Source organism: Aquimonas voraii (assembly GCF_900101825.1).
GTDB lineage: Bacteria > Pseudomonadota > Gammaproteobacteria > Xanthomonadales > Xanthomonadaceae > Aquimonas > Aquimonas voraii.
On record NZ_FNAG01000003.1, the window covers coordinates 1 to 57,671 of the forward strand.

The 57,671-nt window shown below is 70.7% G+C and carries 41 protein-coding genes (1 of these 41 running past the window's edge); 29 read left to right on the top strand and 12 right to left on the bottom strand.

The genetic code is table 11. The features are described 5' to 3' along the window. Window positions 1–4,458 (top strand): beta strand repeat-containing protein (locus tag BLP83_RS07695; RefSeq protein WP_143006602.1); only part of this gene is annotated, 4,458 nt, incomplete at its 5' end. 295 nt (window positions 4,459–4,753) lie between these two features. Continuing rightward, the gene (locus tag BLP83_RS07700; protein WP_091240946.1) at window positions 4,754–5,092 is read left to right on the top strand and encodes a P-II family nitrogen regulator; all 339 of its coding nucleotides are present in this window, start codon (window positions 4,754–4,756) and stop codon (window positions 5,090–5,092) included. A gap of 239 nt (window positions 5,093–5,331) precedes the next feature. Here the strand turns inward: BLP83_RS07700 and BLP83_RS07705 are convergent, their stop codons facing one another. Together BLP83_RS07705 and BLP83_RS07710 are read right to left on the bottom strand one after the other, a co-directional pair. Continuing rightward, complete coding sequence (locus tag BLP83_RS07705; protein WP_091240949.1) at window positions 5,332–7,002, bottom strand: SulP family inorganic anion transporter; 1,671 nt, start codon at window positions 7,000–7,002, stop codon at window positions 5,332–5,334. A 4-nt stretch (window positions 7,003–7,006) separates the two neighbouring features. Then, a complete protein-coding gene (locus BLP83_RS07710) occupies window positions 7,007–7,573 on the bottom strand; it encodes a hypothetical protein (protein ID WP_091240951.1) in 567 nt (188 codons plus the stop codon). A gap of 394 nt (window positions 7,574–7,967) precedes the next feature. Here BLP83_RS07710 and BLP83_RS07715 point away from each other — a divergent pair, with 394 nt between their 5' ends. Then, on the top strand, window positions 7,968–9,221 hold the full coding sequence (locus BLP83_RS07715; protein ID WP_091240953.1) for a peptidase MATCAP family protein: 1,254 nt from the start codon (window positions 7,968–7,970) through the stop codon (window positions 9,219–9,221). A 164-nt stretch (window positions 9,222–9,385) separates the two neighbouring features. Here the strand turns inward: BLP83_RS07715 and BLP83_RS07720 are convergent, their stop codons facing one another. Then, window positions 9,386–10,138, bottom strand: coding sequence for a helix-turn-helix domain-containing protein (locus BLP83_RS07720; protein WP_091240954.1), 753 nt, complete (start codon window positions 10,136–10,138; stop codon window positions 9,386–9,388). Between the two features lie 154 nt (window positions 10,139–10,292). Here BLP83_RS07720 and BLP83_RS07725 point away from each other — a divergent pair, with 154 nt between their 5' ends. The 8 genes from BLP83_RS07725 (at window position 10,293) to BLP83_RS07760 (ending at window position 22,572) form a co-directional block, all read left to right on the top strand. Next, the gene (locus BLP83_RS07725; RefSeq protein ID WP_091240956.1) at window positions 10,293–11,927 is read left to right on the top strand and encodes a TldD/PmbA family protein; all 1,635 of its coding nucleotides are present in this window, start codon (window positions 10,293–10,295) and stop codon (window positions 11,925–11,927) included. Window positions 11,928–11,944: 17 nt separating this feature from the next. Beyond that, the gene (locus BLP83_RS07730; protein WP_091240959.1) at window positions 11,945–13,294 is read left to right on the top strand and encodes a TldD/PmbA family protein; all 1,350 of its coding nucleotides are present in this window, start codon (window positions 11,945–11,947) and stop codon (window positions 13,292–13,294) included. A gap of 530 nt (window positions 13,295–13,824) precedes the next feature. Further along, window positions 13,825–14,529, top strand: coding sequence for a DUF4159 domain-containing protein (locus BLP83_RS07735; protein WP_091240962.1), 705 nt, complete (start codon window positions 13,825–13,827; stop codon window positions 14,527–14,529). 18 nt (window positions 14,530–14,547) lie between these two features. After that, entirely contained in the window at window positions 14,548–15,525 is a 978-nt protein-coding gene (locus BLP83_RS07740) for an AAA family ATPase (RefSeq protein WP_425388987.1), read from the top strand. A gap of 246 nt (window positions 15,526–15,771) precedes the next feature. Then, window positions 15,772–16,689: a DUF58 domain-containing protein gene (locus BLP83_RS07745; protein ID WP_091240968.1), complete on the top strand. Its 918-nt coding sequence runs from the start codon at window positions 15,772–15,774 to the stop codon at window positions 16,687–16,689. Continuing rightward, window positions 16,686–18,089: a BatA domain-containing protein gene (locus tag BLP83_RS07750; protein WP_176764065.1), complete on the top strand. Its 1,404-nt coding sequence runs from the start codon at window positions 16,686–16,688 to the stop codon at window positions 18,087–18,089. The genes BLP83_RS07745 and BLP83_RS07750 overlap by 4 nt, the downstream gene beginning before the upstream one ends. Beyond that, window positions 18,086–20,230, top strand: a complete 2,145-nt coding sequence (locus BLP83_RS07755) for a DUF4175 family protein (RefSeq protein WP_091240972.1) — start codon at window positions 18,086–18,088, stop codon at window positions 20,228–20,230. The genes BLP83_RS07750 and BLP83_RS07755 overlap by 4 nt, the downstream gene beginning before the upstream one ends. Continuing rightward, window positions 20,227–22,572: a hypothetical protein gene (locus tag BLP83_RS07760; protein ID WP_091240974.1), complete on the top strand. Its 2,346-nt coding sequence runs from the start codon at window positions 20,227–20,229 to the stop codon at window positions 22,570–22,572. The genes BLP83_RS07755 and BLP83_RS07760 overlap by 4 nt, the downstream gene beginning before the upstream one ends. Before the next feature lie 321 nt (window positions 22,573–22,893). Here the strand turns inward: BLP83_RS07760 and BLP83_RS07765 are convergent, their stop codons facing one another. Together BLP83_RS07765 and BLP83_RS07770 are read right to left on the bottom strand one after the other, a co-directional pair. Next, window positions 22,894–23,241 carry an EF-hand domain-containing protein gene (locus tag BLP83_RS07765; protein WP_091240976.1) on the bottom strand — a complete coding sequence of 116 codons (348 nt, stop codon included), beginning with the start codon at window positions 23,239–23,241 and terminating at the stop codon, window positions 22,894–22,896. 52 nt (window positions 23,242–23,293) lie between these two features. After that, window positions 23,294–24,499 carry a DesA family fatty acid desaturase gene (locus tag BLP83_RS07770; RefSeq protein WP_091240978.1) on the bottom strand — a complete coding sequence of 402 codons (1,206 nt, stop codon included), beginning with the start codon at window positions 24,497–24,499 and terminating at the stop codon, window positions 23,294–23,296. Window positions 24,500–24,589: 90 nt separating this feature from the next. On the opposite strand from BLP83_RS07770, the gene mutM reads away from it, so the two are divergent. Beyond that, the gene (gene mutM / locus BLP83_RS07775) at window positions 24,590–25,402 is read left to right on the top strand and encodes a bifunctional DNA-formamidopyrimidine glycosylase/DNA-(apurinic or apyrimidinic site) lyase (protein ID WP_091240980.1); all 813 of its coding nucleotides are present in this window, start codon (window positions 24,590–24,592) and stop codon (window positions 25,400–25,402) included. A 575-nt stretch (window positions 25,403–25,977) separates the two neighbouring features. Here mutM and BLP83_RS07780 read toward each other — a convergent pair. Then, window positions 25,978–26,466, bottom strand: a complete 489-nt coding sequence (locus BLP83_RS07780) for a YiiD C-terminal domain-containing protein (protein WP_091240983.1) — start codon at window positions 26,464–26,466, stop codon at window positions 25,978–25,980. Between the two features lie 116 nt (window positions 26,467–26,582). On the opposite strand from BLP83_RS07780, the gene BLP83_RS07785 reads away from it, so the two are divergent. Further along, the gene (locus BLP83_RS07785; protein ID WP_176764066.1) at window positions 26,583–27,320 is read left to right on the top strand and encodes a uroporphyrinogen-III synthase; all 738 of its coding nucleotides are present in this window, start codon (window positions 26,583–26,585) and stop codon (window positions 27,318–27,320) included. A 290-nt stretch (window positions 27,321–27,610) separates the two neighbouring features. Further along, on the top strand, window positions 27,611–29,611 hold the full coding sequence (locus BLP83_RS07790) for a tetratricopeptide repeat-containing diguanylate cyclase (RefSeq protein WP_091240989.1): 2,001 nt from the start codon (window positions 27,611–27,613) through the stop codon (window positions 29,609–29,611). Window positions 29,612–29,657: 46 nt separating this feature from the next. Here the strand turns inward: BLP83_RS07790 and BLP83_RS07795 are convergent, their stop codons facing one another. Further along, on the bottom strand, window positions 29,658–31,895 hold the full coding sequence (locus tag BLP83_RS07795) for a TonB-dependent hemoglobin/transferrin/lactoferrin family receptor (protein ID WP_091240991.1): 2,238 nt from the start codon (window positions 31,893–31,895) through the stop codon (window positions 29,658–29,660). Between the two features lie 229 nt (window positions 31,896–32,124). Between BLP83_RS07795 and BLP83_RS07800 the strand changes: the two genes are divergently transcribed. Beyond that, entirely contained in the window at window positions 32,125–34,221 is a 2,097-nt protein-coding gene (locus BLP83_RS07800; protein WP_281187115.1) for a cytochrome D1 domain-containing protein, read from the top strand. 207 nt (window positions 34,222–34,428) lie between these two features. On the opposite strand, the gene BLP83_RS07805 is transcribed toward BLP83_RS07800, so the two are convergent. Further along, window positions 34,429–35,286 carry a hypothetical protein gene (locus BLP83_RS07805; protein WP_143006604.1) on the bottom strand — a complete coding sequence of 286 codons (858 nt, stop codon included), beginning with the start codon at window positions 35,284–35,286 and terminating at the stop codon, window positions 34,429–34,431. Window positions 35,287–35,576: 290 nt separating this feature from the next. On the opposite strand from BLP83_RS07805, the gene BLP83_RS07810 reads away from it, so the two are divergent. The 7 genes from BLP83_RS07810 (at window position 35,577) to BLP83_RS07840 (ending at window position 42,386) form a co-directional block, all read left to right on the top strand. Further along, complete coding sequence (locus BLP83_RS07810) at window positions 35,577–36,041, top strand: cytidine deaminase (protein WP_091241460.1); 465 nt, start codon at window positions 35,577–35,579, stop codon at window positions 36,039–36,041. A 185-nt stretch (window positions 36,042–36,226) separates the two neighbouring features. Next, window positions 36,227–36,982, top strand: coding sequence for a deoxyribose-phosphate aldolase (gene deoC / locus BLP83_RS07815; RefSeq protein WP_091240996.1), 756 nt, complete (start codon window positions 36,227–36,229; stop codon window positions 36,980–36,982). Between the two features lie 10 nt (window positions 36,983–36,992). Further along, entirely contained in the window at window positions 36,993–38,474 is a 1,482-nt protein-coding gene (locus BLP83_RS07820) for a thymidine phosphorylase (protein ID WP_091240998.1), read from the top strand. Next, on the top strand, window positions 38,471–39,733 hold the full coding sequence (locus BLP83_RS07825) for a phosphopentomutase (protein ID WP_245679983.1): 1,263 nt from the start codon (window positions 38,471–38,473) through the stop codon (window positions 39,731–39,733). Before BLP83_RS07820 ends, BLP83_RS07825 begins: the two co-directional genes overlap by 4 nt. Window positions 39,734–39,774: 41 nt before the next feature. Next, window positions 39,775–40,584: a purine-nucleoside phosphorylase gene (gene deoD, locus BLP83_RS07830; protein ID WP_091241000.1), complete on the top strand. Its 810-nt coding sequence runs from the start codon at window positions 39,775–39,777 to the stop codon at window positions 40,582–40,584. Between the two features lie 183 nt (window positions 40,585–40,767). Then, on the top strand, window positions 40,768–42,033 hold the full coding sequence (locus BLP83_RS07835; RefSeq protein ID WP_091241002.1) for an FAD-binding domain-containing protein: 1,266 nt from the start codon (window positions 40,768–40,770) through the stop codon (window positions 42,031–42,033). Further along, on the top strand, window positions 42,030–42,386 hold the full coding sequence (locus tag BLP83_RS07840) for a thiol-disulfide oxidoreductase DCC family protein (RefSeq protein ID WP_091241004.1): 357 nt from the start codon (window positions 42,030–42,032) through the stop codon (window positions 42,384–42,386). Before BLP83_RS07835 ends, BLP83_RS07840 begins: the two co-directional genes overlap by 4 nt. A gap of 33 nt (window positions 42,387–42,419) precedes the next feature. On the opposite strand, the gene BLP83_RS07845 is transcribed toward BLP83_RS07840, so the two are convergent. Then, the gene (locus BLP83_RS07845; protein ID WP_218121220.1) at window positions 42,420–42,965 is read right to left on the bottom strand and encodes a methylated-DNA--[protein]-cysteine S-methyltransferase; all 546 of its coding nucleotides are present in this window, start codon (window positions 42,963–42,965) and stop codon (window positions 42,420–42,422) included. A 182-nt stretch (window positions 42,966–43,147) separates the two neighbouring features. Between BLP83_RS07845 and BLP83_RS07850 the strand changes: the two genes are divergently transcribed. The 7 genes from BLP83_RS07850 (at window position 43,148) to BLP83_RS07875 (ending at window position 51,199) form a co-directional block, all read left to right on the top strand. Next, window positions 43,148–43,546, top strand: a complete 399-nt coding sequence (locus BLP83_RS07850; RefSeq protein ID WP_091241010.1) for an arsenate-mycothiol transferase ArsC — start codon at window positions 43,148–43,150, stop codon at window positions 43,544–43,546. Between the two features lie 113 nt (window positions 43,547–43,659). Next, window positions 43,660–44,775, top strand: coding sequence for a PilT/PilU family type 4a pilus ATPase (locus tag BLP83_RS07855; RefSeq protein WP_091241465.1), 1,116 nt, complete (start codon window positions 43,660–43,662; stop codon window positions 44,773–44,775). Between the two features lie 5 nt (window positions 44,776–44,780). Continuing rightward, a complete protein-coding gene (locus BLP83_RS07860; protein WP_091241012.1) occupies window positions 44,781–45,584 on the top strand; it encodes a motility protein A in 804 nt (267 codons plus the stop codon). Window positions 45,585–45,587: 3 nt separating this feature from the next. Further along, entirely contained in the window at window positions 45,588–46,448 is an 861-nt protein-coding gene (locus tag BLP83_RS07865; RefSeq protein ID WP_091241014.1) for an OmpA/MotB family protein, read from the top strand. 212 nt (window positions 46,449–46,660) lie between these two features. Next, window positions 46,661–46,795, top strand: coding sequence for a hypothetical protein (locus tag BLP83_RS19230; protein ID WP_281187116.1), 135 nt, complete (start codon window positions 46,661–46,663; stop codon window positions 46,793–46,795). Between the two features lie 124 nt (window positions 46,796–46,919). Beyond that, the gene (locus BLP83_RS07870) at window positions 46,920–48,011 is read left to right on the top strand and encodes an efflux RND transporter periplasmic adaptor subunit (RefSeq protein WP_091241015.1); all 1,092 of its coding nucleotides are present in this window, start codon (window positions 46,920–46,922) and stop codon (window positions 48,009–48,011) included. After that, complete coding sequence (locus BLP83_RS07875) at window positions 48,008–51,199, top strand: efflux RND transporter permease subunit (RefSeq protein WP_218121221.1); 3,192 nt, start codon at window positions 48,008–48,010, stop codon at window positions 51,197–51,199. The genes BLP83_RS07870 and BLP83_RS07875 overlap by 4 nt, the downstream gene beginning before the upstream one ends. A 359-nt stretch (window positions 51,200–51,558) precedes the next feature. Here the strand turns inward: BLP83_RS07875 and BLP83_RS07880 are convergent, their stop codons facing one another. The 3 genes from BLP83_RS07880 to BLP83_RS07890 all read right to left on the bottom strand — a co-directional run. Next, window positions 51,559–51,924: a DUF1161 domain-containing protein gene (locus BLP83_RS07880; RefSeq protein ID WP_091241019.1), complete on the bottom strand. Its 366-nt coding sequence runs from the start codon at window positions 51,922–51,924 to the stop codon at window positions 51,559–51,561. A 376-nt stretch (window positions 51,925–52,300) separates the two neighbouring features. Next, entirely contained in the window at window positions 52,301–54,220 is a 1,920-nt protein-coding gene (locus tag BLP83_RS07885) for an SLC13 family permease (RefSeq protein ID WP_091241021.1), read from the bottom strand. A 380-nt stretch (window positions 54,221–54,600) separates the two neighbouring features. Next, a protein-coding gene (locus BLP83_RS07890) for an efflux RND transporter permease subunit (protein WP_091241023.1) crosses the window boundary here: on the bottom strand, window positions 54,601–57,671 show its 3' portion. It continues 64 nt past the right edge of the window; 3,071 of the gene's 3,135 nt are visible here — the last part of the coding sequence; the start codon falls outside the window, past its right edge — the gene reads right to left on this strand; its stop codon occupies window positions 54,601–54,603.

The window sequence follows — 57,671 nt, forward strand, 5'->3', positions numbered from 1 at the left end:
GCCAGCAGCACCGCCACTTCCAGTTTCACCGTGGCCAAGCAGACGCCGACGGTGGGTCTGAGCCTGGGCCCGGATCCGGTGAGCGCGGGCTCGACGCTGACGGCGACGGTGACGGTGGGCACCACCGGCACGGTGAGCCCGCCGACCGGCACGATCACGGTGAGCACCGACGGCAGCGAGAGCGGCTGCACGGTGCCGGCGACCGGCGGCAGCTGTGACCTCAGCCTGACCGTGACCGGCGCCCGCACGCTGAGTGCGAGCTATGCCGGCGACGACAACTTCAATGGCGACAGCGACAGCGCGTCGGTGACGGTGGATGCCGCCACCACCACGGCCCGCATCGACACGATCAGCCCGGCCGCCCCGGTGGTGGGTGAGGCGATCGCGATCGGCTTCAGCCTGAGCGGCGGCGTGGCGCCGTACAGCGGCGCGGTCAGCGTCCTGATCGACCCGACCCCGGCCGATACCGGCAATGGCGATGCCTTCGCCTGCCCGGGCCTGCTGTTCGATGCCAACACCGGCACCGGCAGCTGCAGCCTGGTGGCGGGCCTGGCCGATGCCGGTGTCTACGGCCTGAGCCTCGACTACGCCGGCGACGGCAACGAGGGCCCGGGCAGCGATACCGACAGCGTGACTGTCAGTGCGGCCAGCGCGAGCCTGAGCCTGTCGAGCGGCGGCAGCAGCGTGGTCGGCCAGGCGGTGAGCGTGAATGCCCTGGTCAGCCGCCTGGCGCCGGCCACCGGCAGCGCCGAGGGCAGCGTGCAGATCACCGCCACCGGCCCGGCACCGTCCCTCGCGACCCAGGTCTGCGACATCGCCGCCCTGGCCGGCGGCGCCGGCAGCTGCGGTTTCACTTTCACCGAGGTCGGCAGCTACAGCCTGAGCGCCAGCTACACCTCGGCGGACGGCAACACCCAGTCGATCGCGGGTCCAGCCGGCACGATCCTCCACAGCGTCGAGCGCGCGCTGGCGACGATCAGCCTCGACAGCGTGCTGCCGGCCAGCCCGCGCGTGGGCCAGTCGACCACGGTGAGCTTCAGCGTGGCCGGCGGCTTCGGCGGCAACGACGGTCTGGTCGACATCAGCACCAGCTCGAGCGGCGGCGCCGGTCCGGGCTGCAGCGGGCTGGCGGCCAGCGCCGGCAGCTGCGTGCTGAGCTTCGCCACCGCCGGCAGCTACACGGTGACGGCGACCTACAACGCCAGCGGCAGCGACGGCGATGACAGCATCGGCGCCACCGATGTGCTGGTGGGCCTGACCGTGCAGCCGGCCGAGGGCGGGCTGGATGTGGGCGTCAGCGACACCACGCCGGAGGCCGGCCAGCCGGTGACGATCAGCGCCAGCGTGCAGACCGTCGGCGGCACGCCGGCGACCGGCACGATCACGGTGAGCCGCAGCGGCAGCCCGGTGTGCACGATCACCCTGCCGGCGACCAGCTGCGAGGCGAGCTTCGGCAGCATCGGCAGCGCCCCGCTGGACTTCGCCTACAGCGGCGACGCCAACTACGCACCGGCCAGCACCAGCGTGCCGCTGACGGTCAGCCCGGCGGCGACCACGCTGGCGATCACCGGCGTCAGCCCGACCAGCCTGCTGGCGGGCCAGTCGAGCACGGTGAGCTACACGGTGAGCGGCGGCTTTGCCGGCAACACCGGCACGGTGCTGGTGACCGCGAGCAGCGGCAGCAACACCGCGACCTGCTCGGCCCCGGCCGCGGCCGGCAGCTGCGCCATCGCCCTGGCCCGCGCCGGCGTGTGGAGCTTTGCCGCGACCTACAACGCCGGCGGCAGCGACGTCGACGACGCCGCCAGCAGCGCCAGCTCGGCGACCCCGGTGAGCGTGACCCGCACGCCGACGGTGACCGCGCTGACGGTGGATCCGGCGGCCGGTGGTCCGTTCGGGACGACGGTGACGCTGTCGGCCCAGGTCGACCGCAACGCCCCGGGCGTGGGCCAGCCGCAGGGCATGGTGACCTTCCTGGTGGACGGTGCCTCGATCGGCGAGGCCCCGCTGTCGCCGAGCGGGCAGGCGGTGTTCAGCACCAGCACCCTGCCGGTGGGCAGCCGCGTGCTGCGCGCGCAGTACAACGGCAACGACGACTACCTGGTGAGCTTCGACGAGAAGACCTTCGAGGTGAGCCGCAAGGCGGTGACGCTGGCGATCACCGGCAGCTCGGTGAACCCGTCGGCGATCGCCGAGTCGGTGGTGTTCAGCTACAGCTTCAGCACCGCCCCGGGCACCACCCCGACCGGCAACATCACCCTCACCGCCAGCACCGGCGAGAGCTGCGTGGGCACGATCGCGGCGGGTCAATGCGCGATCAGCTTCACGACCGGCGGCAACCGCAGCCTCAGCGCCAGCTACGCCGGCGACGCCCTGCACGCCGCGGCCAGCTCGGCAGCGTTTGCGCACAGCGTGGCCGGCACCCCGACCACCCTGGTGTTCGCGGCCGGCAACCCGGTGAGCGCGACCTTTGGTGATCTGGTCAGCATCGCCACCGAGCTGAGCGGCGGCACCGCGCCGAACGACGGCCTGGTGAGCGTGACCGCCAGCGCCGCCGGCCAGACCAGCGTGAGCTGCAGCGCCGCCGTGGTCGGCGGAGCCAGCAGCTGCAGCCTGGCCGGTCTCGGCGCCGGCACGTGGAGCGTCAGCGCCAGCTACGCCGGAGACAGCGACGACGCCGGCAGCAATACGCCCGCGCCGCTCAGCCTGCTCATCAACCCGGCGAGCCAGACGATCGTGTTCGGTACCGCCCCCAGCCTGGTCTTCGACGGCCCGGCCGGCACGCTGAGCGCGACCGGTGGGGCCTCCGGCAACCCGATCGTGTTCAGCAGCACCACGCCGAGCGTGTGCAGCGTGGTCGGCGACCAGGTCAGCCCGCTCGCGGCCGGCGCCTGCATCGTCGCCGCCAACCAGGCCGGCAGCGCCAACTACAGCGCGGCGGCGGAAGTGACGCAGACGATCGAGGTCGCCCAGGCCAGCCAGACGATCGTCTTCGGCCCGGCCCCGAGCCTGGTGTTCAACGGCCCGGCCGGCACCCTGAGTGCCACCGGTGGTGCCTCCGGCAACCCGGTGGTGTTCGGCAGCAGCACGCCGAGCGTGTGCAGCGTGGTCGGCACCCAGGTCACGCCGCTGGCGGTGGGCAGCTGCATCGTCACCGCCAACCAGGCCGGCAACGCCAACTACGCCGCCGCGGCGGAAGCGACGCAGACGCTCGTGATCGGCAACGGCAGCCAGACGATCACCTTTGGCCCGAACCCCGGCCCGCTGAGCTTTGGCGGCCCGGTGGCACAGGTCAGCGCGACCGCCAGCAGCGGCCTGCCGGTGAGCTTCGGCACCCGCAGCCCCGAGGTGTGCACGATCAGCGGCACCGGCCCGAGCACGGCCAGCCTGACGATCCTCGCCGCCGGCACCTGCGTGGTGACCGCCGACCAGGCGGGTGACGGCAGCTTCAATGCCGCCCCGCAGGAGACCCAGAGCGTGCAGATCGACCGCGCCAGCCAGACGATCACCTTTGCGGCGATCGCCGATGCGGTGGCCGGCAGCGGCGCGATCACGCTGAACGCCACGGCGGACAGCGGGCTCAGCGTGAGCTTCGGCACCCCGAGCAGCGCCAGCGTCTGCACCGTCGACAGCGGTGCCGGCACGGTGACCCCGGTGGGCCCGGGCAGCTGCGTGGTCGAAGCCACCCAGGCCGGCAACGGCAACTACCTGCCGGCGACCCCGGTCAGCCGCAGCTTCACGGTGACCGCAGCACAGGTCGACCTGTCGATGCTGAAGACCGGCCGCTATCTGGCCGGTGGGCTGATCCAGTGGAACCTGGCGATCGGCAACACCGGCCCCGGAGCGGCGACCGCCGCCACCGTGCTCGACTCGCTGCCGGCGGCGGTGACGGGCGCCACCTGGACCTGCGCGGCGAGCGTGGGCAGCAGCTGCGCTGCGGCCAGCGGCACCGGCGACATCAACACCACGGTGAACGTGGCGGCGGGCGGCAGCGTGGTGATCGAAATCACCGCGACCCTGGTCGACCCGAACGCGAGCACGGTGGTGAACAGCGCCAGCGTGCAGCCGGCGGCGGGCGTGATCGACACCAACCCGGGCAACAACGTCAGCACGCTGGACCTGCGCGTCGCCCTGTTCAGCGATGGCTTCGAGAGCGCGGCGGTGCCCGGTGGCCTGCTGAAGGCGCTGGACAGCCTGAGCATGGACGGCGCGGCGGTGGAGTCGAAGCTGCGCGGTGCCGAGCCGGTGGACATCGGCTACTACGTGGGCGAAGGCAAGGCCCTGCGGCTGCAGGCCCGCGAAGTGCACGGACTGGTGGAAGTGCGCCTGCTGCAGAAGACGCAGGCGCAGCCCTGGGCCCGCAGCCGCTGGATCGAGCTGTGGCCGGGCGACCGCGTCCACCTCGACTACGTCAACACCGGCCCGCAGCTTGAGGCCCAGGTGGCGGTCGGCCAGTAAGGCAGCGCCCTCGCTGGAAACCCAAAGGGCCCGCGCAAGCGGGCCCTTTGGGTTTGTCGGGCGGGGCCGCGAAAGCGGTGCCATTGCCCATCAGGGCCGGGGCCGCGAAAGCGGTCCCTGGGCGCGTCGGGACTTCGCCCGCGCAAGCGGGCGCCTGCCGTTCAAGCACCGGCCCACGCGCCCGGCCGCCGGCTTTGCAGGCCGTGCGATCGCCATGGCGCACGCCTCAGGGAGGGAACCGGCGCGCGCCGATCCCGTATGCTTGCCCGGCCTGTCCCAGCCCGGAGCTCCACCCATGAAAATGGTCACCGCCATCATCAAGCCCTTCAAGCTCGACGACGTGCGCGAGGCGCTGTCGGACGTGGGCGTGACCGGCGTGACGGTCACCGAGGTCAAGGGCTTCGGCCGGCAGAAGGGCCACACCGAGCTGTATCGCGGCGCCGAGTATGTGGTCGACTTCCTGCCCAAGGTGCGGATCGAGGTGGCGATCGAGGCCGAGCGCGTGGATCAGGTCGTCGAGGCGATCCGCAACGCGGCCAACACCGGCAAGATCGGTGACGGCAAGATCTTCGTACATACCCTTGACCAGGTGATCCGTATCCGCACGGGCGAAGTCGGGCAGGACGCGCTCTGAGAGCAGGGATAGGGGTGAGCCGGCGCGCAGGCGCGGCACTGCCGCGCGCGCCGGCGAACGCCCGAGCGCTGCGCGCGCGGGCCGGGAAGGGCGTCGGGAGTCGAAGCGACCTGCATAGGATGGGCCCCGGCCCACCATGGGCGTGAGCCTCGCGACCCGTGTCGTTGGCGCGCGCGTGGATCGACGCTTCGAAGCCGTGACCGCGGCGGCCTCGGGCTCATGGTGGACCAGGGCCCACCCTATGGGGCTTCGATCTTCATCGCGGCCTGCGCCATCGCCAGCGCCTCGTCGAAGCCGGCAGCCAGGCCCAGCAGATTGGGATGTTTGCCGAAATCCATTTGCTGCAGGATCTCTCGCGGCTGGCCGTGCAGGCCAGACAGGATCACCGCCGTGCCCATCTTCTGGCAGCGGTCGAGGAAGGCCTCCAGCGCGGTGACGCCCGAGGCATCGATCAGCGGCACCTGACGCAGGCGCAGGATGAACACGCGCGGCGGTTCGCGGATCGGGTCCAGTACCTGATCGAGGCGGTTGGCGACGGCGAAGAACAGCGGCCCCGAGATGCGGAACATGTCCACGCCCGCGGGCAGGCGCTGGCGCGCGTCGGGCTCTTCTTCGTTGGCGCCCTCGTCGCCTGCGTCGACGCTGACGCGGGTGCTCATGCGGTGCATGAACACGAAGGCGGCCAGCACCACCCCGACCTCGATGGCGATCGTGAGATCGAAGGCCACCGTCAGCGCAAAGGTCACCAGCAGCACCACCCGATCGCCCACCGGCGCGCGCAGCAGCTGCTTGAAGCGGTGGATCTCGGCCATGTTCCAGGCCACCACCAGCAGCAGGGCCGCCAGCACCGACAGCGGCACATAGACCATCAGCGGCGCCAGCACCAGCATGAAGGCCAGCAGGAAACCCGCGTGCGCCATGCCGGCGATCGGTGAGCGCGCGCCGGCGCGGATATTGGTGGCGGTGCGTGCCAGCGCGCCGGTGGCCGGCAGGCCGGCGACCAGGGCCGAGGCCGCATTCGCTACACCCTGGGCCACCAGCTCGGCGTTGGAACGATGGCGCTGGCCGGTCATGCCGTCGGCCACCACCGCTGACAGCAAGGATTCGACGCCGGCGAGAAAGGCGATGGTCAGCGCTGCCGGCAGCAGTTCCAGCGTGCGCTCGAAGGGAATGTCCGGGATCGCGAACTCGGGCAGCGCCGCGGGCAGCTGGCCGAAGGTGCTGCCGATTGTCGGCACCGGCAGGGCCAGTGCCGCCAGGCTGCCGACCACCACTACGATCAGGAAGGCCGGCCAGCCCGGACGATGGCGCTTGAGCAGGGCCAGCGCCATCAGGCCAGCGACACACAGCCCTGCCGCGGCGGGCTGCCAGCTCGGCAGGTGGGCGAAGTAGGCCGCCCAGCGCTCGAAGAACTCCCCGGGCACCTGGTCCATGCGCAGGCCGAGCGCGTCCTTGACCTGGCTGGCGAAGATCGAGACCGCGATACCGGCGGTGAAGCCGGTGATCACCGGCTGCGGCATGTAGCGCAGCAGCACGCCCAAGCGCAGCAGGCCGGCGGCGATCAGGATCAGCCCGGCCAGCAGGGTGCAGAGGACCAGGCCCTCGTAGCCGAAGCGTTCGATGACGTTGAACACCACCGGGATGAAGGCGGCGGTGGGTCCGCCGATCTGCACGCGCGAGCCGCCGAGTGCGGAGATCAGGAAGCCGGCGACGATGGCGGTGTGCAGGCCGCGCTCGGGCGTGGTGCCCGAGGCGATCGCCAACGCCATCGCCAGCGGCAGGGCGACGATGGCGACGGTGAGCCCGGCGATCAGGTCGGCGCGCAGGTCGCGCGCGCCGTAGCCGCGGCTCAGCGAGGTGTACAGCTGCGGTACGAAGCCCCGGAAGTCGCTGAGCAGGCGCCGGGGCATGCGATCAGTCCTGAGCGATGTCGGGCAGGCCGGTGGTCAGCCACCACTGCTTGGCCTCGGCGTCCCAGCGCCACAGCTCGCGCACCAGGAAGGTCCGCTCGATCTGGGTGTGGCGGTTGATCAGCCGCACCTCGACGAGTTGGCGCACCTCGCCCTGTCCGGCGGGCTCCTTGGCCTTGACCAGGTAGCCGGTGAACTGCACCTGGGCGAAACGCTCCCATTCGAGCCGGCTCATCGGCTTCTCTACGCGCAGCTTGGGGTCGACGAATTCGTAGGCCCGCTCGATGTCGCTGAAGCGGATCGCTCCGGCGTAGTTGAACAGCGCGGCATCGAGCTTGATGTTGTCGCCGCCCTTGGTGGCGCAGGCGCCGAGCAGGACGATCAGGGCGAGCGAAACGAGCAGGCGTGGCAGTCCGGGGCGTGGGATCACGGGCGGTCCGATGCGGCGGGTGGCGCCTGATTCTGCGGCATGCAGCAGGCTCGATGCGAGTTGCACCAAGGTCAAGGCCGCTCGGCGTCGCGTATAGGGTGGGCCCTGGCCCACCGTGGACACCACGCGTGCCCCGGTCATGAATGTGGGCGGGCGTCCTTCGGAGAGCGCGCGCCGATGTAATGGACCCGCACAGCTGCGGTCGAGGCCCTTGCACAGGGTGGGCCCTGGCCCACCACAGGCAACACGCTTGCCCCGGTCATTGATGTGGGCGGGCCTCCTTCGCAGGGCGCGCGCCGAAGCAACGGAAGCGCACAGGCGCTGTCGAGCTCCTCGTATAGGGTGGGCCTTGGCCCACCATCCGCCCACTCTGGCCCCGGTCCTCCATGCAGGGGGGCTTCCTTCGCTGCGCGAAGGCAGAAGCCACAGGGCGTACCGAGCTGCGGTCGAGCCCATGGTGGGCCAGGGCCCACCCTATAAAGCGCTGCTTCGTCTTGGGCGCCCAAGCGTTCGACGCATTGGTTAGAGTGCCGCCATGGCCCCCGAACTCGCCCACCACATCGCCCTCGATGCCCGTCTGGTCGAGGCCGTGGGCGCGATTCGCCTACTGCAGGCGGTGAGCTGGCCGGTGGCCGAGCAGGAGCGCTTCCTCGAAGGCTTCCGCCGCGGCCAGCCGCAGCTGCCGACGCCGCGCTACCGCAGCCGCGACCTGTCGGCGGCGCGCGCCGAGCTGGCGGCGATCCGCGATGCCGCCGATCCGCAGCATCCTCTCGGCCAATACCTGCAGCGCAGCGCCGAGAGCTGGCTGCACGCGGCCTGGCTGATCGAAGCGGCGGGCAGCGAAGCGGCGAGCTGGCACTCCATCCAGATCTTCGGCCGACCCGGCGATGCGCTGCCCGGCTCGAACCACACCAATATCGACGCCGCCCGCCACTTCATCGAGATCGCCGACGAAGTCAGTGGCACGCTGGCGCCCGAGGACGGCGACGAGGTCTACAGCGCCGAGGCCATGGCGGCCGAACTGCAGGCCTCACTGGACGCCTTCTTCGTCGGCCATCGCGTGCGCGTCGAGGTCGACTCGGAGCTGATCGCCAAGGCCGCGGCCGGGCCCACCCGCATCCGCCTGCGCGGCGGCGCCAGCTTCAGCGAGTACGACCTGCGCCAGCTGCTTGAGCACGAGGCCTTCGTACATTCGCTGACCGCACTGAACGGCCGCGAGCAGCCGCATCTGAAGAGCCTTTCGCGCAGCGCGCCGAGGGTCACCGCGACGCAAGAAGGTCTGGCCACCTTCGCCGAGCTGATGACCGGGGCGATTGACCTGCCGCGGCTGAAGCGCCTGTCGCTGCGCATCCTCGCCATCGACATGGCGCTGAACGGTGCCGACTTCATCCAGGTGTTCCGCTTCTTCCTCGACTCGGGCCAGAGCGAGACCGAGAGCTTCGCTTCGGCGCAGCGCGTGTTCCGCGGCTGTCCCACCTCGGGTGGCGCGGCCTTCACCAAGGACGCCGTCTACCTGCACGGCATGCTGAGCGTGCACACCTTCTTCCGCTGGACCATCCGCCACCGCCGGCCGCGCCTCGCGCACCTGCTGTTCGCCGGCAAGATGGCCCTGCATGACGTATTCACCCTGGAGCCGCTGTTCGAGCAAGGCGTGATCGCCGAGCCGCTCTACCTGCCGCCCTGGGCGCAGCGCGCCAATGGCCTGGCCGGCGTGCTGGCCTTCTCGCTGTTCGCCAACCGCATCCGTATCGATCGCGTCGAGGCCGAGGACCTGACCCTGGGGCTGTAGCGCGCAGGGCTGCGAGGTCACCGCCGCACAGCACGCGGCGGGAGCTTGGGCTGCCGGCGCTGTTCATTACCCGGCACCGTGCGCCGACGGCCGCATGCGCCTCGTCGGTCAGCGCCGGCGCTTGTTCAAGACGGGATCGCGCGGCCTCCGCTGCGCCCGAGCCCTCAATCGCGCAGCACCGGCTGCGCGAGCGCCTTCAGGCGCGCCAGGTCGAGCAGCTCGAACTCGCGGCGCTTGACCTCGATCAGGCCCTCGTCCTGGAAACGCCGCACCACGCGCGAGACCGTCTCCGCCGCCAGTCGCAGGTAGTTGGCGATGTCGGTGCGCGACATCGCGAGGTTGAAGCGGGTGGCGGAGAAGCCACGTGCGGCAAAGCGCCGAGAAAAGCTCAGCAGGAAGGCGGCCATGCGCTCGTCGGCGCTGAAATCCCCGGCCAGAAGAGCGGCCTTGTTGATGTCCTGGCTCAGCAGGCGGAACAGCTGGCCCTGCAGGCCCGGCATGCGGGTCGCCAGCGTCGCCATCATCGGGAACGAGAAGCGGCACAGCATCACCGTGTCCAGCGCCATCACGTTGCAGGGAAAACGCGCGCTGTGGATGGCGTTCAAGCCGATCACCTCGCCGGGCAGGAAGAAGCCCAGCACCTGCTCGCGCCCCTGCGCGTCGACGGTGAAGGTCTTGACCGTGCCCGCGCGCACCGCGGCGATCGCGGTGAAGGGGTCGCCCTCGCGGAAGATGTAGTCGCCGGCCTGGAAGGGCCCGATGTGCTCGACCAGGCAGTGCAGCTCCAGCAGCGCCGACTTGTCGTAGCCCTCGGCCTGGCAGGCGCCGGCGAAGGCACAGGTGCTGCAGAAGTGCAGGGCGTCGCCGTCATCGGAAATCGGATGGGGCAGCGGAACGCGGGCGGCGTGCGGGCTCATGCGGCGGCCGTGACTTGAGTTGGGGCCGAATGCTACCGCGGCCCGGCCTTGTGGCACATGCCTCGCCTTCACGTCCGGCCGCACTGTCGCCGGGCCGTGCGGTCAGCCCTTCATGCCCCGCGCGCCCTTCCTCCACCCCTGCGCGGAGAGCGCCATGGACAGACGCGATTTCCTCACCTTCACCGGGCTCGGTGCCGCCGGCCTGCTGCTGGCCCGCCCCGGCCGCCTGATCGCCGCCGAGGCGCTCACCGACGGCCGCATCGACCTCGCCATCAAGAAGGCCCTGGCCGACCGCGCGCTGACCGCCGCGACCGAGGCCGGCGCCAGCTACTGCGACATCCGCATCGGCCGGTATCTCAACCAGTTCATCGTCACCCGCGAGGACAAGGTGCAGAACGTCGCCAGCACCGAGTCGATCGGCGCCGGCATCCGCGTCATCGCCAACGGCACCTGGGGCTTCGCCGCCACCAGCACGCTGACCGCCGAGGCCATCGTCGCCGCAGCACTCGAAGCCGTCGCCATCGCCAAGGCCAACTCGGCCGTGCAGACCACGCCGGTGCAGCTCGCGCCGGTCAAGGGCGTGGGTGAAGTCAGCTGGGCCACGCCGATCAAGAAGAACGCGATGGAGGTGCCGATCAAGGAGAAGGTCGATCTTCTGCTCGCCGCCAATGCCGAGGCGATGAAGGCCGGCGCCAGCTTCGTCAACTCAACGCTGTTCCAGGTCAACGAGCAGAAGTACTTCGCCTCGACCGACGGCAGCTACATCGACCAGGACGTGCACCGCCTGTGGGTGCCGATGCAGGTCACCGCGGTCGACCAGGCCAGCGGCAAGTTCCGCAATCGCGCCGGCCTGTCGACGCCGGTCGGCATGGGCTACGAGTATCTGGATGGCGACGCCTCGGAGCGCATCGAAATGCCCGGCGGCGTCATCGGCTACCGCAACAGCTACAACCTCGTCGAGGACGCCGCCGCCGCTGCGCGCCACGCGGTCGAGAAGCTGAAAGCGCCGAGCGTCAAGCCCGGCAAGTACGACCTGGTGCTCGACCCGCAGCACCTCTGGCTGACCATCCACGAGTCGGTGGGCCACCCGCTCGAGCTCGACCGCGTGCTCGGCTACGAGGCCAACTTCGCCGGCACCAGCTTCGCCACGCTGGACAAGCGCGAGGCCAAGTTCCAGTACGGCAGCGACAAGGTCACCCTGTTCGCCGACAAGACCCAGGTCGGCAGCCTCGGCGCGGTGGGATACGACGACGAGGGCGTGCCGACCAAGCGCTGGGATCTGGTCCGTGACGGCATCCTGGTCAACTACCAGGCGATCCGCGACCAGGCCCACATCATCGGCGAGAGCGAGTCGCACGGCTGCTGCTATGCGGATTCGTGGAATGCCGTGCAGTTCCAGCGCATGCCCAACGTGTCGCTGGCGCCGGGCAAGGACGAGCTCAGCCCCGAGAAGATGATCGAAGGCGTCGAGAACGGCATCTACATCGTCGGCGCCGGCAGCTTCTCGATCGACCAGCAGCGCTACAACGCGCAGTTCGGCGGCCAGCTGTTCTACGAGATCAAGGACGGCAAGATCACGCAGATGCTTGAGGACGTGGCCTACCAGATCCGCACGCCGGAGTTCTGGAACGCCTGCGACGCCGTCTGCGACGAACGCGACTACCGTCTGGGCGGCAGCTTCTTCGACGGCAAGGGCCAGCCCTCGCAGGTCTCGGCGGTGTCGCATGGATCGAGCACGGCGCGCTTCCGCGGCATCAACGTCATCAACACCGCCCGCAACATCGGCTGAGGTCCAAGGAGGACGCCATGAGCATGTTCACTGAAGCCGAAGCCAAGGCCATCCTCGACAAGGTCATCGCCCTGTCGAAGGCCGACGAGTGCATCGCCACCCTGACCGGCAACCGCGAGGGCAACATCCGCTTCGCCCGCAACTCGGTCTCGACCTCGGGCGTGGTCAACGAAACCAACCTCGCCGTGCAGGTCGCCTTTGGCAAGCGCAGCGGCATCGCCACCACCAACAGCTTCGACGACACTTCGCTGGAGCGCGTCGTGCGCCGCGCCGAGGAGCTGGCCCAGCTGGCGCCGGAGAACCCCGAGTTCATGCCGGCGGTGGAGAAGCAGAGCTACACCGCCACGCCGACCTATGTGCAGGCCACCGCCGACATCGACCCGGCCTTCCGCGCCAAGGTCGCGCTGGATTCGATCAAGCCCTGCAAGGACGAGAACCTGGTCGCGGCCGGCTACCTCGCCGACAACACCGGCTTCATCGCCACCGCCAACAGCCGCGGCAACTTCGGCTACCAGCAGCTCAACAACCTCGACTACACCTGCACGGTGCGCACCGCCGACGAGACGGGCTCGGGCTGGGTCGCCACCAATCTGGCGGATGCCTCGAAGTTCGACGCCTCGAAAGACATCCAGACCGCGATTCGCAAGGCCAAGGGCTCGGTCGACGCCAAAGCGCTGGAGCCCGGCAAGTACACGGTGGTGCTCGAACCGGCCGCGGTCTCGGGTCTCTTGATGTTCATGCTGATGGGCTTTGACGCCCGCCAGTCGGACGAGGGCCGCAGCTTCCTGTCCAAGAAGGGCGGCGGCAACCGCCTCGGCGAGAAGGTGTTCGACGAGCGCGTGAATGCCTTCGCCGACCCGGCCCACCCCGATGTGCCGGTGCTGCCCTGGGACATGGACGGCCTGCCGCGCGGCAAGCACGCCATCATCGAGAACGGTGTCGTCAAGCACCTGAACTATTCACGCTACTGGGCGCAGAAGCAGGGCATCGACCCGATCGCCATGCCCGGCAACATCATCATGAGCGGCGGCGACAAGAGCACCGAGGACATGGTCAAGTCGACCAAGCGCGGCATCCTGGTCACCCGCACCTGGTATATCCGCCTGGTCGACCCGCAGACCGTGCTGCTGACCGGCCTGACCCGCGACGGCACCTTCTACATCGAAGACGGCGAGGTGAAGCACCCGATCAAGAATTTCCGCTTCAACGAATCGCCGATCATCATGCTCAACAACATCGAAGAGTTGGGCAAACCCGAGCGCATCAACGCCGGTGCCGGCGTCGGCGGCGGCCCGGGCATCGCGATGATGGTGCCGGCGATGAAGGTGCGGGACTTCACCTTTACGTCCCTCTCGGACGCGGTGTAGTCCGAGCCTCGGGCGCGCGGGCTCATAGGGTGGACCCTGGCCCACCATGAGCTCGACACTCGCCTCGGTCTCGCTTTGTCGTTTCGTCGCTTCGTCGCTCGAAGCGAAGAGCAAGAGCTTTCGGTCAGCCCTTCGGGCTGCCCGAGTCACTTTCTCTTGAGTGGCCAAGAGAAAGTAACCAAAGAGAAGGCCACCCCTCGTCCGCGCCCTCTGCGCATCCTTGCGCAGAGGGTACGCAAGGCTCGGCCGGTGTTCGTGGACAGGCCCTCCGTGGCCTGTCACGAACATCGCCGGCATCCCTGCCGGCGACCCTGCGGGCTGATCGTCCGAGCCTCGCCGCTCCCCAGGGGCCCCGTGGAAGAGCGCGGGCTCCTGCCCGCAAGAGCGAGGCACGCTTCGTTGAGCGCGTGACCAACTCGAGTGTGCTGGCATCTTTGGTTGAAGGGCTCGACCGAGATCTACAACCTCCACACCACCGCAAGCCCGCTCTTACGAATCCCAAATCCCAAATCCCGATTCCCGGCTCTCCAATGCTCCGCCGCCACTTCCTCAAGCTCGGCTCCGTCACCCTCGCTGCCCTCGCAGCGACGCGGGCGCGTGCGTTCCAGCCGATCGAGGGCGAGTACGACTTCTGGTTCACCCGGCTGATGTACGCCTCGGGCAACTGGGACGTGGACCAGCGCATGCCGTCCAACCTGATCACCTCGCTGATCGACTACACCGGCCTGCGCGTCGATCCCGTCGAAAGGGTGATCCCGCTGGCCGATCCGCGGATGCTGGAGGCGCCGTTCTGCTACCTGTCGGGGCACAAGCTGGTCGAGTTCGACCCCGACGAGCGGCGCAACTTCGAGGCCTACGTGCGGCGCGGCGGCTTCGTCCTCGTGGATGACTGCAACCACGACATCGACGGTCTGTTCGCGCGCAGCTTCGAGGCCGAGATGGCCTCGATCTTCGGCCCGCGCGCCCTGGTCAAGCTGCCCAACACGCACCCGGTCTATTCCAGCTTCTTCAAGTTCGACGGCCCGCCGACCACCAGCTTCGAATTGAACGGCTGGGGCGACGATCTGGTGCACGACTATCTGAAGGGCATCGAGCACGAGGGTCGGCTCGGCGTGCTCTACAGCAACAAGGACTACGGCTGCGAGTGGGACTACGACTGGCGCAACAAGCGCTGGCTCGCGGAAGACAACACCCGCTTCGCCGTCAACATCGTGATGTACGCACTCAACGGATGAGCCATGAACGCCATCGCCCTGGATGAAGCCAGCCTCGCCGCCCGCCTCGAGCGCCTCGCTGCGCTGAAGAAATCCATCGCCCGCGCCGTCGTCGGCCAGGCCGAGGTGGTCGAGCAACTGCTGATCGCGCTGCTGGCTGGCGGCCACTGCCTGCTCGAAGGCGTGCCCGGCCTCGGCAAGACCCTGCTGATCCGCAGTCTTGGCCAGGCCCTGAAGCTCGACTTCCACCGCATCCAGTTCACCCCGGACCTGATGCCCAGCGACATCCTCGGCACCGAGGTGCTGGAGGAGGACCACGGCACCGGCAAGCGCGTGTTCAAGTTCCAGCCCGGGCCGGTGTTCACCCACCTGCTGCTGGCGGATGAGCTCAATCGCACGCCGCCCAAGACCCAGGCTGCGCTGTTGGAGGCGATGCAGGAGCGCACCGTCAGCACCGCCGGCCAGACCTTCGAGCTGCCCAAGCCCTTCTTCGTGCTGGCCACGCAGAACCCGCTGGAGCAGGCCGGCACCTATCCCCTGCCCGAAGCCCAGCTCGACCGCTTCCTGCTCTACATCCGCGTCGACTATCCCAGCCTCGACGAGGAGATCGCCATCCTCGACCTCACCACGGGCCGCAGCGGCGAGACGCCGCCGGCGGTGATGGAGGCGAACGAACTGATCGAACTGCAGGCGCTGACCCGCGAGGTCCACATCGAGCCCGAGCTGACCCGTTGGATCGCGCGCCTGGTGCGCGCCACCCGCCCCGGCAGCGATGCGCCAGAGCGCGTCAACCAGGCCCTGCGCTTCGGCGCCGGCCCGCGCGCCGGGCAGTCGCTGGTGCTGGCGGCGAAAGCGCGCGCCCTGCTGCAGGGCCGCCTCGCCGTCACCCGCGAGGACATCCGCGCGCTCGCCAAGCCCGTGCTGCGCCACCGCCTGCTGCTGTCCTTCGCGGCGGAAGCCGAAGGCCGCAGCACCGACTGGGTGGTGCAGGGTGTGCTCGAAGCGGTGGCTGTGTAGGCCGAGGCCGCAAGCGATGCATCGCCCCCGCATAGGGTGGGCCCTGGCCCACCGAAGCTCGACGCTCACCTCGGTGTCGATCGCCTTCCCGCGGCGAGGCCAGCGTCCGCCCCCCACAAGGCCGGGGCGAGCAGGAAGCTCATGGTGGGCCAGGGCCCACCCTATGGCGTCATTTGAAACCGAGGTCCGCGTCGAGCTGCGGTGGGCGAGGCCTCACCCAACGCGCGCCATCGGAGCGTTTCGCGCATGAACCTCACCGGCACCGGCCTCGATCTGCCCGCCGAGCTGCGCGCGCGCCTGCGTGATCTGCGCCTGCGCACGCCGCTGCAGGCGCCGGTCGGGCCGCTCGGTCGTCAACAGAGCCGCTCGCGCGGACAGGGCCTCGAATTCGCCCAGTACCGCGGCTACGTCGCCGGCGATGCACCGCGCCAGGTCGACTGGAAGCTGTTCGCGCGCAGCGATCGCCTGTTCGTGCGTGAGTCCGAGCGTGATGCGCCGCTCAGCGTCTACCTCGTGCTCGACTGCAGCCCCTCGATGGCGCAGGACGATCTGGCAAATCCCGGCTGGACGCGGCTGCATGCCGCGCGTCGGCTGGCCGCCTGCGTGCTGGAGCTGGCCCTGCGCGAGGATGAGCTGTTCGGCCTGCTGGCCTTCGAGGCGCGCGCGCCGCTGTGGGCGGCGGCCAACGGCGGCCGCGGCCAGCGCGATCGCCTGCTGGCGGCGCTGGCGGGCCTTGCGCCGACGCAGGCCTGGCCCGATGCAAAGGCCCTCGATGCATTCGCCGCGCGCATGCCGCCCGGCGCTCTGGTGCTGGTGCTGAGCGATGGCTTCGACGCTGCAGCCGCCGAGTTCGCCGCGCGCCTCGCCGCTGCACAGCGCAGCGTGGCCTTCGTCCGTGTGCTCACCGCCGAGGAGCGCGAGTTCCCGCTGCGCGGCGCCCTGCATCTGGTCGACCCCGAATCGAGCGCGGTGCGCGAAGTCGATGCCGAGGCGGTGCGCGCGGGCTTTCTGCAGCGCTTTGGCGCCGCCCGCGCCGAGTTCATCGCGGGCCTGCAGCAGCGCGGCGTGGCCTGCGTCGAGCATTGGCTGGACCAGCCGGAAGACACCGCGCTGCGCGCCCTGTTCGGTCGCGGTGGCCGCATCGACATCGGGGGCGCGACGTGAGCCTGCTGCTGCCCACGGCCCTGTTCGCGCTGCTGGCGCTGGCCCTGCCGCTGCTGATCCATCTGCAGCGGCGCCGAGAGACCCCGCCGCCGCGGCTGTTCGCCGCGCTCGCCTACATCGATCCGCAGGCGCGGCCGAAGCAGCGGGTGCGTCTGCGCGATCGCCTGCTCCTGCTGCTGCGCCTGCTGCTGCTGGCGGTGCTGGCTTTCGTGCTGGCGCAACCGCTGCTGCACGGCCGCGCCGGTCCGCCCTGGGTGCTGCTGTGGCCGGGGCTGGATCCGGCGCAGGTCGGCGCGCTGAATGAGGACGCCGAGCTGCGCTGGCTGGCGCCGGGCTTCCCGCGGGTTGATGCGGTGGCTGCGCCCGCAGCGGGTCCGACCTTCAGCCTGCTGCGCGAGCTGGCCTTCGAGCGCCCCGCCGCGCAGGCGCTTGAAGTGCGGGTGCCGCGCGAGCTGGGGGATTGGGACGGTGCGCCGCTGCAGTTGGGCCGTGCGATCGAATGGACGGTGCTGCCGGTGGAGCTGCCGGTGGCGCCTCAATCGCCGCAGGTGCTGCGCGTTGCAGTCCATGTGATGGAGCACATCGAGTCGGAGCAGCGCCGTGCGCTGAGCGCGCTGCGAGCCTACTTCGAGGCGATGGGCGAGAACGCGCCACTGCGCTTTGTGGAGGCGAGCGAGGCGCCGCCCGCTGAGGGCGTTGATGCGCTGTGGGTGATGGCGCCGATGCAGACGCCGACACCGCGCGCAGCCGATGCGCTCCTGCAGCCGTCAGCGAACGACGCCAAGGTGCAGGACGACGCGCGCGGCGACGGTGGCGCGTTGCGCGCGCCATCGGTAGCGCCGGAGGGCGCCGGACATCCGTTGGCGGATACGAGCGCTGAGCGGGGCGAATCCGCGGCCACGGTGGGCCAGGGCCCACCCTATGCGGGTGCGCTGGCCTCGCTCTCCCCGACCTGGCGGGCGTGGCTGCGCGACGGCGGACGCGCCTTGATAAGCGGCTCGGACACACGCGAAACGCAGCCACCCCAGATCGAGCCCGCGTCTGCAGAGACTGAGGTGCTCGCCGCTCTGGATGCCCGCGCCCACACGCTGTGGCGCGGCGAGCACGCGTCGCTCAGCCGGGTGCTGACCGACGGCGCCGAGCTGCGACTGCTGGACTGCCCGCTGGACCCACGCTGCCTGCCCGAGCTGCTGGCGCCTCGCTTCCCGCGTCTGCTGCAGGGCTGGCTGGAGCCCGAGCGCGCGCCGGTTTCGCATATCGACGCGAACCTGGTCGCGCCGAGTGCGGACGGGACCCCGCCGCAGCCCGCCGGCACGCCGCTGCGCGATGCGCTGATCCTCGCGCTGCTGCTCCTGCTGCTGGCCGAACGCTGGCTGGCGGCGACCCGGAGGCCCGCATGAGCGCACCGATGTCAGCGTCGACTGCGCGCGCATTCGCGCCCAGCCCGGCAGCGCAGGCCCTGCTGCGACGCGTGCGGCGACTGGGCCTGATCGAGGCCGCGCTGTGGGTGCTGCCGGCCTGGTCACTGCTGCGTTTCGCGTCCCCGCCATGGCCGGCGCTGTGGACAGATGTCGCGGCACTGCTGGTGCTGCTCGCCATCGCCGGCCTGCGCACTCGCGAGCGCAGCCCGGCCTGGCTGGCGCAGCGACTCAATCTGCGCCTCTCGAACTTCGAGGACAGCGCCGGCCTGCTGTTCGCGCCCGGAACGGGTGCCTTGGCTGCACTGCAGCGCCAGCGGCTGGAGCAGCGCCTGCCGCGGGTCACGCTCGCCGCACTGGGCCTGCGCGCGCACTCGCCGTGGATGCTGGCGCCGGTGCTGTTGGCGGCCACCGTGCTGCTGGTGCCCGCGCAGCGCATCGATGGAGCGACCTCGACCGGCGCGCGCGAGGCGCCGACCGCGGCGGGCGAAGCACCGCTCGGCCCGCCGGCGCTTCAATCCACCGAAGTGCGCATCACCGCACCGCGCTACACCGGCCTGCCCGAGGCCACGCAGGCCGCGCTGGATATCGAAGCCGTGGCCGGCAGCCGCATCGACTGGGCCCTGCAGATCGAGCCTGCCCCCGACTCGGCAGCGCTGGTCTTCATCGACGGCCGCCGCATCGAACTCGCGCTGGACGATCAGCGTTGGCGCGGCAGCGAGACGCCCAAGGCCAGCAGCCGCTACCGCATCGAGATCGACGGCGCGGTGTTGGGGCTCGACGAAGCGGCTGCACGTCTTGAGCTGAAGCCCGATGCGCCCCCGCAGATCCGCGTCCGCCGTCCCGGCCAGACCCTGAACATCGTCGAATCGGCCGCGGCCATGGAGCTCGACATCGAGGCCAGCGACGACTTCGGCCTCGGCGCCGCCGAGCTGCTGCTGACCCTGGCCAAGGGCGACGGCGAGCTGGTCGAGGTCAGCGAGCAGCGTCTCGCCCTGCGCGGCGAAGGCGATGCGCGCAGCCGGCGCTACCTGCGCCGGCTCGATCTCGGAGCACTCGGCTTCGAGACCGGCAACGACCTGATCCTGCGCGTCGAGGTGCTGGACAGCCTGGGCCAGCGCGCGCGCAGCCCCAGCTACATCCTGCGCTGGCCCAAGCTGCGCGACACCGAGGGCGAGGGCGTGGAGGGCTTCGTCCAGCGCACCCTGCCGGCCTACTTCCGCAGCCAGCGCCAGATCATCATCGACACCGAGGCGCTGATCGCCGAGCGCGCCGCATTGGAGCGCGAGCGCCTGCTCGCGCGCAGCGACAGCATCGGCGTCGACCAACGCCTGCTGCGTCTGCGCTACGGCGAGTTCCTCGGCGAGGAGGTCGAAACCGAAGGCCCGCTGCTGCCCGAGGGCCACAGCCTCGACGACGGCCATGGCCATGCCGACCCTGCCAACTTCGGCGACGCCAACGCTCTGCTGCGCGCCTACGGCCATGCCCACGACCAGGAGGAAGGCACGACCCTGTTCGATCCGGTGACGCGGGAGCGCCTGCGCTCGGCCCTGCGCGAGATGTGGCAGAGCGAGCTGCATCTGCGCATGGGCGATCCGGTGGCGGCCCTGCCGTATCAGTACCGCGCGCTGGACCTGATCAAGCAGATCCAGCAGGCCAGCCGCATCTACCTGGCGCGCGTGGGCCTGGAGCTGCCGCCGATCCTATTCTCGCGGCGGTTGAGCGGCGATCGTTCGACGGCGGTACGACCCGGCGATCCGCTGCGCGCGGCCGAGCGTGGGGATGCGGCGCTGGTGGGGATGTTCTCGGCCCTCGCGGGCCGGGGATTGGGGATTGGGGATTCGGGATTGGTTGGGGGTGAGGCTCTTGCCGACGCGCCGCCGGCTCCCGACGCGCTCGCAGCTTTCGAGTCTTGGCTTACCGAGCAGCCGATCGAATCGACGCTGGACCTGCGCGAGCGCTTCGATCGGGTGCGACGCGATCCGGACTGCGCGGAGTGCCGTGCGGCGTTGTCCTCGAGTCTGTGGCAACGGCTGGCGCCACCGCCGCAGGGCGCGCGCTCGCGTGCGGGCATGGATGCCGCCGGCGAGGCCTGGCTGCGCGCGCTTGAGGACGCCCGATGAGCCTGCCGCCGAATGTCATTGCGATCGCCCTGGTCGCCATCGGCCTGCTCGCCGCCGCGCGCCTGCTGTGGAAGCGTCCGCAGCGCTGGCCCTGGCGCCTGCTGCTGCAGAGCGGTGCGCTGCTGCTGGTGTACCTGGTGCTGAACCCGCCCCCGCAGCTCCTGCCGCAGGCCGGCACGCTGACCGTGCTCGGCGCGGGTTGGCAGCAGGCCCATAGGGTGGGCCCTGGCCCAGCGGAGCCCCACGCTCGCCTCGGTGCGAACCTCAGCGAGGCAGCCGCCCGCGATCAACGCGATCAGGATCAAGCCGCGGCAGCGACGCGTTCACCGGCAGGAAGCGGAGACTTCGGAGCGAACAGCGCAGCGGATGCGCGCAGCGGTGCCGAGGCCACGGTGGGCCAGGGCCCATCCTATGCGGGCTCGGCGCGTGCGGAGGACGCACGCCAAGGCAGCGCTCAGCGTCGACCGTTAAACGCGAGCGCCGAGCTCGGCCCGTCCGCTGCCGTCATCGCCCTGCCGGACGCCGAGGATCCGCTGCCTCCCGGCGTGCAGCGCGCACCGGATCTGGCGACCGCACTGCGGATGCGGCCGGAGTTCTCCACCCTGCGCCTGTTCGGGCGTGGCCTGTCGCTGCGCGATCTGCAGGCCGCGCGCGGTCGCAGCCTTGAGTTCATCCCGGCGCCGCTGCCGCGCGGCTTCGTCGAGGTCGCCTACGCGCCGCAGGTGATGCTGGGTGACCGCATCGACGTCGCGGCGCGCTGGAACGGTGCGCCGCCCACGCGCGTGCAGCTGCTGGATGCGGCGGGCGAAGTGCTGGCCGAGCAGGTGTTCGATGCGGAGGCCGCGCTGAGCTCCGCGAGCTCACTGGCGCCTGCCTCCGCCCTTGCGGCGCCCTCCGCCGCGACACCGGCCTCGCGCACGTCGAGAGATCCCTCGTCGGCCGCAGCCGAAGATATCGATGTGCCGTCGTCTGCAGATCCAGCCGCGCTCGCGGCAGAGTCAGGTTTGGCGCAGGAACCTCATGACGCGAGTGCAGCCGAGGTGGCCGCACCAGAGTCCGGTGCTCGCGACGCTGCGCCCGCGCCCGCGCAGGCTTCCGCTGCCAGCGCCGTGGACACCGCCTCCGCGCAGGAGCGGGCAGACGCGACATCGCAGCGTGACCTCGGCGCGACAGCTTCATCAAGGGCCGGCGTCGTCTACCTGCGCGCACCCGCGCGCGCAACGGGCGCGCTGCCGCTGCGCCTGCGCGCGCTCGATGGCGACGAGCGGACGCTGGATGCCTACGACTTCCGCGTCGAAGTCACGCCGCCACGCGCCCCAAAGGTGCTGCTGCTGGCCGCCGCACCCGGGCCTGAGACGCGCGCGCTGCGGCGCTGGGCGGTGGACGCCGGCCTCGACTTCGACAGCCGCATCCAGTTCGCGCCGGGCCTGGTGCAGGGCGGTCGCGTGCTGGCGCCCAGCACCGAAGAGCTTGCCGCGCTGGATCTGTTCATCATTGAGGAGCGCGCCTGGGGCGCCTTGGGTGTCGGCGGTCGCGCCACCGTACTGGCCGAAGTGGAGAACGGTCTCGGCCTGCTGCTGCGCCTCACCGCACTGCCCAACCCGGGCCTGCTCGCCGAGTGGCGCGAGGCCGGCTTCGCCATCGAGCGCGTGCCCGGCGAGACCAGCGCCCAGGCGCGCCTGCCCCAGGCACCCACGCGTCTGCGCCAGCTGCCGATCCGGGTGGTCTCGGCGCAGGCCGCGTCGGCCGTGCACACAGACCAGGGTGAGCCGCTGGCGCTGTGGCGCGCGCGCGGGCTGGGGCGCCTCGGCCTGATCTGGCTGACGGACAGCTATCGCCTGCAGGCGGCGGGCCATGGAGAGGTCTACGGCGAGCTGTGGAGCGAGATCACGAGCGCGCTTGCGCGCGCACCGACCCCCGCAGCACCCGCGCCGACGCTGCGCCTGCCGCGTGGGCAGACCGAGGCCTGGGCGGGCGAGCGCATCGAGCTCTGCAGCCTGCGCGGGGCACCGTCGCTGTTAGCGCCTGACGGTTCCCGACTCACGCTGGCGGCGCCGGATGCGCAGGGCTGCGTCGCCAGCTTGCCGAGCCTGCCGGGTCGCTACCGTCTGGCCGATGGCGAGTCGACTGCGCTGGCCATCGAAGTGCGCGATCCCGGACGAGAGGCCGCACTGCACGCGGCGGATCTGCTCGCCCGCACCTTCGCCGTCGTGTCCACCCGAGCGGCTGGCGAGGACAGCAGCGGTCCCCTGTACGCCGCCGGCGACTTCCGGCCCTGGCTGCTGGCCCTGCTCGCCGTGTTGGCCCTGCTGTGGTGGCTGGAGCGGCCGCGGTCGCCGTGAGCGCTTGATGCGGGAAGCGAGCCGGGGGGTCTAGGCCTGATGCGACCGCTCGCGCGCTCGGCACGCGCCTGTCCGCGCGCGCTCTTCGTAGACACGCTCTCAGGTCAAGCCTCGACGGCTCGCGATTCGCGCCAAGCCTGCGGGTCGCGAGCACGCTCGCTCCTACACACAGCAGAGCTTCGGGGCTGCACGGGACGACCCGCGGAGCGCAAGCACTCTGTTTCTGGATCGTCAGTGGCCGCCCTTTGTGGGAGCCTGCCTGCCGGCGACCGCAGCCTTCGTCCCGCACCAGGCTCTGGATCGCGGGCTGCGGGCGCGCGCTCAGCGCGCAGGGCGCGGCGGCGCCGTCAGCTCGCGCACATCGAGAAAGCCATCACGGTCGACATCCTGCAGATCGAAGCGGGCGTTGATGCGCGCGTGGTGTTCGCTCAGGCTCAGCGCCTGCCCGCGCCGGAAGCTCGTGCCCGGCGGCAGCTCCTGCGGCTGCAGTACGCCGTCACCGTTGACGTCCATCGCGCGGAAGCCGCGGCTCATCCAGGCGCGGTATTCGGCGGGGCTGATCTTGCCGTCGCCGTCGGAATCGACGCGCGCCAACTGTTCGGCAGGGGCGTTCGGAAACGCCGATGCGAGGGCGGGCGAACAGAGCAGGGCGAGGGTCAGGGCGCGCATCGCCGCATGATAGGGCGATGCGCGCCCTGGACCCGAAGGCAGATCCGCAGGCTCAGGCGCGCACGGGCTGCAGGCTGTAGCCCTTCAGGCGCTGGGCGAACTGCTGGAGCGCCGCATTGCCCGACTGCTCGGCCTCGTGGCACCACTGGCGCAAGGCCTCCAGCGTCGCTTCCGAGCCCTGACCGGTGCGCTCGAACACCGCGCGCAGGCGTCGGCGGTAGTCGTAGACCGCCGCCAGCTGCGGGTGCTCGGCGATCCAGCGATCGAGCTTTTCCTGCTGCTCGGGCTTGAGCCAACGGCCGTGATCCTTGAGCGCGCGGCGCAGCCGACCCGGCAGCGCCTTCAGGTTGGCCTGGGCGCCGGCCATGTCGGCCTTGAGATGCGGGGCAACGACGATGCGGAAGTAGTCGGTCATCACCTGGAAGCGATGCGCCAGCACTGCGCGCACGGTGTCGGTATCGGGCATCTGGATGTTCGGGCGGATGTCGAGCTTGGGCGCGACCCGCAGGATCTTCGCCAGGCCCAGCGCCGACAGCATGCGCAGCGCCACCCAGCCAATGTCGAACTCGAAGCGGCGCAGGGCAAACCGCGCCGAGCTGGGGAACGCGTGGTGGTTGTTGTGCAGTTCTTCGCCCGCGATGATCAGGCCCCAGGGGCTGATGTTGGTGGCGCGGTCGTCGGTCTCGAAGTTGCGATAGCCCCACCAGTGGCCAAGCCCATTGATCACGCCGGCCGCCAGCACCGGGATCACCAGCATCTGCAGCGCCCACACGGTGATGCCGATGACGCCGAACACGCCGATGTTGAGGAACAGCAGCAGGCTGGGGCCGAGGCCGGGAAAGCGCGCGTAGACATTGCGCTCGACCCAGTCGGTCGGCGTTCCGTGGCCGAACTGGGCGTGGATCGTGCGATCCTTGCGCGCGCTCTGGTACAGCGTCACGCCGTGGAACAGCACCTTGTTGATGCCCAGCACCTGCGGGCTGTGCGGGTCCTCGGCGGTCTCGCAGCGGGCGTGGTGCTTGCGATGGATGGCGACCCAGTCCTCGGTGACCATGGCGGTGGTGAACCACAGCCAGAAACGCATCGGATGGCTGATGAGCGGATGCAGGTCGACCGCGCGATGCGCCTGGCAGCGGTGCAGGTAGATCGTCACCGACATCAGGGTGAGATGCGCCATCACGAGAAAGGCGCCGAGCACCAGCCACCATGCGTTGCCGAACAGGCCGTCCGTGGCCCAGGCGAAGAATGCGTTGTCCATGAAACCCTGCGTCTGCGGTGTTTTTGAGTGAACAGATGTTAGCAGCCTGCCTCCACCCCGCTTTCACGAACACCCGCACACTTCCGAGCCATGCCTGAGCTGCCCGAGGTCGAAACCACCCGCCGCGGCATCGAACCGCATCTGGTGCAGCGGCGCATCGCGCGCGCCGTGCTGCGCCGTCCCGACCTGCGCTGGCCGATCCCCCCCGAGATCACGCAGGAGTTGCCCGGGCAGCGCATCGAAGCCGTCGAACGCCGCGCCAAGTACCTGATCCTGCGCGCTGAAACCGGCGATGCCATCCTGCATCTGGGCATGTCCGGCAGCCTGCGCGTGCTGCCCGCCGGCGTGCCGGTGCGCACGCATGACCACGTCGACCTCGAGCTCGACGACGGCCAGCTGCTGCGCTTCAACGACCCGCGGCGCTTCGGCGCGCTGCTCTGGCAGGCGCGCGGGCAGACCCATCCCCTGCTGGCTGGGCTGGGCCCCGAGCCCTTGTCCGCCGAGTTCTCCGGTGAACACCTGTTCCGCCTGAGTCGCGGGCGCGCGGCACCGGTCAAGACCTTCCTGATGGACCAGGCCATCGTCGTTGGCGTCGGCAACATCTACGCCGCGGAGAGCCTGTTCCGCGCCGGCATCGACCCGCGCCGTGCGGCGGGAAAGGTGAGCCTTGCGCGCTACCAGGCCTTGGCCGAAGCCGTGCGCGAGATCCTCGCCTACGCGATCGTCCGCGGCGGCACCACGCTTCGTGACTTCCTCGCGCCTGACGGCGCGCCCGGCTACTTCGAGCAGGAGCTGCTGGTCTATGGCCGCGAGGGTCAGGCCTGCAAGCTCTGCGGCACGCAGTTGAAGCACATGGCCCTGGGCCAGCGCGCGACGGTGTGGTGTCCGCGCTGTCAGCGTTGAGAGCGGGGCATAGGGGATAGGGTGGGCCCTGGCCCACCGTGGCCATCGCTTCGCCTAGGTATCCAAGCCCGACAGAGCGCGCCAGCGCCGCATTCCCAGGAAGCTGGGCGCGGGTCGATCTCTGCTGAGCGCGAGTGCCACGCACGCGACGATCAATACCGCGGAAATACAAGCCGCGCAGCCGTCTGTAGGGTGGGCCCTGGCCCACCGTGGCCATCACTTCGCCTCGGTATCCAAGCCCGACAGAGCCCGGCAGCGCCGCACTCCCTGGAACCGGGGCGAGGGTCGACCTCTTGGTGGGCCAGGGCCCACCCTTTGTGCGCGGACCACGGCCCAGTGCTGTGTCCAGGCCGGGTTCGGGGTCTTCCTATCCTAGGTTTCGTCCTCTGCCAGCTCTACGAGCCGATCAAGGTGAACACCCACGATCACACGACCCGATGCCGGGTCCGCGACTGCGGCATGCCCCGGCATATTCGGAATCTCTCCGAGAAAGAGCACGGTCTCCGGCCATCCGTTGCAGGGCTCCGCCGCCAACCGTTGCAGTCTGCAGAGACACATCGGACGCGGTGGCGCACTCACCCCACCGCCCCCAGCGCCACGAACCGCCCTTCCAGCCGCGCCGCCTCGCGCCCGTCCTTCAGCCGCACGCTCGCCACCAGCTTCAGACGCGCCTTGCGGCGGCTGCGCATGCTGCGGATCGCGGCCTCGATGTCCTCGCCCTCGGCCAGCCGCGCCTCGGCTTCGATGTCTTCCAGCACCGGCACGAAGTACTGCACATGGCTGTCCTGCACATAGACCTCGGCGATCAGGCCAGCCTGCTTGAGTCGCGCGCTGAACAATCCCCAGCAGGCAACGGTCATCAGCCCCGCCAGGCTGCCGCCGAAGGCGCTGCCCTTGTCGTTTACGTTGGCGTCCAGCGGTGCGGCCAGCACCAGCCGTTCGGGCTCGACGCTGGCCACGCGGCAGCCCATCGCGCGCAGCGGCGGCATCGACAGCAGCACGCGTTCAAGATCCTGTCCTAGGGTGGCTTCAGGTGCGGCAATCAGCGGTGCGGCTTGGCTCATGGACAGCATCGTTCGGACAGGCGCCGGTGCGGCGGGGCAGACTATCTAGCATGCGCACGCGGATACCCACGAGTACGGACTCATCTGTCATATCGCCACCGCTACGCGGCTGGACGGTGATCAGCCTGCGCGAGCGCAGCCAGCAGGCCGCGGCGAAGCGCACGATCGAAGCGGCGGGTGCCAAGGCTCTGGCCCTGCCGGGCCTGCGCCTTGAGCCTCTCGATGCGAGCGCAGCGCTCGAACAGGCGCTGGCGAAGCGGCCGGGCATCGCCCTGTGCATCAGTCCGGCCGCGGTGCGCTTCCTGCTGAAGCTCGACCCGCGGATCGCAGCGCGGGTACCGATTGGCGCCGGCGTCGGCGCCGGCACGGCGGCGGCGCTGGGTCGCGCGGGATTCGCCGAGGTGCTGGCGCCGATCGACCAGGGTCCGCAGATCAGCGAAGGCCTGCTGGCGCATCCGCGACTGGCGCAGGGCGCTGGCGAGACCGTGCTGCTGGTGGCCGCCCCCGGCGGTCGCGGCGTGCTCGCACCAGAGCTTCGCGCGCGCGGCTTCGCGGTGGAAGAAGTACAGGTCTATCGACGCGGGCCGGCCCGGCTGGATGCGCGGCATGCGCGCACTGTGCTGACGGCCGGCGCGCCGCTGGGCCTGCTGCTGTCCAGTGCCGAGGCGCTCGACAACGTGCTGGGCCAGCTGCCGGCCGAGGCGGTCGTCAAGCTCAAGCAAGCGCGCGTGGCGGCCAGCAGCGAGCGTCTGCTCGCGCATGCCCGGTCGCGCGGGTTCAGCGATACCGTGCTGGCCGCGGGCCCGCAGCCGCAGGCTCTGGTGGCCGCGCTGGCGGCTTCCGTTATGCCTTGAGCAAGGCCGTGCTCCGCGGGCGACGGTGCGGCTCGGGTCGGGCCTTGCGACAGCGCCTTCCGGGTACCGCCAGCGCTGAAGCGAGGACGCATGGTCTGCGCCTGTAACGGGTGCACAAGGCGCAAGGCCTCTACCGCCTTCACGTTTGCGACCGGCCGGGCGGGAGGCGCATCCGCGATCTAGCGCATACACTTGCGCCCAGATCGGGGCCACACCCGACGCCACTGCGCCCGCCGCCCACGGGCTGTCCTTACTGAACGCGAGGATCCCGGTTGCTTCGAGCGCTGCCAGTGCTGTGCCTGCTGCTGATGCCGGCCGCCCTCGCGGCGCAGCCGGCCGAGGAGCGCTGGGCGGGCGATCCGCTGGCGCCCATCGCGCCGATTGAGATCGCGGCGCCGCTGCAGGCGCGGCTGGTCGAGGCCGAGCGCCTCGCCGCCAGCGGCGACTTCGCGATGGCCGGCACCGTGCTCAAGGAAGCCGCTGGCCTCGCTGCCGAGGGCTCGGCCGAGGTCGACGCCGTCGATCGGGTGTCGGCGCAGATCGAGTTCCGTCGCGGTCGCTACCCCGAAGCCTTGGCCCTGCAGCGCGGCATCCTGGAGCGCGCCAGCCGGCGCGGCGACACCGCCAGCGTGGCCCGCGCCGAGACCGACATCGCCATCCTGCTGCGCCGCCAGGGCGACCTGTCGCCGGCGCTGTCGGGCTTCGAGCGGGCGCTGAACCTCTATCGGCAGCTGAAGGACGACGACGGCATCGCCGACGTGCTGACCCACATCGGCCTGATCCGCCTGAACCAGGGCCTGTACTCGACCTCGCTGGAGTCGCTGCGGGAAAGCCTCAAGCTGCAGCAGGCCGGCGCCAAGGCCGAGATCGAGCGCACCTACCACTACCTCGGCCTGCTCTATGCCGGCCTGCGCGAGTACGAGACCGCGCGCACCTTCCTTGACCGCGGCCTCGCCGAGGCGCGGCGACTGGCCGACCCTTCGCGCGAGGCGCCGCTGCTTGGCAGCATGGCGCGCACGGCCAACCTCGCCGGCAGCTACAGCGAAGCCCTGACTCTGGCGCTGGAGGCCGAGCGCTTGGCCGAACGCCTCGGCAGTCCGCCGGGTCAGGCCTACGCACTGCTCGAGAATGGCCGCGCCAAGCTGGGCTTGAACAAGCTCGACGAAGCGCGCGAGGCGCTGATCCGCGGCGCGGCCGTCGCCGAGCGCCTGGGCCAGCGCAGCACGCTGGCGCGCTATCGCGCGACGCTCGCTGAAGTCGCCGCGCGCCAGGACCGCCCAGAGGAAGCGCTGGCGCTGTGGCAGCAGGCGCTGCCCGAGTTCAGGAGCGGCGATGACCAGCCGCAGCTGCTCGACAGCTACAAGCTGATGGTGCCGCTGCTGCGCGAGCAGGGTCAGGAAACCCGCGCGCTCGATATCGCGATGGAAAGCCTGGCCCTGCAGGAGCAACTGGCCGGCCTCGACATGAACCGCCGCGTCGCGGTGATGGAGAGCGCCTACCGTGCGCAGGAGGCCGAGCGCCAGATCGAGCTGCTGCAGCGCGACCTCGAGATCCAGTCGCTCAAGCTGCGGCAGGAGTCGCTGGGCCGCTGGCTGGCCACCTTCGGCGTGCTGAGCCTGCTGGTCATTGCCGGCCTGCTGGCCTTCCGCTACCGCGAAAGCCGGCGTCTGGGCCGCCAGCTCTCCGAAGCAAATGCCGAGCTGGAGCGCAATCGCGAAGCGCTGGCCCAGGCCAACGTCGAGCTGGAGAAGCGCGCCGAAGCACTGGCTCATGCGGCCAGCATCGATCCGCTCACCGGCATCGCCAACCGCCGCGCCTTCGTCGAGCGCTTCGAAGTGCACTGGGCGGATGCCATGAGCCGGCACGCACCGCTGTCGATCGCGCTGATCGACGTCGACCACTTCAAGCGCATCAACGACACCCAGGGCCATGCGGTCGGTGATGCCGTGCTGTGCGCGCTGGCCGCCACCCTGCAGGGCCTGCTGCGCGCCGGCACCCTGCTGGCCCGCTGGGGTGGCGAGGAGTTCGTCGTGTTGATCCCGGGCGCCAACGCGCAGGCTGCCGCAGGCCTGGCCGAGCGCCTGCGCGCTGCGGTCGAGAACCTGCGTCGCGAGGATCTGCCGCCGATCACCATCAGTGTCGGCGTGGCCTCGCTGTCCGGGCGCACGCGGCTGCGTCCCGAAGGCCTGTTCGACGAGGCCGATGGCGCGCTCTACGCCGCCAAGACCGCCGGCCGCAATCGCGTGGTGGTGGTCGCCGATCCGCAGCCGGACGGCTCCGAGCCGGAGTGAATCCGGATCGCTGGCTGCGAGCCCCCGCCCGCCGCGCGAGCCGCTTTCAGAAACGCAGGTCTACCGACACGCTCACGCTGCGGCCCGGCTGGCTGTAGAAGCCGAGGTTGGGGGTGTTCGCGGCCAGTCCGCGCACGTTGGCCCAGCGCCAATAGCGGCGGTCGCCCAAGTTGAACAGACCAAGGTTCAGACGCAGGCGATCGTGCACCTGCCACCAGGCGAAGGCGTCGAACACGGCGTGGCCCGGCGGGGCGAACAGCGCGCCGGCGCTCTCGTCGAGAGCGTCCTTGCCGCGGACGCCGGTCGCGATGAACTCGGTTCCCCAGCGGCCGCTGTCGGCGGCGTAGTTCAGGCCCAGCACGGCGGTGTCGGGGTCGACGCTGTTGAGCGGTCGCCCGCGGCGGGTGTCCTCGCCGTCCGCCGTCGCCAGCGCGCCCTGCACGCGGAAACCCTCGAGCGACTCGGCGAGCCCGGCCAGGTCCCATTCGACTTCGAGCTCGACGCCTTCGATGCGCGCGCGATCGCGGTTGATCGACTGGAACACCAGCGCGCCGGTGGCCGGGTCCACGCCGAGGTTGGCGCGCGATTCGATCAGGTCGCGGTAGTCGTTGCGGTAGGCCGACAGGGTGGCGTGCACGCGCTCGCCGGCATAGCGCCAGCCGGCCTCGAAACCGTGGCTGGTCTCGGGCTTCAACTCCGGGTTCGGCCGCACCTCGTAGTTCAGCAGCGTCAGCGACAGGCCGATGTTCAAGTCGGAAAAGGGCGGGGCGCGGAAGCCGCGCGCGTACTGCAGGAACAGCTGGCTGTTCTCAGTCGCAGCGAAGCGCAGGCCGAGCTTGCCGGTCAGGCGGTCCTCGCTGCCGTCCACCACCGCGAACTCGGGATAGTCCTCCACGAACATCGCGTCGGGGCGCGCATCCAGCCGGTACTGGTCGTAGCGCAGGCCGGGGATGAGCGCGAAGCGGCCGAGCGTGATCTCGTCCTGCACGAACAGGGCGCGGCGCTCGCCGATCGAGGTCGGGAAATCGCGCACCGGGAAGCGCTCGCCCAGCACCACGGTCGAGGTGCTGCCGTTGCGCAGGTTGGTCTCGAGGCCATCGCGCTCGCCTTGGTAGCGGTTGCGCTCCAGTTCGAGTCCGGCCAGCAGGGCGTGCGCGGCCGCGCCGGTGCTGAAGCTGCGCATGCCCAGCAGGTCCAGGCCGAGGTCGCGCTGCGTGAAGTCGAAGCGCCGCCAGCGCAGCGACTCGAAGGGTGTGGTGCGGTCGGCCAGACGGAACTGTTCGGTGTCCTGGCGGGTTTCGCTGTCCTGCGCGTAGAACAGGGCTTCGATGCGGTCGAAGCCGAGCAGGCTCGCCTCCCAGTTCGTCTTCAGGCTGATCCGATCGCGGCGCTGGGCGTCATCGCCCAGCAGTTTGTAGGTGGTGGTGAAGCGACCGGGGGCGAAGCGCTGGCTGACCACATCGGTCTGCACTGCGCTGCGCTGGTGCTCGAAGCCGAGCTCCCACTGCCCGTGTTCGCCGAAGCCGCGGCCCAGCTTGCCGAGCAGGCTGCGCGCCTCGCGGTCGGTGGGGTTGGCGTCTTCGGCCGGCGTGCGCCCGCGGTTGCCCGGTGTCCCGGCCTCGCGCAGCGAAGCGACCAGCACGCTCTGCAGGCCGTGATCGCCGGCGAAGGCATGGGTGAAGCCGAGCTGCCGGCTGGCGTCGCGGCCGGCATAGCCCGCCTGCAGCCCGACGTGGCGATCGCTGCCGCTCATCGCCAGCAGGCTGTCGGCCTCGCGGCTGCGGATGGCGACGATGCCGGCCAGCGCATCGCTGCCGTACAGGGTCGACGCCGGCCCGCGCAGCACCTCGATGCGCTCGATTCCGGCCAGTTCGCCGAAGTCGCGGCCGGCGGCGGCGAACTGGCCGACGGCGAAGGCCTCCGGCAGGGGCACGCCGTCGATCTCAACGCGCACGCGGTTGCCGCCGAGGCCGCGGATCGACACGCCCTGGCTGCCGAAGCGGTTCGGTTCCGAGTCCATGCGCAGGCCCGGCACATAGCGCACCAGGTCGGCGGCATCCACGGCCAGCCGCGCTTCGAACTGTTCGCGGTCGACCAGGCTGACGCTGGAGACGACCTGCGACAGTGGCTCGGGCGCGCGTCGCGCCACCACCACGATCTGGTCGAGGCGGGTGGCGTCGGCCGAGGCCTCCGCGTGCGTCGGCCCGGTGGGCGTCATCAATGTGGACAGGCTGAGCGCCAGTGCGATGGCGCGCGGCAGGGGACGTTGCAGTGCAGCAGTCATGGCAGGGCGGTCCGCGGCGAGGTCGGGTGCAGACTACGGGGCGCTGCCCTCACGCGAATTTGAGTGAGGTCAAATGCGCCTTCACGAAGCCCGGGAGACTGCGGTCCACCTGATCCAGGTCAGGGTTCCAGCGCGAAACCCGGGCACAGACTGGCCACCGAGCAGGACGCTCAGGCACACGACAGAACGTGCCCGCCCTGCATCCCCCGCTCGCAGCCAGGAGATCGCCATGCGTTACCGACACCTCACCGGGGCCTTGGCCCTGATGCTCTTCAGCGCCGCGGCCTGCGGCAGCGACACCGTCAACGAGCGTCCGCCGAAGTCCGAGGCCGAAGCCGGCCAAGCCGCCTACCTCGCCAACTGCGCGGCCTGTCACCAGCCCGATGGCGCGGGTCTCGCTGGCGCCTTTCCGCCGCTGAAAGGCTCGGACTGGCTGAGCGGCAACACCGCCGAGACCGCCATCCGCGCGGTGCTGACCGGTCTGTCCGGCCCGCTCAAGGTCAGCGGCAAGGACTACAACGGCGTGATGCCGGCGATGAGCCATCTGAGCGACACCGACATCGCCCACATCCTGAGCTACGTCTACACCGGCCTGAACTCGGGCGGCAGCCCGGTCAGCGCTGAGCAGGTGGCGGCCGTGCGCGCCGAGATCGGTGCGCCTACGGACCCGGCCCAGGGCCAGGCCCATCCGGGCACCTCGCAGGCTCAGGCGGCCTATGAGGGCGCGCCCACCACGCTGGCCGGCGCCGACGTCAAGCAGGTGCGCACGCCCGGTGCGCCCGACATGAGCGAGGACGAATTCGCTGCGGCCAGCGAGATCTTCTTCCAGCGCTGCGCCGGCTGCCACGGCGTGCTGCGCAAGGGTGCCACCGGCAAGCCGCTGACTCCGGACATCACCCAGGCCAAGGGCACCGACTACCTGAAGGCGCTGATCACCTTCGGCTCGCCGGCGGGCATGCCGAACTTCGGTACCGGCGGTGAGCTCACCACCGAGCAGGTCGATCTGATGGCCCGCTTCCTCCAGCACACGCCGCCGAACCCGCCGGAGTGGGGCATGCCGGAGATGCGCGGCAGCTGGAAAGTCATCGTGCCGGTCGCGGATCGCCCGACCCGCAAGATGAATGACTACAACCTGGAGAACATCTTCTCGGTGACCCTGCGCGACTCGGGCGAGATCGCCCTGATCGACGGCGACACCTACAAGATCATCAACATCATCAAGACCGGCTACGCGGTGCACATCTCGCGCATCAGCCACTCGATGCGCTACGTCTACACCATCGGTCGCGACGGCAAGATCGACCTGATCGACCTGTGGATGGAAACCCCCGACCGCGTCGCCGAGATCAAGATCGGCCTCGAAGCCCGCTCGGTCGAGACCAGCAAGTTCCCCGGCTACGAGGACAAGCTGGCCATCGCCGGTGCCTACTGGCCGCCGCAGTACGTGATCATGGACGGCCCGACGCTGGAGCCGATCAAGATCGTCTCGACCCGCGGCATGACGGTCGACACCCAGGAGTTCCATCCCGAGCCGCGCGTCGCCGCCATCGTCGGCAGCCATGAGCACCCCGAGTTCATCGTCAATGTCAAGGAGACCGGCCGCATCCTGCTGGTCGACTACAGCGACATCGACGCGCTCAAGGTGACCACGCTGGATGCCGCGCGCTTCCTGCATGACGGCGGCTGGGACGTGACCAAGCGCTACTTCCTCACCGCCGCGAACCAGAGCGACAAGATCGCCGTGGTCGACTCGCGCGAGCAGAAGATGGTCGGCCTGATCGACGTCGACAAGATCCCGCACCCGGGTCGCGGCGCCAACTTCGTGCACCCCGAGTTCGGCCCGGTCTGGGGCACCTCGGCGCTCGGCAACGCCAAGGTCACCCTGATCGGCACCGACCCCGAAGGCCACCCCGACCAGGCCTGGAAGGTGGTCGACGTGCTCGAAGGCCAGGGCGGCGGTTCGCTCTTCATCAAGACCCATCCGCAGTCGAGGAACCTGTGGGTCGACAGCCCGCTGAACCCGACCGCCGAGGTCTCGCAAAGCGTGGCGGTGTTCAGCCTCGACAACCTGGACGCGGGCTACGAGGCGCTGCCGATCGCCGAGTGGGCCAACCTCGGCGAAGGCCCGAAGCGCGTGGTGCAGCCGGAGTACAACAAGGACGGTACCGAAGTCTGGTTCTCGGTATGGAACGGCAAGGACCAGCGCTCGGCGATCGTGGTGGTCGACGACAAGACCCGCACGCTCAAGGCCGTCATCGACGACCCGCGCCTGATCACCCCGACCGGCAAGTTCAACGTCTACAACACGGCGAAGGACGTCTACTGATCCTCGCTCGCTGCAAGGTTTGAACGCACAAGGCCCGGGTTTCCCGGGCCTTGTGCGTTCTGGGGCTGCGGAGGCCGGAAGCGTCCCGAATAGAGCTGGCGAAGCAGTGCAAGCCCGAGGCTGCGAGTCCGTGAGTCAGCATCCTGCAGCGTGCCAGGCGAAGCTCCGGCGGGGTCAGAGATGCCCAGCTCGAAGCCCGCGTTCGCTTCAGGGGCAGTGGGTTGTCCGGATCCTGCCGTGACACCCCCGGTGATCGCAGGTCACGCTGATGATCTCGACTCCCGGCGTGCAGTTGACAGGAATGCCCCAGCGCTGCGCCTGGTCAAGGATGGACAGGATGTAGTCTTCGTCGAGGTAGTTGTCGGCACTGAAATCCCGCAGCGATTCGCGGCGATTCGGAAAGAACCGTCCGTTCAATTGCCCGGTGTCATCGATAATCTTGAATTCGTAGATGCCGACGGAGGGCGGGCTCGTGATTAGCATCAGGTTGAACTCGACGTTGATTCTTCCCCCGTCCGGGAAGCTCAGCGTGGCAACGAAGTTGCCGGTGCCCAGCCCCTCCACGGCGCCCAGCCGCGCCAGGGCCTGCTGAACCACCGGCGTGAGGTTGGCGACCGAGATGCCCGCGAACTCGCTGGTGAAAATCTGCTCAACCCGTGACTGGACGAAGCTGCGGGTCTGGCCGAAGGCGAAGCCGTTGCTGATGAACTCCGGAAGGGTGGGCGCCACCTCGGCTGGAACGGAAATCTGCTTCAACTCCGCCTCCGTTGCCCAATAGGCGTTCGCAAAGTCACGCATCTCGGGCTCGACAGGCACGCTCAGCGCCCGAACGATGTTGGTCCCTGGTTCGCTGGTCACCTGTAGCCACACCTTCTCGACGTGCATCGCAGCGTTGTCGAACACGTAAACCGTCGCGTCATCGCGGGCGCTCGCCGCCGCTGCCAGAGCCGCGTTGCGATAGCCGCTGGGGTTGCAAGCATCGCAGCGAGCCACCAAGGGGTCGGCAGCTTGGGAGCTGCCAGCCGCAGCGAGGAGCAGGACGCAGCAAGAAAGAAGTCTGAGCATGATCGATCGCCTCGAAAGAGCAGCCCTACCATTCGAAGTGGATTGCCGAAGGGAGCTGATCGCAAGCCTTCGGTCACGGAAAATCTCCGGGATTTCCCGGCGGATGGACAAGCTGTCATTTCTGACAGTGGGAGCAGGCTCGGCCCGCGTGGGCGGGCTCGCTGCAGAAGGTGATGCGAGACAGTCCGCCATCAACGCGCTTGTTGATGCAGGGCCGCACAGCGCTCGCTAGAGTCGCGCTCCGGGCATCCCCCGGTTTGCATGCGCGTGGAGATGCTCTGCCGATGACGATGCCCCCTTCAGACGATAGAACCGGAGCGTCGACGGCGCCCCAAGCTCCCGATGCGTGGGGCGCGCTCGATCCCGTCCTCGCCGACGCCGCCCGCGCCGTGGCCGAACGCGCCTATGCGCCGTACTCGAACTTCCATGTCGGCTGTGCACTGCGCACGGCCGGTGGCGGCGTGTACGCGGCCTGCAACGTCGAGAACAGCGCCTATCCGCTCAGCGGGTGCGCGGAGCGGCATGCGCTGGCGGCTGCGGTGGCGGCGGAGGGTGCAGGTGTCGAGGTGGTCGAGCTGGTGGTGCTGGCCTTCGATGCCGAGGGCCGTGCGCAGGAGGCCGCGCCCTGCGGCGGCTGCCGGCAGCAGATCTTCGAGCTGGGGCCGCGGGCATGCGTCGGCTTCGTCGCCGAGGGGGAGGTGCGCATGCTGCCGATCGAGGCCTTGCTGCCTTTCGGTTTCCGGCTGGCGCCTTGAGCTTCGCGCAAGGCATGGGGTGGGCTTGACCGCAGGCCCGGCCGCGCGACGCTGTCCCGAATCCCGAATCCCGAATCCCGAATCCCGAATCCCGAATCCCGGCGACTCAGCCGCTTGATTCTGATCAGCGCCGTGTCCGTGCGGCGGGTGCAGGCTGTGGCTCCGTTCGCCCTGTCGCCACGCCCATGTCCGACCCTGTCCTCACCGCGCGGCAGCTGCTGCCCCTGCTCGACCTGACCTGTCTCGACGAGGACGCCACGCCGGCGCAGATCGCCGCGCTGTGCGCCCGCGCCGATGGGCCGCATGGGCGCGTGGCAGCGGTCTGCGTGTATCCCGAGCATGTCCAGCACGCGCGCTCGCGGCTGCCGGAATCGATCGCGGTGGCGACGGTGGTGAACTTCCCCGAGGGCGGCGAGGACCCGCTGCGGGTGGCGCGCGAGATCCGCCGCGCGCGTGCCGTCGGCGCGCAGGAGATCGATGCGGTGCTGCCCTGGCAGGCCCTGCTGCAGGGCCGCGAGGGCCCGGCCCGGCAGGTGCTGCGCGCCGCCCGCGAGGCCAGCGGCGGCGCCCTGCTCAAGATCATCCTCGAAAGCGGCGAACTGGCCGCACCCGATCGCATCGTCCTGGCCAGCGAGCTGGCGCTGGAGGCTGGCGCGGATTTCCTCAAGACCAGCACCGGCAAGGCCAGCGTGGGCGCCACCCTGCCGGCCGCGCAGCTCATGCTGGACACGATCCGCCGGCGCGCGGCACCGGCGGGCTTCAAGGCCGCGGGAGGCTTGCGTTCGCTGGCCCAGGCCGAGCCCTACCTGCGCCTCGTCGAGCGCGAGCTGGGCGAGGCCGCGCGGGGGCCGGCGCGGCTGCGCTTCGGCGCCAGCGGCCTGCTCGACCAGATCGAGGCCGCGCTGGAAGGCCGACTCCCGACCGACACCGGCACCTACTGAGGGTCCGCCCATGCACGCCGCGCCCTTCCGTTTCGACAGCCTGATCGCGGCCAAGCGCGAGGGCCGCAGCGTGCTCGCCAGCGAGTGGTGCGAAGTCGCGCAGGGCCTGGCCGACGGCCGGCTCGACGACGCCCAGGCCGGCGCGCTGGCGATGGCGGTCTGCCTGCGCGGGCTCTCACCCCGCGAGACGCGCGACCTCACCGCATCGATGCGTGACTCCGGCCGCGTGCTGAATTGGCCTGCGCTGGGCGTCCATGCGCCGGTGCTGGACAAGCACTCCACCGGCGGCGTCGGCGACTGCCTCAGCCTGGTGCTGGCGCCGGTGCTGGCGGCCTGCGGTGCGGCCGTGCCGATGGTGTCGGGGCGTGGCCTCGGCCACACCGGCGGCACGCTGGACAAGCTGGAAGCCCTGCCAGGCCTGCGCACCGAGCTCAGCCTCGAGCAGTTCGCCAGCTGCGTGCGTCGGCAGGGGCTGGCGATCGTCAGCGCCTCGCGTGAACTGGCGCCGGCCGACCAGCGCCTGTATGCGATTCGCGACCGCACCGCCACGGTCGACTCGCTGCCGCTGATCGTGAGCTCGATCCTGTCGAAGAAGCTCGCCGCCGGCGTGCAGCACCTGCTGTTGGACCTCAAGCTCGGCTCCGGGGCGATCTTCCGCGAGCGCGGCGAGAGCGAGGCCCTGGCCCAGGCGCTGGTGGCCACCGCGCAGGCCCTGGGCCTCGGCTGCGAACTGGCCTTCAGCGACATGGACCAGCCGCTGGCCAATGCCGCCGGCAATGCGCTCGAACTGGATGCCGTGGCTCGCGTCCTGCGCGGCGAGGACACGCGCTCGCGCCTGTATCGGTTGAACCTCGCCTTCTGCGCGCGCCTGCTGCTGCACGGCGGTCTCTGCGAAGACGAGGCCGAAGCGCAGGCGCGGGTGCACTGGGCCCTGTGCAGCGGCCAGGCGGCGGCGCGCTTCGAGGCCATGGTGCGGGTCATGGGCGGGCCGGCCGAGGCGCTGTCGGCACCGCATCGCTGGCGCGAACAGGCGCCCTGCGTGGGCGATCTAGTCGCTGCAGACGACGGCGTGCTGGCGCGCATCGACACCCGCGCCCTGGGCCAGGTCTGCCTGCAGCTGGGCGCGGGCCGCGGTGCGGCCGACGCGCGCATCGACCCGCGCGTGGGGCTGTCGGACATCCTCGAGGTCGGCGGCCGAGTGCGCCGCGGCGACCCGCTGCTGCGTATCCACGCGGCCAGCGCGTCGGCGCTGGAGGCGGCGCGACAGGCCTTGCTGCCGGCCCTGCAGCTCAGCGAACGCATCCCGGAACCGCGGCCGCTGCTGCACGGCTGGCTGGAGCCGAGCCCGGAGGCTTTCGCCAACGCACAGAGCGAGGCCTGCGCGGCGCAGCGCGCCTGCCGTGACTGCGCCGAGCCCGGCTGCCGCGGCCCGCAGGCGCTGGCCGCCAGCCGCGCCCAGAGCCGCTGCCGCGACGCCGCCCTGCTCGCATGAGCGCGCCGCGCATCCGCCGCGCCGTGGTGGTGGTGCTGGATTCGCTCGGCATCGGCGCACTGCCCGACGCCGAGCGCTTCGGCGATGCCGGCAGCGACACCCTGGGCCATATCGCCGCGGCCTGTGCGGCGGGGGAGGCCGACAGCGGGCCACGCGCGGGCCTGCCCGAGTGGCTTGCGCGCAGCGGTCCGCTGCGGGTGCCGAATCTCGAAGCCTTGGGCCTCGGCCGCGCCGCACGCCTGGCGACGGGCCGCCTGCCGGCCGGCTTCGACGATACGGCGCCGATGAAGGGGGCGTGGTCCGCGGCGCGCGAGCGCTCGCCCGGCAAGGACACCGTCACCGGCCACTGGGAGCTGATGGGCCTGCCGCTGAAGCAGGCGTGGGGCTATTTCAGCGCGCCGGTCGACAGCTTTCCGCCCGCGCTGCTCGATGCGCTGGCCGCCGAGTGCAGCCTGCCCGGCTGGCTGGGCAACTGCCACGCCTCGGGCACCGAGATCCTGAAGCGCCTCGGCGAGGCGCATATCGCCAGCGGCAAGCCCATCATCTACACCTCGGCCGATTCGGTGCTGCAGATCGCCGCGCATGAGCAGCACTTCGGCCTCGCGCGCCTGTATGCACTGTGCGAGGCCGCGCGCCGCCATGTCGATGCCTGGAACATCGGCCGCGTCATCGCCCGGCCTTTTGTCGGCGACAGCGCCGAGAGCTTCCGCCGCACCGGCAACCGCCACGACTATGCGGTGCCGCCGCCGGGCTCGACCCTGCTCGACGTGCTCCAGCAGAACGGGCTCGCCACCGTCGGGGTCGGCAAGATCGGCGATCTGTTCGCCCATCGCGGGCTGGACGAGGAGATCCACGCCAGCGGTCTCGACGGCCAGATCGACGCCACTCTGGCCGCGGTGGATGCGCTGGACCGCCCCGGCCTGGTGTTCGCCAACCTGGTCGACTTCGACAGCGAGTACGGGCACCGCCGCGACGTGGCCGGCTATGCCGCGGCGCTGGAGCGCTTCGATGCGCGCCTGCCCGAGCTGCGCGCGCGGCTCGACTCCGACGACCTGCTGGTGCTGACCGCCGACCACGGCAACGACCCGACCTGGCGCGGCAGCGACCACACCCGCGAGCACGTGCCGATCCTGGTCTCCGGCGCCCATGTCGCGCCGGTCAGCCTCGGCCTGCGCGCGGGCTTCGCCGACCTCGCCCAGGGCCTGGCCACGGCCTTCGGGCTGGCGCCGCTGGCCGCCGGGCGCGACCTGTTCGAGTAGCGCGCTGCGCTGGACCTTCCGATCCGCTGCCGGAGTTTTCGATGAGCACGCCCCACCTTGGCGCCGAAGCCGGTGCCTTCGCCGACACCGTGCTGCTGCCGGGCGACCCGCTGCGCGCGCGCCACATCGCCGAGCACTTCCTCGACGACGCGGTCGAGGTCAACCGCGTGCGCGGCATGCTCGGCTATACCGGGAGCTACCGCGGCCGGCCGATCAGCGTGCTCGGCAGCGGCATGGGCATGCCGTCGTGCCTGATCTATGCCACCGAGCTGATCCGCGAGTACGGCGCGCGTCGCCTGCTGCGGCTTGGCACGGCCGGCAGCCTGCAGCGGGATCTGAAGCTTGGCGCGCTGGTGCTGGCGACCGCGGCCAGCACCGACTCCAGCCTCAACCGCCGCCGCTTCGACGGCATGGACTACGCGCCACCGGCGAGCTTCGCCCTGTGCCGGCGCATTGCCGAAGCGGCGGAGTCGGCGGGCGCTGCCCTGCATGCAGGGGGCGTGTTCTCCACCGACCGCTTCTACAGCGATGAGCCGGCGCTGCTGACGCTGTTGGAGCGCATGGGCCTGCTGGCGGTGGAGATGGAAGCCGCTGCGCTGTTCGGTATCGCCGCCGAGCACGGCGTCGAGGCCGGCTGCCTGCTCACCCTCAGCGACGAGCTGCACAGCGGCCAGCGCTTTTCCGCCCGCCAGCGCGAGGAAGGCCTGGCCTTGGCCACGCGAATTGCGCTGGAGGCGCTCGCATGGGGCGGGATTGGGGATTCGGGATTCGGGATTCGGGATTCGAAGCGGCGCGGCGACTGCGTGACCCAAGGGGCGTGCTGCTTGCAAAGGGTGGGCCCTGGCTCCTGATAACCGGGATTTGGGATTCGGGATTCGGGATTCGAAGAGGCGCGGCGACTGCGTGACCCAAGGGGCGTCCCGCTCGCATAGGGTGGGCCCTGGCCCACCCTATGCGGGATTCAGCGGATCGCCCTGCCGCGCCCACCGAGCGAATCCACATCGCCTGCGCGCGCACGATGCTCTGATGCGCGCATGCCCATCGCCCCGCCTTCCGCTCTCGACCTGTTCCCTCCCACCCGGACGGAGGGTCTGCGCCGGCTGCAGGCCTTCCTGCCGCGTGCGGGTGCACGCTATGCCGCCGAGCGCAATCACGACCTCGGTCTTGAGGCACGCGGCAATGTCTCGATGCTCTCGCCCTACCTGCGCCATCGCCTGCTGACCGAAGCCGAGGTGGTGCGTGCGGTGCTGGCGCGACACGGGCATGCCGCGGCCGAGAAGTTCGTGCAGGAGGTGCTCTGGCGCACCTACTGGAAGGGCTGGCTGGAGCTGCGGCCCGAGGCGTGGCGTCGCTACCGCGCGGAGCTCGCGCACGAGCGCGCGGCGACCGCGGCCAACGCCGGACGGGCGCATGCGCTGGCCCAGGCCGAGCGCGGTGCCACCGGCATCGAGGGCTTCGACGACTGGGCGCGCGAACTGGTGGAAACCGGCTACCTGCACAACCACGCGCGCATGTGGTTCGCGTCGATCTGGATCTTCACCCTGCGCCTGCCGTGGACGCTGGGCGCCGACTTCTTCGCCCGCCATCTGCTCGATGCCGATCCCGCCTCGAACACGCTCGGCTGGCGCTGGGTGGCCGGCCTGCAGACGCCCGGCAAGACCTATGCGGCCAGCGCCGACAACATCGCCCGCTACAGCGGCGGGCGTTTCCGGCCGCAGGGCCTGGCCAGCGTCTGCGAGGCCCTGAGCGAGCCTCCGCTGCCGTGCGCGCAGGCGCTGCCGCCGCGCAAGCCGCTCGATGCGTCCACGCCCTGCCTGCTGCTGGTCCACGGCGAGGATCTAGATCCGCACAGTCTGCTGCCGGAAGGCCCGCGTCCGCGTCATGTGCTGATTGTCGAAGGCGTCGGCGCGGCGTCGGCCGAGGGGTCCAGCGCTGGCCGCGACTGGCCCTGGGGCGCAAAGGCCAAGGCCTTCGTCCACGGCGCCTGCCTCGATCTGGAAGCGCGCCTGGTGGCGGACGGGCTGGCGGTGACGCGGTTGCCGGCACTCGGGGCCGATGCGCTCGCCACGATCGCCGGCGACAGCGGCGTGTCGACCGTCGTCACGGCCGAAGCCCCGGTCGGCCCGGTCGCCGATGCGCTCGACGGACTCGAGTCGGCGCTGGCCAAACGCGGCCTCCGCCTGCAGCGCCTGCGCCGCGACTGGGACAGCCGCTTCTGGCCGCGCGCCAGCCGCGGCTTCTTCGCCTTCCGCGAGCACATCGCCGATGAGCTGCGCGCGCTCGGAATGCCGGGCCTGTGAGCACGCCCGCGCTCACGGTCTGGTACGACGGCGCCTGTCCGCTGTGCCGCCGCGAGATCGCCCTGATGTGTCGACTCGACTGGCGCCGGCGGGTGGCTTTCGTGAATCTCAGCGAGGCCGCACCGGAGGCCTGCCCCCTCGATCCGGCCGCGCTGCTGGCGCGGATGCATGCGGGCGACGGCGAGCGTCTGTACGACGGTGCGGCGGCCTTCGCCGCCCTGTGGCGGCAGCTGCCCCTGCTCTGGCCGCTGGGCCAGCTCGCGCGCCTGCCCTTGGTGCTCACCGTGCTGGAACGCGGCTACGTCCGATTCCTGCGCTGGCGGCCGCGGCTGCAGCGCTGGGCTGGCGGATGACCGCCCGACAGCAGGTTCAGCTCGGGGCCTGAACTAGCGCGGCAGCCGCGTCGCCCGCCCCGAGGCGCCATGCGCCAGCCTGGGCAGCAGGCCCTCGTGCTCCAGCAGCCAGCGCTTGCGCTCCAGCCCCGCGGCATAGCCGGTGAGCGCGCCGTTCGCGCCGACCACGCGGTGACAGGGCAGCACCAGCAGCAGCGGATTCGCGCCGACGGCAGCACCGATCGCGCGCGCGCTGCCGGCGCGGCCGATGCGCTCGGCCAGCTCGGCATAGCTGCAGGTGCGGCCGGGGGGGATGGTGCGCAGTGCGGTCCACACCTGCTGCTGCAGCGGGCTGCCCTGCGGATCGACGTCAAGCGCATCCAGCGCCTGCAGGTCGCCATCGAAATAGCGGCGCAGCGCAGCCACTGCAGCCGACGCCACGGCGGCCGGCGGCGCGGCCGCGAGCGCCGCGCGTCGCGCCTCCGGCAGGCGGTCGAGGGTATCCAGCCAGTCGACGACGGCGAGGCGGCCGTCAGCTGTGCTGAAGACCAGCAGCTTGCCCAGCGGCGTGGCCAGGCTTTCGCGAAGCAGGGGAGTCATGGCGCGCATTGTCGCTTGAGGCGTCGATGGCGTCAGCCGACCTCGTTGGCCTGCTCGCCAAGCGAGCCGGCGAGACGGCACAGGTCTTGCCTGCCTGCAGCAGACATCAGCACCGGGTCCGGCGCTTGCCGCGACCGTGGCCATGACGGTTCCCGACCCTCTCTCCTGCACGATCCCATCGCATGAAGCGCATCCTCTTCCTCTGCCCCGACAACAGCCTGCTGAGCCCGATGGCGCAGGCGCTGGCCCGCCTCTACGCGCAGGAGGACACGCTCACCTACAGCGCGGGCTTGAACGCCGCCGAGGCCTTGGATCCGCGGCTGGCGAGCATGCTCGGCGAGCTCGGCCTGGCGCCGCGCATCCAGGCCCCGCAATCGCTCGCCGAGCATGCCGATCTCCGCTTCGACTGCTGCGTCTGGCTGGGCCCGCAGCCGCCACCGTCCACCGGCCTGAATCTCGATGTGCAGTGGATCCTGCCCGACCCCTCAGGCCTGCCTGACGAGGCCTATCGCCATTTCCGCGACCGCCTGGCCGAGCGCGTGCGCAACCTGATGAATCTTTTCGAGACCGAGCTCGATTGAGCGTCTGAGCGGTCCGCCGCCGCGACGCGACCGCCACCGGCGGGTGTTCTTGCCTCGACTGCCGCCTCCGCCCACAGGCGCCGTTTGCCACTGAAGAGATCCCGATGGCCACGATCGAAATCACTCCGTTCCTGCGCCTGATGGCCGAACACCACGCCTCGGACCTGTTCTTTTCGGTCGGCGCGCCACCCAGCATCAAGATCCAGGGCGTGACCCGCCACATCGGCGACAAGGTGCTGAGCAGCGAGGCCCTGCACGACCTCGCCTATGCGGCGATGAACGACAAGCAGCAGCGCGAGTTCGAGGCCCAACTCGAGATGAACCTGGCGATCGCCCTGCCGGGCACGGGCCGCTTCCGTCTGTCGATCTATCGCCAGCGCGGCAGCATCGCGGTGGCGGTGCGCTACATCACCAGCCAGATTCCCTCGCTGGAGGAGCTCAACCTGCCGCCGGTGCTGAACGAGCTGATCATGCTGCCGCGCGGACTGATCCTCGTCGTGGGCGCGACCGGCTCGGGCAAGTCCTCGACGCTGGCGGCGATGATCGACCACCGCAACCGCACGCGCACCGGCCACATCCTCACCGTCGAAGACCCCATCGAGTTCCTCCACGAGCACAAGCAGTCGGTGGTCGACCAGCGCGAGATCGGCATCGACACCCTGAGCTATGCGGCGGCGCTGAAGAACGCCATGCGGCAGGCGCCCGAGGTGATCATGATCGGCGAGATCCGCGACCGCGAGACCATGGCGGCGGCGATCGCCTATGCCGAGACCGGCCACCTCTGCCTGTCGACCCTGCACGCCAACAACGCCAACCAGACGCTCGATCGCATCATCAACTTCTTCCCCGAGACCGCGCGTCACCAGCTGCTGATCGATCTGTCGCTGAACCTGAAGGCGGTCATCAGCCAGCGCCTGATCCGCGCGGTCGACGGCAAGCGCGTGCCGGCGGTCGAGATCCTGATGTCCAGCCCCTTCATCGCCGACCTGATCGAGAAGGGTGAGATCGCCAGCATCAAGGAGGCGATGAAGGCGTCCAAGGAGAACGGCATGCAGACCTTCGACGGCGCGCTGTACGACCTCTACGCGGGTGGCCGGATCAGCTACGAACAGGCGATCGAGAACGCCGACTCGCGTACCGACCTGGCCCTGCGCATCCGCCTGGAGGGTGGCCCGGCCACCCATGAGCTGGACGGCATGAGCATCGCCGGACTCGATTCCGGGCGCTGAGGCCGATGAACCCCTCCACCCTGATCGGTATCGTCGCCTCGATCCTGCTGCTGGGCGTGGTGACCCTGTGGGCGGCCGAGGACCCGCGACTCTTCATCGATCTGCCGGGGCTGGGCATCGTCGCGCTCGGCACGCTGGCGGCCACCTTCATCAGCTACCCGCTGCGCGAAGTGCTGCGGGTGTTCGGCCTGATCGGCACGGTGCTGCGCAACGAGAAGCTCTACACCGAGGACGACATCGAGGAGCTGGTCAAGGTCGCGCGGCTGTGGATCGCCGCCGACGTGCGCGGGCTGGAGCGCGAGCTGGCGCAGATCCGGAACCCCTTCCTGCGCACCGGCGTGCAGCTGGTGATCGACATGACGCCCGAGGACGACATCCTCGAACTGATGCGCTGGCGCATCGCCCGCCTGCGCGCCCGCGAGCGCGCCGAGGCCCAGCTGTTCCGGGTGATGGCGGGCTATGCGCCGGCCTTCGGCATGCTCGGCACCCTGGTTGGCCTGATCAACCTGATGTTCCTGCTCGGCGACGGCGACATGGCTGCGATCGGCCGCCAGCTGGCGGTCGCCTTGATGACCACCTTCTACGGCATCCTGCTGGCCAACCTGCTGTTCAAGCCGATCGCGGTCAAGCTCGAGCGCCGCACCGAGCAGCGGGTGATCGCGATGAACATGGTCATGCAGGGCATCCAGCTGATGTGCCGCAAGCGCGGCCCGGCGCTGATCCGCGAGACGCTCAACTCGTTCGTCGCCAACTACCGTGACGAGGTCCACGACAGCGGTGCTGTGGCCGAGCCCGCGACGGACCGCTGAGGCATGGCCCTGCCGAACGAGCCCGATGTGCCAGCACCGACGCCGGCGCCCGTGCGCCCGGCGGATGCCGAGCTGGTGGCGCAGGCTGAGGCGCCCGCTGCAGCGACCGCGGAGGTTTCGCCGGAATCCGCCGATACGGCGGCCGTGCGCGCAGCCGGCAAGGCCAAGCCTGGCGCCGCGCCGGCACGGGCGGCTCTTGCCGCGCGCAAGGCTCTGCCTGCGGGGGCCGCGGCGGCGCTGCTGGACGCGGTCGCGGACGACGAAGGCGAAAGCGAGGGCTGGCTGATCACCTACCTCGACATGATCACCCTGCTGCTGGTGATGATGGTCGTGATGCTGGCCTTCGCCGGCAAGTTCGAGGGCGTCGGCGAGGCCAGCGAGGCGCTCGCCCGGCAGTCGGGCACGGCCGCCCCGGTCGAGCTGCCGCTGCCCACCACACCGCCGGAGACGATGGCGGTGCCCGACCTTGGCGAGGACATCGAAGTCCTGGTCAAGGACAAGCGCATCAGCTTCCGCATCAGCAGCGAAATCCTGTTCGAGTCGGGGCAGGCCGACCTCAGCCTCGGTGGCCTCACCCTGCTGCGTCGCCTGCTGCCGGTGCTGCGCGAGAGCCCGCACCCGATCGCCGTGCACGGCCATACCGATGCCGTGCCGATCCGCAGCGCCCGCTTTCCCTCGAACTGGGAGCTGTCGGGCGCGCGCGCCGGCAGCGTGGTCCGCTACTTCGAGGCCAATGGCATCGACAAGCAGCGCCTGCGCGCGGTGGGCTTTGCCGACACCCGGCCGCTGGCCGACAACGCCAGCGCCGAAGGCCGCGCCAGCAACCGCCGCGTCGAACTGGTGCTGGAGCAGCCGGCCGACTGAGGCATGGGCGCGGGCGCAGGTCCGTACCGCCTCTCGACGAATCAAGCGCTCACACGCTCGATTCGTCGCTCCGGCCATCCGCGGGCGATCTGGCACGCTGCATTTCAACAGCCTGTTGGGGCAAGGCCCAAGAATTCAGGGTTGCCGCGCGCCATGCAGGGCACGCCCAGGGCAATCCGCTGTCGCCGAGCGTCGCCGACTGGGCGACCTGCATGACCCGGGAGGCGCGGGGTGCGCAGCGCCCCATCGACGCCAGCAGTCCCGGCGTGCTCGCGGTCTGCGACGTCGGCGCGGTCGAGCATCCGCGGATCCGCGTGTTCGCTGACGGTTTCGAATCGGCGCTGTAGACGCGCTTCGGCCGGGCCGCGCAAGGCCAGGGGACGCCGCGGGCGACGGATCGGCGTCCCGGCCGCGTTTCAGTGGGCGCCTTGCTTCGCGCTGCGCATACGCCGTCTTCCGCACCCTGCACATATGTCAAAGATCGTTCTCCCCGCTGGCGCCCGCGGCGCCCTGGCTGCGCTCGGCGCGGCCCTTCTGCTTTCTGCCTGCGCCGATTCCGGGTCGGCCCCGCCGGCGCCCGCCGCGACTGCCGTGCGCGAAGAGCGCAGCCAGCCCGTACGCGCCTACACGCTCGCACCGCGCACGCTGGGCCGCAGCGTGCTGGTGGCGGGCACCGTCGAGCCTCTGCGCAGCATCGCGCTGGCGGCGCGCACCGACGGCGTGGTCGCCGAGGTGGCCGTCGAAGCCGGCGACCGCGTGCGTGCCGGCCAGCTGCTGGCGCGCATCGACGTCAGCGAGCAGCAGGCCGAGTTGGCCCGCGCCGAAGCCGCCCTGCGTGAAGCACGCGCCAACTTCGAGCGTCTCGACGCCCTGCGCGGTCGCAGCTTTGTCGACGCGGCCAGCGTGCTCAGCGCGCGCTCGGCGCTGGAGGTCGCGGAAAGCGAGGTCGCGCTGTGGCGCACGCGCGTCGAGTTCGGTCGCATCGAAGCCAGCATCGACGGCTATGTGATCGCGCGTCTGATCGAGCCGGGGGCGGCGGTTGGCCGCCTCGCCCCCGCCTTCGAACTGGCCGACCTCGACCAGCTGGTGCTGCGGGTGGGGGTGTCCGAGCTGGACGCCGCCCGCATCGCGCCGGGCGCCGAGGTCGAGGTCGCCGTCGATGCCTTGGCCGGCGAAAACGTCGAAGCGCGCGTGCGCCGCGTGTTTCCGGCGGCCGATCCCAGCAGTCGCCTGGTCACCGTCGAACTGCAGTTGCCGCAGGCGCATGCGCGCGGCGTGCGTCCCGGCTTCCTGGCGCGGGCCCGCTTCGCCATCGAGGCGCGCAGCGATGTGCTCGCCGTGCCCGCTGCTGCCGTGGGTCTGGGCGAGCAGAGCTTCGTGATGGTGATCGACGCGGACGGCCGACTGGTGCGCCGCGAGGTCGAGACCGGCGTGGTCCGCGGCGAATGGCGCGAGATCACGGCCGGGCTCGACGCCGGCGAGCGGATCGTCGCCACCAGTCCGCTGGAGCTCGCCGCCGGCGACCGCGTGCGCGTGGTCGAGACCGTGGGAGACGAGGCGTGAGCGGCGAGGGCTCGATCCGCGAGAAGGCCTCGCGGCGCTATCGCGGGCTCACCCATGCCGCGATCCGGCGGCCGATCGGCACCGCCGCGATCACCAGCGTCGTGCTGGTGCTGGGCCTGTTCTTCGTCGGCCGGCTGCCGGTCGATCTGCTGCCAGAAGTGGTGTATCCGCTGATCCGGGTCGACGTGTCCTACCCCGGCGTGGCGCCCGAGGTCATCGAGGAGCAGGTGACCCGACCGCTGGAGCGCCAGCTGTCCTCGACCGAAGGCCTCACGCTGATGGCCAGCGAAGCCGAAGAGGGCAGTACCGACGTCAGCCTGCTGTTCCGCTACGGTACGGATCTGGACCTCGCCCTGCAGAACGCGGCGCGTCTGCTCGAGCGCGCGCGCGGCCAGCTGCCCGATGACATCGAGCCACCGCGGCTGTCCAAGTTCGACCCCGGTGCGCAGGCGGTGTTCGAAGCCGGCTTTTCCTCGACACGGCGCAGCGCGCGCGAGGTGCGCGACTGGCTGGACAACCGCCTGGCCCCGCAGCTGCAGTCCATTCCCGGCGTCTCCGGCGTGCTCAGCGTCGGCGGCCAGGAGCGCGAGCTCGAAGTGGTGGTCGACCAGCAGCGCCTGCGCGCCTATGGCCTGAGCCTGGCCGACGTGTCCGCCCAGCTCGCCGCCGAGAACCAGAACGTCTCGGCCGGCAACATCACCAGCAGCAGCCTGGACGTGCGTGCGCGCACGGAAGGCCGCTTCCAGTCGGCGGACGACATCGCCGCGGTGCTGCTGCAGATTCCCGGCAGCGATCGGCGCATCCGCCTCGATGAGGTGGCCGAGGTGCGTGACGGCTTCCGCGAGCAGCGCGTGTTCGTGCGCCTCGACGGCGCGCCGGCCACCCAGCTGTCGGTATTCAAGCAGCCCGATGCCAATACGGTCGAAGTGGTCGGCGAGGTGCAGGCGCGACTCGACTCGCTGCGGGCCTCGGGCTTCATTCCCGACGACATCGAATTCAGCACCACCCGCGACGGCGCCTACTTCGTGCGCGGCTCGGTGAAGTCGGTGGCCTCGGCGGCCATCCTCGGCGGCGTGCTGGCCATGCTGGTGGTGCTGTTCTTCCTCGGCAGCCTGCGCGGCAGCGTGGTGATCGGGCTGGCGATTCCGCTGGCGATCATGGCGACCTTCGCCCTGATGGGCGGCGCGGGCCTGAGCCTCAACGTAATGAGCCTGGGCGGCCTGGCGCTGGGTGTGGGCCTGCTGCTGGACAACGCCATCGTCATGCTCGAGAACATCGAGCGGCACCGCAGCCAGCTGCGCGAGGATCCACAGCAGGCCGCGCACGCGGGCGCCGACGAGGTGATCTCGGCGGTCACCGCCGGCACCCTGACCAACCTCGCGGCCGTGCTGCCCTTCCTGCTGATCACGGGGCTGGCGACGCTGGTCTTCCGCGAGCTGCTGGTGACCATCTCGTTCGCGGTCATCGCTTCGCTGGCGGTGGCGCTGACGCTGGTGCCGATGCTCGCCGCGCAGATGGCCAAGCTCGGCTTTTCGTCCGGCTTTGATCGCAGCCTGCCCTATCGGGCCTTCCGGCGCGGCCTGCGGGCCCTGACCGAGGCCTACCGTGGGCTGCTGCGCCTCCTGCTGCCGCGCCGCGGCTGGGTGCTGCTGCTGGCCTTCGGCAGCGTGCTGGCGGTGCTGCCGCTGGCGTCCAAGCTCGGCAACGAGTTCCTGCCGCAGCTCGATGACGGCAGCCTCAACGTGCGCATCGCGCTGCCGGCTGGCACCACCCCAGAGCTGTCCGACCGCGCGGTGCGCGAGGTCGAGGCGGCGATCAAGGACATGCCGCATGTGCAGAGCGTGTTCTCGGTCGCGGGCGGTTTCGTCTGGGGCGGCAATGTCTCCGAGCGCGCCGGTCGCGGTTGGCTGTCGATCCAGCTGGATGACGCCAGCCAGCGGCCCGACTGGCCGGTGGGCCGCTGGGCGCGCGAGGCGCAGCGCAGGGTCGATGCGCTGGACATCGCCGGCGCCCGTATCGCGGTGCGCACCAGCGGCATCCGCGGGCTCAACTTCGGGCTGTCGGGCAATGACATGGAGCTCAAGGTGCTTGGCGAGGACCTGCCGACCCTGCAGCGCCTGGCCCGCGAGATCATTCGAGCGATCGAAGACATCCCCGGCCTTGAAGCCGTGGAGATGGACGACGAGGACCGGACGCCGGCGCTGCAGATCGAAGTGGATCGCGAGCGCGCCGCCGCGCTCGGCCTCGACGTGCGCGCGGTGGCCGTGGCCCTGCGGCAGGCGGTCACTGGCACCGTGCCGACCCGCTACAGCACCGGCGTCAACGAATACGACGTGCGCGTGCGGATGCCGCGCGAAGAGGTCGAGAACCTCGATCGGCTGGGCGAGGTGATCGTCGCCAACGGCGCCAACGGTCCGATCCAGGCGCGCCAGGTCGCGCGCTTCACCCTCGGCGAGGGGCCGGCCGAGATCGGGCGCGAGAACCAGCTGCGCATCCAGCGCATCGTCGGCAGCTTCAACACCAGCCAGAGCGATGTCGGCACGATCATGGCCGAGGTCCAGAAGCGCCTGTCCGCGATCGAGATGCCCGACCAGTACGGCGTGGCGCTCGGCGGCCAGTTCGAAACGCTGGCCGAGACCGAGCGCGAGATGAACACGGTCATCCTGCTGGCGGTGTTCCTGGTGCTGGTGGTGCTGGTGGTGCAGTACGAGCAGCTCACCAATCCGCTGGTCATCATGACCGCCGCGCCGCTCGCGCCGGGCGGCGCCCTGGTCGCCCTGTGGCTGAGCTCGACGCCGCTGTCCGCGCCGGTGTTCCTGGGGGCCGTCCTGCTGATCGGCATCGTGGTGAACAATGCGATCCTGCTGGTCGAGTACATCGAGCAGGGCCGCGCGCGCGGCCTCGCCGACATGGAGGCGGTGATCGAGGCAGGGGCGGTGCGCCTGCGGCCGATCCTGATGACCACGCTCACCACCGTGGTCGGCATGCTGCCGCTGGCGATCGGCCTCGACGCCGGCGGCCTGCTGATGCAGCCGCTGGCGGTGGCGGTGGTGGGTGGCCTGCTGAGCTCGATGCTGCTGACCCTGCTGATCGTGCCCTGCCTGTACCTGGTGGCACAGCCGGCCGCGCGTTCGGTCATCGACTTCCTGACCCGGCGACGTGTGCAGCCGGCGGCGTCGGGGGCATAGAAGCCTGTCGGACTCTGGATGGCCGGCCTGCAGATCCGTCCGCGCGGTCCATCTTCAGGGCAACACCGATCACGTCCCTCCTGGCCTTGATCCGTGGTCGCGAGTCCGGTAACCGTCCGGACTCGCTTGCGCTGGATCAGGCATCGCGTGCTCGGTCCGCGGGCGCGCCCTCCAGGCCTTGCGCCGATCCTCGACCCCTGGCGCTGCCCTAGGCCAGCCCGTGTCCGAAAACCTGTCCTCACCCGGCCGGATTTTGGCCTGGACCCGAAAAATCCGACGCGCTCCCGGGCGAAAAGAAGGGCCGTCCCTGGCCCGGGCAGGCGGCGGCCGGGAGACCGCCGCCGCCCCAAGGACTCGATTTACAGCTCGTGCTGCGCCAGGGTCTCCAAAGGCGCGTCGCGCCCGCCCGACGGGCGCTCGCCCGCACCCAGGGGCGCGCCGACAACGGCCTCCGGCTCACTCGGCAGCGCGCCGCGCTGGTAGGCGATACGTGCGCTGCCGCCGTTGCAGCTGCCGACGATGCGGCCGACGTCGCGCGCATCCGGCTCGACGATCTGCAGCTGGTAGTGGCGTACGCCGTTGGCTTCGATGCGCGCGGCGATCTCGGACTTGAGCTCCTCGCAGTCCTTGCGCGCCGACTGCGCGTGGGTGGGCGTGGCCAGCAGCCCCAGCGCGCTCAGCGCCAGGCTGGAGTGGAGGAGGGCGAGGGCAAGGCTGCGCTTCATGGCGGGCTCGTGTTCAGAGGGCGACGCGGGCTGCCTCGGAACACAGGCTGCGCCCGCCAGCGGGCGCTGGCGGGGAGCGCTTGTGGCGGAATGCGGGCAGTGGCGACACGCGCGAGGCACCGGCGCAGCCCAGCCGCGCATCGGGTGGGCCTCGGCACACCATGGCGCTGAACCTCGCCCCGGTCCCGAACAGGATGGGCGCTGTCCCACTCAGGGCTCCGCATCTGCCAGGGCTGCATCAAGGACCGAGGCAAGAGTGGCGCCCCTGGCGGGCCGGTGCCCACCCTAAGCGTGGCCACCTGCATTCGCAGCCGCACCCCGAATCATCAGGGGCTCAGCCGCCAGCACCCCTGAATGGCGCCACGCAGGCGACGCCCTACAGCGGCCACACCCACAGCAGCATCGGCATCGAGACCAGCAGCACTGCCAGCTGCACCGGCAGTCCCAGCCGCCAGTAGTCGCCGAAGCGGAAGCCGCCCGGGCCCAGGATCAGGGTGTTGTTCTGATGGCCGATGGGCGTGAGAAACGCGCAGGACGCGCCGATCGCGACCGCCATCAGGAAGGGATCGGCGGAGCAATCCAGCGAGGCCGCGGCGCTGACTGCGATCGGGCACATCACCGCTGCGGTGGCGGCATTGTTCATGAGGTCGGAGAGGGTCATGGTCACCACCATCACCAGGGCCAGCGCCAGCACGGGCTGGCCGCGCGCCAGGTCCTCCATCAGCAGTGCGGCGATGAGGCCGGCCGCGCCCGAGCTTTCCATCGCGCCGGCGACCGGAATCAATGCCGCCAGCAGAACAATCACCGGCCAGTCGATCGCGGCATAGGTCGCCCGCTCGGGCAGGGTGCGCAGCAGCAGGCTGGCCAGGGCGCCGCCGGCGAAGGCCACGGCCGCCGGCACCCCGAGCGCCGAGGCGCCGATGGCCGCAAGCAGGATCGAGGTGGCGACCAGGGCCTTGCGCCGCTCGGGAATGCGCAGCTCGCGTTCGGCCAGCGGTACGCAGCCCGCCTCGGTGGCGAAGCCGGACAGGGCCTCCGGGGTGCCCTGCATCAACAGCAGGTCGCCCGGCTGCAGCGCCAGCGCGCGCAGTCGGCTGAGGCTGCGGCGTCCCTGCCGCGACACCGCGAGCAGGTTGATGCCGTGGCGGGTACGCAGCTGCAGGTCGGTCGGGCTGCGGCCCACGATCGACGCGCCCGGCAGCACCACCAGCTCCACCAGCCCCAGCTCCGAGCGTGAAGGCTCGGGGCGGACACTCTTCGGCGCCGCGCCGCTCGCCGCTTCAGCGATGTCCGCGGCCGCCGGCTGCGCGGACCGCGCTGCCATGCCCGCCGCGGCGCCCCCGTCCAGGCGGGAGCTCGGCTCGGCTGCGCTCGCTTCCGCAACGGCATTGGCCTTCTCGCTGTGGCGCTTGTCCTCCTCCAGCTTGAGCCCCAGTGCGTCCAGGGTCTTGGCGAGACTCTCGGCCTCGGCCTCGATGACCAGGATGTCGCCCGCGCGAATGCGGCGTGCCGGGTTTGGCGCGTTCAGGCGCAGCTCGTCGCGCACCAGGGCCAGCACCTGCGCGCCCAGTTCGTCGAGGCTGTCCTCGAGCTCGTACAGGGATTTGCCGGCGCTGGGGCTGCCCTCCGGCACGCGCGCTTCGGTGAGGTAGGCGCCGCTCTCGAAGCTGTCGGCGGTGGCTTCGCGCCGCGAGGGCACCAGCCGCCAGCCACCGGCAACGATCAGCAGCAGTCCGGACAGGGCGACGGCGACGCCGACCGGGCTGAAGTCGAACATGCCGAAGCCGGCGCCCGCGGTTTCCGCCCGGAAGCCGGAGACGATGAGATTGGGCGGCGTGCCGATCAGGGTGGTCATGCCGCCCAGGATCGAGGCGAAGGCCAGCGGCATCAGCAGGCGTCCCGGCGGCAGCTGCAGTCGCCGCGCCAGCTGCAGCGCCACCGGCATCAACAGAGCGAGCGCGCCGACGTTGTTCATGAAGGCCGACAGCAGCGCCGCCAGCGCGGTCAGGGCGGCCAGACTGAGCGTGGGCCCGGCCTGCGCGGGCAGTACGCGCTGGGTCAGGACATCCACCGCACCCGACAGCTGCAGCGAGCGGCTCAGCACCAGTACGCAGGCCACGGTGATGACCGCCGGGTGACCAAAGCCGGCGAAGGCCTCGCCCGGCGCGACCAGGCCGGCAGCGACGCAGGCCAGCAGCGCCGCCATCGCGACCACGTCATGGCGGAAGCGCCCCCACAGGAACAGGCCGACGGTGGCGGCCAGGATCAACAGGATGAGGATCTGCTCGGTGCTCATGCGATCAACGGTTCAGGGATCGACGCATGCTTGCAGCTCCGGTGGCGGAGTGCCAGCGGCGCACGGGAAACGCGTCCCGTATCGGCCGCTTCGAGGCGGCCTCCGGCGCTGCTTGGCCGGAAAGCGCTTCACCTTCCCCGGCGCCCGCGTGGGCGCCGCTGCGCGGCTGCGGTCGCGACCGCGGCGGTAAGCGCTTTCGAATAGGGTGGGCCCTGGCCCACCCTGGGCTCGACTTCCGCCAGGCCCTGGCGAGGACCGGGGCGAGTGTGCGGCTCGTGGTGGGCCAGGGCCCACCCTATGCAGCGGTGGGGCGATGGCGGCGCGTTGTCAGGCACAAAGGCTCGCGGCGGCGGATTGCCCTTGCGGCGAGACGCAGCGCCTCAGCGCTGCGTCTCCTCCTCCCGCCGATGCACGAGGCGATACAGCGCCGGCAGCACCAGCAGGGTCAGCAGGGTCGAGCTGATCACGCCGCCGATCACCACGGTCGCCAGCGGCCGCTGCACTTCGGCGCCGGCGCCCACGGCCAGCGCCATCGGCACGAAGCCCAGGCTGGCCACCAGCGCCGTCATCAGCACGGGTCGTAGGCGGGTCAGCGCGCCCTGTTCGATGGCGGCGTCGAGGCCCAACCCTTGTGCGCGCAGCTGGCGGATGAAGCTCAGCATCACCAGGCCGTTCAGCACCGCGATGCCGGACAGCGCGATGAAGCCGACGCCGGCCGAGATCGACAGCGGCAGGCCGCGCAGCATGAGCGCCGCCACGCCGCCGGTCAGCGCCAGCGGCACGCCGGAGAACACCACCAGCGCATCGCGGCCCGAGCGCAGGGCCATCAGCAGCAGGCCGAGGATCAGGGCGAGCGTCAGCGGCACCACGATCGACAGCCGCTGTGAGGCGCTGATCAGCTTCTCGAAGCTGCCGCCGTAGCCGATCCAGTAGCCCGGCGGAAGTTCGACGTCGCGGCGGGTCCTCGCGCGCAGGTCCTCGACGAAGCCGCCGAGGTCGCGGCCGCGGATATTGGCGGTCACCACCACCCGGCGCTTGCCGTTCTCGCGGTTGATCTGGTTGGGCCCGGTCTCGATGCGCAGCTCGGCCAGCCGGGCAAGCGGCAGGCTGCGCGGCAGGCCGTCAGCCTGCGCGGGCAGCAGGATCGGCAGCTCGCCCAGCCGCGCCAGATCGGCGCGCTGCGATTCGTCGAGGCGGACGACAATCGGCACCCGACGATCGCCCTCGTAGTACAGCCCGGCCTCGACGCCGCCGATGGCCATGCGGATCGCGTCCTGCAGGTCGGCCACGCGCAGGCCGGCGCGGGCCAGCGCTTCGCGGTCCGGCGCGATCTGCAGCAGGGGCAGGCCGGTGGTCTGCTCGACCGCCACGTCTTGGGCGCCGGCGCTGCTTTCCACCACCGCGCGGATCGCTTCGCCGAGGCTCGCCAGTGTGTCCAGATCATCGCCATAGACCTTGACCGCGAGATCGGCGCGCACGCCGGAGATCAGCTCGTTGAAGCGCATCTGGATCGGCTGGGTGATCTCGTAGTTGTTGCCGGGCACCTGGTCCAAGACGGCCTGCAGCTCGGCGATGAACTGCGTGCGCGGCTTGCGCGGCTCGGGCCAGTCGCGTCGGGGTTTCATCAGCACGTAGATGTCGGCGACCGAGGGCGGCATCGGGTCGGTGGCGACTTCGGCCGTACCGATCTTGCCGATCACCCGCTCGACCTCGGGCAGGGCGGCGATGCGCGCCTCCAGCTGGCCCTGCATGTGGATGGCCTGGCTCAGCGAGGTGCCGGGGATGCGCATGGCGTGCAGGGCGAAGTCGCCCTCGTCGAGACTGGGCATGAACTCGCTGCCCATGCGGCTGGCAGCGAAGCCCGCGCCCAGCACCAGCAATGCGGCCACGGCCACCACCGGCAGGCGCGCGCCGAGCGCGCGGCGCAGGGCCGGCCGATAGGCGCGGGTGGCGAGCGCCATGAGCCGGCTCTCATGCGCCTGCACGCGGCCACCCAAGCCCACCGCGATCATCGCCGGCACGAAGGTCAGCGACAGCAGCAGGGCTGCGGTCAGCGCCAGCACCACCGTAATCGCCATCGGGTGGAACATCTTTCCTTCCACGCCTTCGAGCGCAAAGATCGGCAGGTAGACCGCGGTGATGATGCCGACGCCGAACAGGGCCGGGCGGATCACCTCGGTGGTCGCCTCGGCCGCCAGCGCATAGCGTTCGCGCGCCGACAGCAGACGGCCGAGGCGCTGCTGTTCATCGCCGAAACGACGCAGGGCGTTCTCGATGATGATCACCGCGCCATCGACGATCAGGCCGAAGTCGAGCGCGCCCAGGCTCATGAGGTTGCCCGACACGCCGGCCTGGCGCATGCCGATCGCGGTCATCAGGAAACTCAGCGGAATCACCGCCGCGGTGATCAGGGCCGCGCGCAGATTGCCCAGCAGCAGGAACAGCACGGCGATCACCAGCAGGGCGCCTTCGGCCAGCGAGGTCGCCACCGTGCGCACGGTGCGATCGACCAGCGCCGTGCGGTCGTAGGCGGTGACCAGGCGCACGCCCGGCGGCAGCGAGGCGCGGATCTCTGCCACGCGCGCGTCGACCGCGCGTGCCACCTCGCGGCTGTTGGCGCCGATGCGCATGAAGACGGTGCCCAGCACGACCTCGCGGCCGTTCTCGGTGGCCGCTCCGCTGCGCAGCTCCAGGCCTTCCTGCACGCGGGCGACATCGCGCAGGCGGATCACCGCATCGTCGCGATTCGCCACCACCAGCGCCTCCAGCGCGGTGACATCCTGCAGCTGGCCGGGCACGCGCACCAGCACCTGTTCGCCGAAGCGCTCGATGTAGCCGGCGCCGACATTGGCATTGCCGGCTTCGATGGCCTCGACCAGATCCTGCAGATCCAGGCCCAGGGCCTGCAGGCGGGCCAGATCGGGCGCCACCTGCAGCTCGCGCGCGTGGCCGCCGATGGTGTTGACCTCGACCACGCCGGGCACGCCGCGCAGCTGCGGACGCACGATCCAGTCCTGCACGCCGCGCAGGTCGGTGGGCGTGTAGGTGCTGCCGTCAGGCTTGCGCGCCTCGGGCTCGGCCTCGACCGTGTACAGGTAGATCTCGCCCAGCCCGGTGGCGATCGGCCCCATCGCCGGCTCCAGCCCCGGCGGCAGCTGGCCGCGCACCTGCTGCAGGCGTTCGGCGATCTGCTGGCGCGCCCAGTAGAGGTCGGTGCCGTCCTCGAACACCACGGTGACCTGGGAGAGCCCATAGCGCGACAGCGAGCGCGTGTAGTCGAGCCGCGGCAGGCCGGCCAGGGCGGTTTCGACCGGAACGCTGATGCGCTGCTCGGTTTCCAGCGGCGCGTAGCCGGGCGCCTCGGTGTTGATCTGCACCTGCACGTTGGTGATGTCGGGCACGGCGTCGATCGGCAGCTGGCGCAGCTGCCAGGCGCCGAACGCGGCCAGCG

Excerpts from the sequence above, each read along its gene's own strand:
- BLP83_RS07700 (WP_091240946.1), top strand. The coding sequence starts at position 4,754 with ATGAAAATGGTCACCGCCATCATCAAGCCCTTCAAGCTCGACGACGTG.
- BLP83_RS07705 (WP_091240949.1), bottom strand. The coding sequence starts at position 7,002 with ATGCCCCGGCGCCTGCTCAGCGACTTCCGGGGCTTCGTACCGCAGCTG.
- BLP83_RS07710 (WP_091240951.1), bottom strand. The coding sequence starts at position 7,573 with ATGACCGGGGCACGCGTGGTGTCCACGGTGGGCCAGGGCCCACCCTAT.
- BLP83_RS07715 (WP_091240953.1), top strand. The coding sequence starts at position 7,968 with ATGGCCCCCGAACTCGCCCACCACATCGCCCTCGATGCCCGTCTGGTC.
- BLP83_RS07720 (WP_091240954.1), bottom strand. The coding sequence starts at position 10,138 with ATGAGCCCGCACGCCGCCCGCGTTCCGCTGCCCCATCCGATTTCCGAT.
- BLP83_RS07725 (WP_091240956.1), top strand. The coding sequence starts at position 10,293 with ATGGACAGACGCGATTTCCTCACCTTCACCGGGCTCGGTGCCGCCGGC.
- BLP83_RS07730 (WP_091240959.1), top strand. The coding sequence starts at position 11,945 with ATGAGCATGTTCACTGAAGCCGAAGCCAAGGCCATCCTCGACAAGGTC.
- BLP83_RS07735 (WP_091240962.1), top strand. The coding sequence starts at position 13,825 with ATGCTCCGCCGCCACTTCCTCAAGCTCGGCTCCGTCACCCTCGCTGCC.
- BLP83_RS07745 (WP_091240968.1), top strand. The coding sequence starts at position 15,772 with ATGAACCTCACCGGCACCGGCCTCGATCTGCCCGCCGAGCTGCGCGCG.
- BLP83_RS07755 (WP_091240972.1), top strand. The coding sequence starts at position 18,086 with ATGAGCGCACCGATGTCAGCGTCGACTGCGCGCGCATTCGCGCCCAGC.
- BLP83_RS07760 (WP_091240974.1), top strand. The coding sequence starts at position 20,227 with ATGAGCCTGCCGCCGAATGTCATTGCGATCGCCCTGGTCGCCATCGGC.
- BLP83_RS07765 (WP_091240976.1), bottom strand. The coding sequence starts at position 23,241 with ATGCGCGCCCTGACCCTCGCCCTGCTCTGTTCGCCCGCCCTCGCATCG.
- BLP83_RS07770 (WP_091240978.1), bottom strand. The coding sequence starts at position 24,499 with ATGGACAACGCATTCTTCGCCTGGGCCACGGACGGCCTGTTCGGCAAC.
- mutM (WP_091240980.1), top strand. The coding sequence starts at position 24,590 with ATGCCTGAGCTGCCCGAGGTCGAAACCACCCGCCGCGGCATCGAACCG.
- BLP83_RS07780 (WP_091240983.1), bottom strand. The coding sequence starts at position 26,466 with ATGAGCCAAGCCGCACCGCTGATTGCCGCACCTGAAGCCACCCTAGGA.
- BLP83_RS07795 (WP_091240991.1), bottom strand. The coding sequence starts at position 31,895 with ATGACTGCTGCACTGCAACGTCCCCTGCCGCGCGCCATCGCACTGGCG.
- BLP83_RS07800 (WP_281187115.1), top strand. The coding sequence starts at position 32,125 with ATGCGTTACCGACACCTCACCGGGGCCTTGGCCCTGATGCTCTTCAGC.
- BLP83_RS07805 (WP_143006604.1), bottom strand. The coding sequence starts at position 35,286 with ATGCTCAGACTTCTTTCTTGCTGCGTCCTGCTCCTCGCTGCGGCTGGC.
- BLP83_RS07810 (WP_091241460.1), top strand. The coding sequence starts at position 35,577 with ATGCCCCCTTCAGACGATAGAACCGGAGCGTCGACGGCGCCCCAAGCT.
- deoC (WP_091240996.1), top strand. The coding sequence starts at position 36,227 with ATGTCCGACCCTGTCCTCACCGCGCGGCAGCTGCTGCCCCTGCTCGAC.
- BLP83_RS07820 (WP_091240998.1), top strand. The coding sequence starts at position 36,993 with ATGCACGCCGCGCCCTTCCGTTTCGACAGCCTGATCGCGGCCAAGCGC.
- BLP83_RS07825 (WP_245679983.1), top strand. The coding sequence starts at position 38,471 with ATGAGCGCGCCGCGCATCCGCCGCGCCGTGGTGGTGGTGCTGGATTCG.
- deoD (WP_091241000.1), top strand. The coding sequence starts at position 39,775 with ATGAGCACGCCCCACCTTGGCGCCGAAGCCGGTGCCTTCGCCGACACC.
- BLP83_RS07835 (WP_091241002.1), top strand. The coding sequence starts at position 40,768 with ATGCCCATCGCCCCGCCTTCCGCTCTCGACCTGTTCCCTCCCACCCGG.
- BLP83_RS07845 (WP_218121220.1), bottom strand. The coding sequence starts at position 42,965 with ATGACTCCCCTGCTTCGCGAAAGCCTGGCCACGCCGCTGGGCAAGCTG.
- BLP83_RS07850 (WP_091241010.1), top strand. The coding sequence starts at position 43,148 with ATGAAGCGCATCCTCTTCCTCTGCCCCGACAACAGCCTGCTGAGCCCG.
- BLP83_RS07860 (WP_091241012.1), top strand. The coding sequence starts at position 44,781 with ATGAACCCCTCCACCCTGATCGGTATCGTCGCCTCGATCCTGCTGCTG.
- BLP83_RS07865 (WP_091241014.1), top strand. The coding sequence starts at position 45,588 with ATGGCCCTGCCGAACGAGCCCGATGTGCCAGCACCGACGCCGGCGCCC.
- BLP83_RS19230 (WP_281187116.1), top strand. The coding sequence starts at position 46,661 with ATGACCCGGGAGGCGCGGGGTGCGCAGCGCCCCATCGACGCCAGCAGT.
- BLP83_RS07870 (WP_091241015.1), top strand. The coding sequence starts at position 46,920 with ATGTCAAAGATCGTTCTCCCCGCTGGCGCCCGCGGCGCCCTGGCTGCG.
- BLP83_RS07880 (WP_091241019.1), bottom strand. The coding sequence starts at position 51,924 with ATGAAGCGCAGCCTTGCCCTCGCCCTCCTCCACTCCAGCCTGGCGCTG.
- BLP83_RS07885 (WP_091241021.1), bottom strand. The coding sequence starts at position 54,220 with ATGAGCACCGAGCAGATCCTCATCCTGTTGATCCTGGCCGCCACCGTC.